Raw genomic sequence first — 48,446 nt, 5'->3', positions numbered from 1 at the left:
AGTCCGTCCCGCCGTTGTGCGCCTCAGCGCCGCCGGTGAAGGGGGTTCTAAGGTTATACCAACAAAGCCGCAAGCGCTTTTTTCAACTTTCCGCACTATTCCGCAAACTTTCTCAAAAATCCAACAATATCAACACCCTAACCAGACCACTTCCGCAACCAAAAACAAACAAACAAACAAACCAAGCTCACAGACGACGATCACAGACACTTATCCACAGACTCGACCGAAGACTCACCCAAGACTCACCACGCAACAGACCAAAAACCCGAGAATCCCACGTCGGTATCACGTCTGTATCGCGGCAATATCGCAGAGGTGGGCAGATAAGGCAGGAAAGGTGACCTTTCAGAAGGCCTAACAGAGCGTGCGATGCGCCTCACCGGATCACCACTCGCGGCACTTAGGCTACAGGTGCAGGCCGTGTTCTCCCATCTTGTCACCCAGGTCTTCTGTTTCGGATATCTGGCGCTAGTCTCAAAAGCACCTCTGACCACAAGGACACGACCATGCATCGGTTGCGACGATTGATCCTGAGCTTCTCCACCCGCAGCTTTCTGCTGGGGCTTTCATTCTTTGCGGCATCCTTGACGCCGTCGCTCATCCCACGGGGGGCCACCGAGCAAGGCATCCTTGGCGGGGTGGTGATCGCAATTGGATATCTGCTAGGCCAAACCCTCAGCCTGATCTGGCAAGCGGCAGACCTACCACGCTTACAAAGACGGATCGGAAAGATGTTTGATCTGCTGTTGGCGCTCTGCGTGGTTGCTCTGACGGGATGGATATTGGTCTATAGTCTGGAATGGCAAAACGAGCTGCGGCAGAAAATGTCGATGGCCCCTGTGGAAGGGCGACATCTCCTTCAGCTGACAGGGCTGACCACCCTGACGTTTCTTATACTCTATAGCTTTGGCGCGTTGATTGCGGCGCTGTTTCATTGGGTACGAGGCAAGTTCTATCAATTCATGCCTCCGCGGCGGGCCAATGTGCTTGGCGTGCTGACAGTGACGGCCATCTTGTTTGTGGTTACGCGAGACGGGATTTTTGACCGGGTCGTGGCCTCCTTGGATCAGAGCTATGAGACGGCGCAGGAGTTGTTTGACGTGGCCCCGCCGCTGCCGACTTTGCCACATCAGTCCGGCTCACCCGCTTCGCTGATTGATTGGGCGGCCATGGGGCAGCCGGGACGGGACTTTGTGTTGAGCGGACCGGACGCCAAGGCGATCTCTGCCTTTACTGGCAAACCCGCCATGGAGCCTTTGCGCGTTTATGTGGGGCGAGCCAATGGCGAGACCCCGCAAGAGCGCGCGGAGTTGGCTTTGGCGGAGCTGATCCGCGTCGACGCCTTCGCGCGGGAGGTGTTGATTGTCACCAGCCCCACCGGCACCGGCTGGATGGATCCGGGGTCACATGATCCGGTGGAGTACATGCACAACGGCAACATCGCCACGGTCAGTGTGCAATACTCCTATTTGCAGTCGCCCCTGGCGCTGATCCTGGAAACTCGTACCGGGTTGGATCAGGCCACAGCGCTTTTGGAAGTGGTGCATGACTATTGGTCGGGTTTGCCAAAGGACAGCCGCCCTCGCCTTTATGCCCATGGGCTCAGCCTTGGGGCGTGGTCCTCGATGTATGCCACCAACCTGTTCCGCCTGCTCGACGATCCCATCAACGGCGCGTTTTGGGCCGGTCCACCGTTTCCGTCGCGGTTTTGGCATAGCATTCAGGTGGCACGCAACGCGGACAGCCCTTGGGTTTTGCCGAAAGTTGGGCGTGGCTCGCTGGTGCGTTATGCCAACCATGTTCAGGATGCCTCTGACGCGCCGCGCGCGTGGGGGCAGATGCGCATCGCCTTTTTGCAGTATTCCAGCGATCCGATTGTGTTTTATGAACCGCGCTCTCTTTGGCGTGCGCCGCCGTGGATGAACGATCCTCCGGCTGAGGATGTCTCGCGCCATTTGGTGTTCATTCCTATCGTGACCCAGTTTCAATTGGCGCTGGATATGGCGCTGTCGTTTGGCGCACCTCCCGGGCATGGCCACGCCTATTATGCGCGGGATTACATCTCGCCCTGGGCCGAGGTGACGGCACCGGAGGGATGGACCCGCGAAGACACCAAGCGATTGCGCGCCCATTGTGACCTTGGAGTTGGGCTAGGCTGTCGCAATGACTGAGGACACAGTCCTCTAGGCGACCTGACCTCTAGGCGACCTGACGTTTGACCGGTTGCGCGGCGCGTTTTTTGGGCAATTTACGGATCGCAATCAGGCCGATCACCACGGCAAGGTAGATGTAAGGCTCATACTCAAAGCCTTTGGTCTGCATGATGTAGTGCACGCCGCCCAGCGCCACGGCCAAATAGGTGGCCTTGTGCAACTTGCGCCAGCGGGGGCCAAGTTTACGGATCGATATATTGTTTGAGGTAATCGCCAGCGGCAGCAGGATCAACAGGGAGATCATGCCGACAATGATGTAGGGGCGTTTGACGATGTCCGCCCAGACTTGCGAGAGGATCTGCACGTCCAACACCATCCAGACCAGAAAATGCAGCAGGATGTAGAAGAAGGCGATTACGCCCAGCGCCCGGCGCCAGCTCAGGAAGTTGAATTTGCTAAACCGGCGCAGCGGGGTGATCAGGAGGACGGCGATCAGCACTTGTAGACCCGCTTTGCCCAGCGCGTGCTCCATGGCTTTCACGGGATCAACCCCCAAGCCGCCGCTTAACCCAGCATAGAGCAGCCACGCCGGATAGGCCGCCCCAATCAGGTAGAGCAGCCAGTTGGGCGTTTTGCGCACGAAAGTATTGAGGGGCTCGATCATGCTTTCCCTTTGCAGCAGCTGTCACCCGCTTGGATGGGCGGGCATGGCACATCGCCGTAAGAACAGAACACACAGCAATCCCCAGCCTTGGGACGCAATACTTTGGCGCAGCCTGGGCACTCCAAAAAGAACTGGCAGGAGTCCGTGGGCATCTCAAATGCCTGCGTATAGGCGCAGTGCGGGCAGGTCAGCGTGGAGGTGAGGATTATATCAGTCATAAGATCAGTAGTTTTTGCGCAGGTCCATGCCATCATAGAGGTTTGCAACCTCTGTCTCATAACCATTGAATTTCAGGGTTGGGATACGCTTGGCAAAGAAGCCGCCACCGATGGGGCGTTCAGAGGCCTGCGACCAGCGCGGGTGATCCACTTCTGGGTTCACATTGGAGTAAAAGCCATATTCACCGGGGATGGATTTGTTCCAGCTGGTGGGCGGTTCTTTGTCAGTCAGCGTGATACGCACGATGGATTTGATCGATTTGAAACCGTATTTCCACGGCACCACCAGACGGATCGGTGCGCCGTTTTGTTTGGGCATGTCTTTGCCGTAGAGGCCCGTGGCCATCAGGGTGAGCGGGTGATTGGCTTCGTCCAAGCGCAGACCTTCGACATAAGGCCAATCAAGGAACGGCGACTTCTGCCCAATCATCTCATCAGGGCGATAGAGCGTTTCAAACGCCACGTATTTGGCGGAGGATTGCACACCCGCAAGATCCAGAAGGTCTTTGAGCTCAAAGCCGTTCCACGGCACCACCATCGACCAGGCTTCAACACAGCGGAAGCGGTAGATACGCTCCTCGATGGTCATTTTGGACAGGATGTCGCCAAGCGCGTAGTCGCCGGGGCGGTCGACCATACCATCAATTTTAATCGACCACGGCTGGGTGGTCAGGCGGTGGGCGTGTTTGGCGGGGTCTTCCTTGCCGGTGCCAAACTCATAGAAGTTGTTGTACTGGGAGATGACGTCAAAATCAGTGGGGGTGAGATCGGCGGCGGCGTTTGCTTTGGGCGCGAGGGCAGTGAGGCCAAGACCGGCCATGCCGGCCATCAGCTGGCGGCGGTTCAGATAGGCGGACTTCGGGGTCACGTCGTCATGTGTGAGGTCATTGGTCCAGCGGTGCGCCATGCGGGCAGTCTCCTATTGCGTTGAGACCGTGATAGCGCAGGTTTGGGGCCGCGCGCCACACACAGGGGGTCACGATGGTGTGGGGCGATTGTAACGTTTGTGGCAGACCACGTGGGGGCCAGCCCCCACACCCCCGGGATATTTGAGGAATGAGAAAGTAGAGGGTGCTACATGGCGCCAGGGCGGGGGAAAACTTCGTTCATCGGCACAGAGCGGCCGTTGGGTTGCACCAGCCGCACGTGACGGCGGCGCAATTTGCGGGGTTCAGAGACGCCGACGGAATGCGAAATGACCTCGACTTCTTTGACCAGCGCCTTCGCGTAACGGGCCACACGCGGGGCTTTGCGGTCCACCACCAGACCTTTCTGGAAACGCGGGTCATGGGTGGTGATGCCGGTGGGGCAGGTGTTTTTATTGCACTTGAGCGCCTGAATGCAGCCCAGTGCAAACATGAAGCCGCGGGCGGAGGTGACAAAATCTGCGCCAGCCGCCAGCGCCCAGGCGATGTCGCCGGGGTTCACCAGCTTCCCTGAGGCGATCAGGCGGATGCGGTCGTGCAACTCAAATTCGTCGCGTAGATCCGCCACCAAGGGCAGCGCCTCACGCACAGGCATGCCAACCAGATCCATCAGCGGCATGGGCGCCGCGCCGGTGCCGCCTTCACCGCCGTCGATGGTGATGAAGTCCGGCGCCATGTCGACCCCGCGCCGGGCGATGGTTTCAAAGAACTCGCGCACGGTGAGTTCCGCGCCAACCACGGTCTTGATGCCTACGGGCTTGCCAGTGACCTCACGGATGTGGGCGAGGAAATCCAGAAGGTGGTCAAAGTTATCAATCTCGCGGTGGCGGTTGGGGGAGATGCCATCCTGCCCAACCTGAAGCCCGCGGATCTTAGCAATCTCTTCGGTGACCTTCTCGCCTGGAAGGATGCCGCCTTTACCGGGCTTGGCGCCTTGGGCCATTTTCACCTCGAACATGCGGATACTGTCATGGCTGGCGATCTCACGCAGCTTGGCATCGTCCAGCCCACCCTCTGCATTGCGCACGCCAAATTTGGCGGTGCCAATTTGGTAGACCAGATCACAGCCGCCCTCGTAGTGAAACGGGCTGACGCCGCCCTCCCCCGTGTTGAGCCACACACCCGCCTGTGCTGCACCGTGGCTCAGCGCCTGAATGGCGGGTTTAGAAAGGGCACCGTAGCTCATGCCCGAGATGTTGAAAAACGAGGGTGCCAGATAGGGCGTGCGGGTGGTCGGGCCGATCAACAGCGGCTCCGATTTGGCATATTCATCGTCCAGCGGCGGGAAGGGATCATTCGCAAAAATTGGCGTGCCCGGAACGTTGAGATTTCTGGTGGAGCCAAAAGCGATGGTGTTGGACTTGCCCTCCCCTGCCCGGCCAACCCATTCGCGTTGGGCGCGGTTGAACGGCAGTTCCTCGCGGTCCATGGCAAAGAAATATTGGCGAAAAAACTCGCCCAATTCGGAAAACAAATGCCGGAAGCGCCCGATGACCGGATAGTTGCGCCGGATGGCATCTTCGGTCTGTCTGCGGTCGATGACAAAAAGAATGAGCACAACAACCACCAGGAGCGCAAAGATCAGCACAAATGTCAGACCAAGGAACTCCACCACGTCAAAGGCTGTTTCCATTGTGCTTTCCATGACTGGCTCCTTTGTGGCGCGTTGGGCTTAAAGTGGAGCGTCCAAGTGAGAAGGGCAAGTCACGAATGGGCAACAGCTGCGTGAGGGAGGTGCAACAAATTTGCGAGTCTGGTCATGTCGTCAAACAGGACGTCACAGATGGGCGCAAGGCGGGTCGGATCGGTATCAGCGACGTAGCCAAAGGTACGCATGCCAGCGGCTTTGCCAGCTTTGGCTCCTGACGGGCTGTCTTCGATCACGACACATCGCGCCGGTGCGGTGTTGGCCAGTTTGGCAGCGTGCAGATACACGTCGGGGGCAGGCTTAGGCGCAGGCACGTCTTCGCGGGAGTAAATACAGCCAGCAAAGCGCTCCATGAGGCCGCACGCCGTCAAGGTTATGTCCATCTTGGTATGGGGCCCATTTGAACAGACCGCATAGGGGACGCTGGCGTGGTCCAGGTGGTCCAACACATCCGTGACACCCGGGATCACCTCACAATGTGCTGCAAGACCGGCAAACATCTCACCATAGATGAGATCAAGCCAGTTGCTTTCGAGAGTGGCGCCCATCGAAAGCGCCGTGTCGCGCACGCCAGCCATGGTGCCCCCCACAAAGAGGGTGACGATTTTCTCCGATGGCAACGAAAGGCCGCGTGTAGCGAGGTTTTCCTGAATGATACGATTGGTGACGGTTTCGCTATCAACCAACACGCCGTCGCAATCAAAAAGGACAAGAAGTGGTGCAAGTTTATGCAAAAGACCCCCAATCGAGTTTTTGGCTATCGCCATTGTGACACTTCGTAAATCAAATGAGGTCTCACCCATGCCCGATGGCTGTTCCATCACATGCATCCTTTACTTTGCAAGACCCAGAGTGGCAGGCTAGCATACATTAAACACAGACGTCCCAACCAACTCTTCTAGATTTCAGGTGGCTCCATGACAGCACGGAATGCGACACTTTGGACGAACCGGCTAGGTGTGCTGGCTTTGATGCTCTTTTGCTGCCAAAGCCTGACTGCCCAAGAAAACGCGTCTAATCCACTTGCAGCTGTCAACAACACAGACCTGCGATTCAAATCTCTAGATCTGGGAAAGGGAGCAGACAAACAGGATGCCTACGTTGACGGCGCCTTCATGCTGCGCCCTGATCTAAAACTGAAATATGAATTGCACTACAATTCAACAAACGCGTCAGGATCCCGCGAAACCAGCTTTGAAAAAGTTGGCGTCAAAGCGATTTACTTTCCAAGCGAGAGAAAACTCAATGAGACTTGGGGGATGCGCACGGCGGTGGGACTGGAGTGGATCTATGACCTCGGTGAGGCGGGCACCGGAATTGGCCCCGGCGCCGATCAATTGGCACCTTTCGCAGGGGTCGCTTTGGCCAATTTGAACACCGGCCTAACACTAATTCCACTGGTTCAGCACTTTGCGTCCTACAATGGCGGTACAGATATAAGCCAAACCTCCGCGCGCCTGATTGCTTTACAACCTTTTGCTGACACATGGTGGATCAAGGCCGATCTAAAGCTTCCCTACAATTGGGAAAACGACACATGGCCAGCCTCGGCAGAGGTGCAGCTGGGCAAAAATCTCAGTGACGGCGTGGCCCTTTATGGGGATGTGTTGGTTGGGTTGGGCAAAGATCGCACATTTGACCAGGGTATCGGCGTGGGCTTGCGGTTCAAGTATTAACATACTGAGCCAAGGCCAATTTTTGCTCATACAAATATTTGAAAGGGCGGAGATTTTCTCCGCCCTCTTTGCATTATGAAACGGCTTAATGCACGACGGCATCATCCGGTTTTGGATTGTCGCTGCTGCCAACACGGTCGCCAATCAAGAGACCCTCGGCCCCGGCGCTGACCGGCACGGTGTCGCCATCCTTGATGTCCCCTGCCAGCAACGCTTCGGCCAGTGGGTTCTGTAAGGCACGTTGCATCACGCGCTTCAGCGGACGGGCGCCAAACACCGGGTCATAGCCTTCGTCCGCCAGCCACTGTTTGGCCCCGGCGTCCAGCTCAAGGCCAATCTTGCGACCAGCAAGGCGCTTTTTGAGGCGCGCAAGTTGGATATCGACGATGCCGTCCATGTCCTGCCGCCCCAGACGGTCAAAGATGATGGTCTCATCCAGACGGTTGAGGAATTCCGGCCGGAAATGGGCGCGCACGGCGTCCATCACGTCACGACGCGCATCAGAAGCGTCCGCGCCGTCTGGCAGTTGGCTGAGCGCCTGCGCGCCGAGGTTCGACGTCAGGATGATCAGCGTTTGCTTGAAGTCCACCGTACGGCCTTGGCCATCGGTCAGCACGCCATCGTCAAGCACCTGCAAGAGCACGTTGAACACATCCGGATGCGCCTTTTCGACCTCGTCAAACAGCACCACCTGATAGGGGCGGCGGCGTACGGCCTCGGTCAGAACACCACCTTCGTCATAGCCGACGTAACCGGGAGGCGCGCCGATCAGGCGGGCAACCGCGTGTTTCTCCATGAACTCGGACATGTCGATGCGCACCATGGCGTTGTCGTCGTCAAACAGGAACTCGGCCACGGCCTTGGTCAGCTCGGTTTTACCCACGCCGGTTGGCCCCAAGAAGAGGAAACTACCCAGTGGGCGGCTCTCATCATTCAGACCCGCGCGGGCACGTCGCACCGCGTTGGACAGCGCGGTCACGGCGGAGTGCTGGCCAATCACGCGACGGTGCAGCTCATCCTCCATACGCAGAAGTTTCTCACGGTCACCTTCAAGCATCTTGGAGGTTGGGATACCGGTCCACCGCTCAACCACTTGCGCGATCTGCTCCGGGCGCACGGCTTCTTCAACGGTCATCTCGCCTTCGGCGTTTTCCGCCTCGTCGAGCTTTTTCTCCAGATCCGGGATCACGCCGTACGACAGCTCCCCCGCGCGGGCGAGGTTGCCCTCACGTTTGGCAATGTCCAGATCGGCACGGGCCTGATCCAGCGCTTCTTTGATGTCACGCGCACCGGCCAGCTTATCCCGACCCGCTTGCCATTTGGCGGTCATCTCAGCGGAGCGATCCTGCAGGTCCGCAAGGTCCTTTTGCAAGGTTTCCAGACGGTCCTTGGAGGCCGCATCATCTTCAAGTTTGAGCGCCTCTTCCTCAATCTGCAATTGCAGGATCTGACGATCAAGTGCGTCGAGTTCTTCGGGTTTGCTGTCCACTTCCATGCGCAAGCGAGAGGCGGCCTCGTCCACAAGGTCGATCGCTTTGTCCGGCAAGAAACGGTCAGTGATGTAGCGGTGGCTCAGAGTAGAAGCTGCGACCAGTGCAGAGTCAGAGATGCGCACGCCGTGGTGCAGCTCATACTTCTCTTTGATGCCGCGCAGAATCGAAATGGTGTCTTCCACGGTGGGTTCTTCGACCACAACCGGTTGGAAGCGACGGGCAAGAGCCGCGTCTTTCTCCACGTATTTGCGGTATTCATCCAGCGTGGTGGCACCGATACAGTGCAGCTCACCGCGCGCCAGTGCAGGCTTGATCAGGTTGGCCGCATCCATCGCGCCCTCAGATTTGCCCGCGCCAACAAGCGTGTGCATCTCATCAATAAAGAGCAGAATTTCGCCAGCAGCTTCGGTGACTTCGGTCAAGACTGCTTTCAGACGTTCCTCAAACTCACCACGGTATTTGGCACCCGCAATCAACGCGCCCATGTCGAGCGCCAGAAGCTTTTTGTTGCGCAGGCTTTCCGGCACGTCGCCGTTCACGATGCGCAAGGCCATGCCTTCGGCAATCGCGGTTTTACCAACGCCCGGCTCCCCGATCAGAACAGGGTTGTTTTTGGTGCGACGGCTCAGAACCTGCATGGCGCGGCGAATTTCATCGTCGCGGCCAATAATTGGGTCAATTTTGCCTTCGCTGGCACGTTCGGTGAGGTCCTGGGCGTATTTTTTCAACGCGTCATAGCCATCCTCAGCAGACGCAGAATCTGCAGTGCGGCCTTTGCGGATGTCATTGATCGCTGCGTTGAGCGTCTGCGCGGTGACGTTGCCGCCATCCAGCGCGTCTTTGGCTTTGGATTTCACCATCACCAACGCCATCAGAATGCGCTCGACCGGGACAAAACTGTCGCCTGCTTTCTTGGCCAACGCTTCGGCCTCTGCCAGCACTTTGGCAGTTTTATTGTCCATGTAGGGTTGGCCGGTGTCGCCAGACACCTGCGGCAGCTTACTGACCGCTGTGTCCACTGATTCGCGCACCATTTGTGGCGCGCCACCAGCACGGGTGATCAGATTGGCCGCCAGCCCCTGATCATCGTCCATCACTGCTTTTAGAATGTGTTCGGGCACCAAACGTTGGTGGTTTTCCCGCATCGCAATGGTCTGCGCCGCCTGAATAAAGCCGCGGGACCGTTCCGTGAACTTGCTCAAGTCCATGGCTATCTCTCCTTTTTGTAAGCGCCCGGTTCAGATGTGGCGCCCGCTTTGCGGCACGCCCCGATTGTGGGCCTCAAGCATGATGTGGGCAACAGCGGGAAATGAATCAAGATGTCGCGGCTGGAAAATTGAATGCTTTGCAAGGGTTGCACAAGTCAGTGCGAAAATGGTGCGAAAATTCCCCTAATTTGAGACAAATTTCGCCCTATTTCGGAATCACAATGCTTGAAAGAGCAGACAAGAAAGGGCCGCACCATGCATGTGACCGAGATTCAGATTTCCAACCCAACCTACCGCCAGACTTTGGGCGAGCTGTCCGCCGTGGTCAGCCTGAGTGATGACTCCCGAGATGTGCGCCTGCATTGCGCCGTCCCCGCTGAGGACGAGCGTCCCAAAGGCGCGGGCCGTTTGGCGTTGATCAAAGAAGCGCTGCGTCAGCTGAGCCGGATGCCGGAAATCCGCGCAGGCCGCGAAAAGCTGTCTTTTGCGCCGGGTGTCTATCCAAGCGAAGGCTAACTGGACAGAGCAGCGGTCTTTAGACAGACTGTCTTTATGGCCAATTTAGAAGATATCCGCAGGCGCTCCACGTGGCGTGACATGCTTGAAGGTCAGCCCCAGCATTTGGGGCTGATTGTGTTTTTGTGGCTCGGCGCCACGTCCTTATTGATGCCCTCACCTGACGGGCAGCGTTTTCTGGGACTCACGGCGCAAACCTGGGCAATCACCAGCATCGGCCTCGCAATCCTGCATCAAGTGATTGTGGCGTTTATCTTTCGCGCGGAGCTGCACCGCAATTTGGTCACCCGCCTGCACGGCGAAGCGGATCTTGCCATCTGGACACGGATGTTTCTTCCGCTTTTGGTGGCACGGCCAATCACCATTCTCATCACAGGCCTCGCGGATGTTGTGCCAATTGGGACACCGCAATGGCTCAACATCGGGTTGGGGATCACCTTTGTCGCCATTGCGATCTACGGCATGCATTCGGTGCTGACCTATTTCACCATCCGCCGCGCGGTGGGTGGCGATCATTTCCGCGAAGAGATTGCTGCGCTGCCTTTGGTGGACAAAGGCATCTTCAAATACACCTCCAACGCCATGTATGGGCCGATCTTTCTCGGCCTGTGGGGCATTGCGCTGTTGTGTGACAGTTGGAATGCGTTGGTGGTCGCCGCATTTCAGCATGCCTACATCTGGGTGCATTACTACTGCACCGAAAAGCCCGACATGGAGTGGATCTACGGCAACCGCTAAGCCTTGCGGCACAAGGCGCACGGCGCTAGAAGGCACACGTTTGCTTTGCCCCTAGAGAGCCCGGAGATACCGCCATGACCGCTGATGACCGTCTGATTGTTGCCCTTGATGTCCCAAACATGTTGCATGGCCAAGAGCTTGTGGACCAGATCGGCGATGCGGTGAGCTTCTATAAGATTGGCCTTGGCATGCTGACCGGCGGCGGTCTGGCATTGGCCAATGAGCTGAAGCAGGAATATGGCAAGCGTATTTTCCTCGACATGAAGCTGTTTGACATTGGTGCCACCGTGGAAGCGGCTGTGCGTGGCTTGGCGCAATTTGACCTCGATTTCCTGACAGTGCATGGCGATCCCCATGTGGTGGCAGCGGCCAAAGAAGGCGCGGCGGGCAGCAATTTGAAAATTCTCGGCGTGACCGTGCTGACATCGCTGGATCGCGGTGATCTGGACAACTGTCTGATCAAAGACGGCGCGATCCCTGATCTGGTGGTGGAGCGTGCTGGCAAAGCGTTTGAAGCCGGTGCAGATGGCGTGATTGCTTCGCCCCAAGAGGCGGCGATGATCCGCGCACTGCCGGAAGCTGAGGGGCGTTTGATTGTGACCCCAGGTGTGCGTCCGGCGGGCGCGGCTTTGGGAGATCAAAAGCGCGTGGCAACACCAGCCAATGCCGTCGCAGATGGCGTGGACCATATTGTGGTAGGGCGTCCGGTTTGGACCGCAGAGAACCCACGGGCAGCAGCGCAAGCCATTGTTGCAGAGATGAACTCGGCGCAGGCGCAGCAGCCAAACCGCTAAGGCGACTTAAGCGCAGGCGGCCATTGGCAGCATGAAATTGTTCGGATTGTCCGGATGTGTGTCGGCGAGAAAATCGGCGAGACGCGTCTGGAAATGCGGGATGCCTTTGGTGTGAGTGAGATACTCACGGGGTGACATCAGTTTGATGCGCTGACCCTCATCGCCAAGAACAATGTGCTGTTCCATCTCCGCTGGCAATTGCGCCGCAAAGAACCACGTAAAGTGATCCTGTCGCTGATAGCGGCGGGCCCAGATCACGTCCTGTTCTGACAGGGTCAGGCCAATCTCTTCTTCGGTCTCACGCAACGCACAGGTTAACGCGGCCTCGTCACCTTCGCGCCCGCCACCGGGGAAGTCCCAATAGTCCGGCCAAGGGATGGTGGGGATGTCATCACGCAGCACCGACACCAGCTTGTCTCCGACAAACACAATCAGCTTGGAGCCGCGATAAGCCCTGTCAGGGAAATTTGGGAATGCTATAGTCATTGCCATCTCCACAAGAAGTAGTCCAATGCCAGCAGTATGCCGCGATTGTCTTAACGAATTGGAAACCACAAGAAGATGTCCAGAGTGTGGCAGCTTGCGTGTGAGCGCCCATCCGGAGCTTTTTGAGCTGTCTATCGCGCATATGGATTGTGATGCGTTTTATGCAAGTGTTGAGAAGCGCGATAACCCGGAGTTGATCGACAAACCGGTGATTATTGGCGGCGGCAAACGCGGAGTTGTGTCCACGGCCTGTTATGTGGCGCGCATTCGCGGGGTGCGCTCTGCCATGCCGATGTTTCAGGCTCTGAAGCTCTGCCCCGATGCTGTAGTGATCAAGCCGCGGATGGAGGCTTATGTCGAGGTCAGCCGGGCAATCCGTGCGATGATGGATGAAATGACGCCGGTGATTGAGCCGCTGTCACTGGATGAGGCATTTTTGGACATGACCGGCACCGCCAAGCTGCATGGCGCGCCGCCTGCGGTGATGTTGGCGCGGCTTACAAAGCGCATGAAAGACGAGCTGGGCGTGACCGGATCGGTGGGGCTGTCCCACAACAAGTTTTTGGCCAAGGTGGCCAGCGATCTGGACAAGCCACGCGGGTTTTCGGTGATTGGCAAGGCCGAGACCGATGATTTTCTGCGCGATAAACCAGTGCGGATGATCTGGGGCATTGGACCGGTGGCACAGGAGAATTTGGAGCGGGCGGGCATTCGCACGTTTACCGACCTGTTGCGCTGGGACCAGCAGGATCTGATCGCGCGGTTTGGCAACACTGGGTATCGGTTGTGGCATCTGGCGCGGGGACAGGATCGGCGCAAAGTGTCCGCAAATGCGCCGATGAAGAGCATCAGCAACGAGACCACGTTTTTTGAGGACACCGCCAGCACCGATATTCTGGACGGACATTTGTGGCGGTTGTCTGAAAAGGTGAGCGACCGGGCCAAGGCCAAAGATTTGGCCGGGCGTGTGGTGACGTTGAAGTTGAAGCGGGCAAATTTCTCTTCAATCAGCCGGCGGGTGAGCCTGCGCGATGCGACGCAGATGGCGGACACGCTGTATCGCACCGCGCGAGGACTATTTGATCAAGTGGGCGATGAAGGGCCATACCGGTTGATTGGCGTCGGACTGGCCGATCTGGTGCCCGCGACACAAGCGGATTTGTCAGGCGACTTGCTCGACCCGAATGCTGCACAGCGCGCCAAAGCGGAACGCGCGACAGATGCTATTCGCGAGCGTTTTGGCTCAGACGCGATCCTCAAAGGGCGGGCCATGCGTTAGCCCAAGCCCTCAGGCCAGCGGCGGGGGTATTGCGAGATGCAGAGCAACACATCCGCGCCCGGCAACACTTTGCGCACATCCGCGATCATGGCGAGGTTGAGGCTGTCTATCTGCTCCGGTGTGACCGCCTGTTTTGGGTTGTAATAGACACTGACGGTGTAAGTGCGGCCGAGCTTCACCACCGACATATCAACAAAGTCACCTGGCAGGTCTGACACCGAAGCCCGCAAGGCGCGGCGCGCTTTGGCGATGATCTCCGGCTGCGCCGTGACGCCAAGCAATTCGCCCATGCCACCCCCCAAATCGCGCAGAATCTGACGCACGGCGACCAGACAGAGGAAGAACACCACAATGCTGTCGCCAATCGGCGCAATGGGGGCCAGAACGCCATCCCCAAAGGCGTAGATCATGCCGAGACCCAAGGCTGTGGCAACCGTCATGAAGCCGTCGATGGCGGCGGCTTTGCTTTCCAGCTTGAGAATTTCGCTGACCTCGCCGGTTTTCTTATAAGTGTGACGGTGCAAGGCCCAGAGGCCAAAACAGGTGGCGCTGATCACCACAAAATAGATCAACATCGGCTCGTAGTTCAGCGTTGGGATCGCCTGACCTTGAATGTAGTTGAGGATGTTCATCACCGCGGAGCCACAAGCAAAGAGGATCAGGCCAATCAATGACAGCGAGCGGAAGGTGACAAACACCGCCTCATCTGCCGCATAGCCCAGCGGACGGAAACGATCCGGGGCGGCGTCCACATTCTGGCTGATCTTGCGGCCAATGAAGGCCGAGGTGAAGGCGATCAGTGAGAACAGTCCGTCCATCATGATGGCGGTGGAGTTGGACATAATCGCGGCCAGCACCCCTGCCCCGCCCATAAACAAGCTGCCCGCCATGGCGATCGAGAGCGCCCGCATCTCGCGGGTTTTGATGGTTTGTGCGTCCATGGTTGGTCCTCACGTATCGTGTTTCCGCCAAGATAGTGCATGGCTCGAAGTTTGCGAGGGGGAGTTAGTAAACGAAGGGGATCAGTTTTGCGGTTTTGGCCGCGTAGGCGTCGAACTCCGCTCCATAACGTTGGAACAAGTAGGCATCCAATCCCGGAATGTGGACGAAGATAAAGCCAACGGTCATGAACAATGGAATTGCAAAGGCCAGCCAAGAGGTGGTGAGCAAGGCCCAGCCGGTGAACAGCACCATGTCGCCGAAGTAGTTGATGTGTATGGAATACTTGAACAGTCCGCCAGTGTAGCAGCGGCCTTTGCTCTCGGGGCGTTTCTTCCAAATCCTGCGTTGCAACTCTGATCCCGTGTTGAGGTAAGAGCCAAGCGCAATCAGCCCCAGTGCCAACATGTCCATGCCGCCAAAGGGCACCGCTGTGTCCCTCAATATACCTGCCCCCAGCAGCAGGAAACCAATTTCGAACACCGCCATAAAAGCGGACAGTGCGAGGGCTTCCAAGAGGTCCACCTTGCGTTTGAGTAGGGCAAACAGCGTGATCAGGTGGCGCAAGAAATAGAGCACGGCGCAGCCTGCCAACAGTTTGGCGCGGGCGGGATCGGCCCACTCCAGCGCAAAGGCGAGCCAAAGGCAGAGGCCGACAATGCCGCCGTGCAGCACAGCAAAGATCAGCTTGGGTCCAAAAGAGCGATCATGGGCGCGATCTACCCCGCCGGTGGTTTCAGTAGACGACATTCCGAGACCTTTCAAAACAGACAACCAAACGCGCGACACCCGTCCGCGATCTTGCATAGAACCCCTGCCGACACGGCACAGGTCAGCACAACTTCGAGACGTAAGAGAGGCGGGTTGCGTGTTGGGAACATCTTTTTAGACCACATGGACGAAAACAATTTCTTCGTAGACCTTGGGCCTGAGCCGTGTCAAACAGTTTATAGACCAATCGGACGAAAATAGATGCCAAAGATCGTTGACCATGATGCCCACCGCGCCGATTTGGCGCTGCGCGCGGCCTCCTATTTTTCCGAACATGGCTATGGGGGCGTGAGTATGCGCAAGGTGGCCGCGCATCTGGGCGTGTCCAAATCGGCGCTTTATCATTACTTCCCCACCAAAGAGGCGCTGTTTCTGGCCACCACCAAGGAAGTGATGAAATCTGTCGCGGTGCCGCAGGTTGGCGGGACCACGCAGGCGGCACAGATACAGGCGCTGACCGAGGCGATGGCTCCAACCTTTGGCAGCGAAATGGCCCTGTTATTTGACTACCTGCGCGGCAAATCGGCGGACGAGATAGCCCAAGACGAGGCGATGCAGGTGTCGGTAGCGGCGCACCGTGCAGCGGTGGCGGAGATTGTGGGCGAAGAAGCCACGCAGGAGACGTTGGAGCGCATGATGGGACGGTTGTTGATTGGGTATTTTCGGGGCGAGAACCGCGAGACCTGAGGGCAGTGGCTGACCGCGGGCGGAAGCAAAGCGCCCGCCCAAAAAGAAAAAGCCCGCCGCAAGCGACGGGCATAGCCGAAGCGCCCCAAAGGGCACCGGGCTCAGGGGAAGAGGGATTAGTCGTATTTGCGCTGATCTTCGATCACGATGCCGTCTTTGGGCAGGCTGCCCGGCGCGACAATCTCAATCTTGCCTTTGAGTTTCAGCGCGTCCGCTACGGAGGCGCCGTAAGCGGCCTCGTCACCGCCGGCGCTTTCGATTTGCACGGTCATCACATCCATCTCGCCAGCGCGGGTTGCAATCACGCGCGCCTTGGTGACCTCGTCGTGTTTCGCCACAAGCGTCGCCACCTGCTCGGGGCGGACAAACATGCCTTTGATCTTGGCGGTTTGATCGGCACGGCCCATCCAACCTTTGATACGCATGTTGGTCCGCCCGCACGGGCTTTGCCCAGGGAGGATGGCGGAGAGGTCGCCAGTGGCAAAACGGATAAGCGGGTAGTCAGGGTTGAGTGTGGTCACAACCACTTCGCCAACCTCGCCGGGGGTTACCGGAGTGCCGGTGCCGGGGGTGACAATTTCCACAATCACACCTTCGTCGATGATCATGCCTTCCATCGCTTCAGATTCATAAGCGATGGAGCCAAGATCGGCCGTGCCGTAGCCCTGCAGACAGGTGATGCCGCGATCGGCGTATTCCTGACGCAAGCTTGGGAACAACGCGCCGCCGCCTACGGTGGCTTTGGTGATCTTGAGTTTTTCACCCATCTCCTCGGCCTTATCGAGGATAATTTTGAGGTAGTCCGGCGTGCCAGCGTATGCGGTGGTGCCAATGTCAGCCGCCGCCCGGACCTGCATTTCGGTCTGGCCAACACCGGCTGGCAGCACTTTGGCACCTACGGCGCGCGCGCCGCTTTCAAACATCATGCCCGCTGGGGTCAGATGGTAAGAGAAACAGTTCTGCACGATATCATTCGCGCCAATGCCAACCGCGTGCAGCACACGACCAAAGCGGAACCAATCAGAGGTGTTGCCACCGGGCTCATAGATCGGACCGGGGGATTGGAACACATGGGCAATGTTGGGATTGCTGAGGTCGGCAAAACCACCCAGCGGGCCACTGGCTTTCTGCGCCGCGCCCAATTCAGATTTGCGCAGCACTGGAAGAGAAGCCAGATCCGTCACCGAGGTCACTTTGGCAGGGGCAACGTCCCCCAAGGAGGCCGCAAAACCCGGCAATTGTTTGGCCCGTGCGATCTGTGCCGGCAAAGCGGCGGCCAAATCTGCGGCGCGTTGATCGGCGCTGCGGGTTTCCAACTCGTCAAAAAAGCGGCTCATGTGATGCCATCCTTTGTGGTTCGGTGCCGCACCTTGCGGCCAAAGTCTTCCTATGCGCCCGCCAAGACTGGGGGCGCGGTGGGGTAAGTCTGCCCGATTAGTTTGGGCGGGGTGGCGCACAAATAGGTGCGCCGGCGTTAGGCTTTGCGCCTTAGCTCAGCCAACGCTTGCGACGGCGATAAGAGCGTACATCACGGAAAGATTTCCGGCCGTCGTCACTCATGCCGAGGTAGAATTCTTTCACATCCGGGTTTTCGCGCAGCTCAGCGGCAGGGCCATCCATCACCACACGTCCGCTTTCCAGAATATAGCCGTAATGCGCAAACCGCAGCGCCACGTTGGTGTTCTGTTCCGCCAGAAGGAAGGTGTTGCCCTCTTTCTCATTGAGATCTTTCACGATGTTAAAAATCTCTTCGACCAGCTGTGGCGCCAAACCCATGGAGGGCTCATCCAGCAGGATGCATTCCGGCTTACTCATCAGCGCACGGCCAATCGCGACCATCTGTTGCTCACCACCGGAGGTATAGCCGGCCTGTGATTTGCGGCGCTCTTTGAGACGCGGGAAGTAGTTATAGACCATTTCGAGGTCAGCAGCGACGTCGCCACCGCTGCGGGTGTATGCCCCGGTCAGCAGGTTTTCCTCAACAGTCAGGTGTTCAAAACAGTGACGGCCTTCCATCACTTGGATCACGCCTTTTTTCACCAGAGACGCTGGGTCCTGATCAGCAATGGGTTCACCACGATAGTGGATCGAGCCTTTGGTCACCTCGCCGCGCTCAGAATGCAGCAGGTTGGAGATGGCCTTGAGCGTTGTGGTTTTGCCTGCGCCGTTGCCGCCCAGCAGTGCGGTGATGCCGCCTTTGGGAACCGCAAGGCTCACGCCTTTGAGCACGAGGATCACGTGGTTGTAGATCACCTCGATGTTGTTGACCTCCAAAAGGGTCTCTTGGGTGCGACCAGCGTCAAGCATGTGCGTTGTCTTTCATCTCGCGTTCTAGGGTGTCCCGGCCGGTGTGCCCGGCCGAGACAAAGGTTTCAAACAGGCTTACTTACAGCCCATCTCGATGTTGTTTTCAGAAGCGTACGCGTTGGAATCTTCTGCGATCAGCGCGCCGATCACTTCCTGGTCGGTTTCTGCAAACTCAGAGATCAGGGACCAGGTCTGGCTGTCCGCATCCCACTGGGTCACACCAACGAGGCCTGGGCCACCGTGGTTTTCGCAGGACACGTCAAAGGACGGACCAAAGTTTGGCATACCCAGTGCGGCCATCTTCTCTTCGGTGATGGACAGAGCTTCCATACCGTCACGCATCTGACCGGCGTTGATGTCTGCGGTGCCGTGGATTTCCTGAGCGGTTTTGGCCGCTTCAGCTGCGAGCATCGCTGCGTACATGCCACGGTTGTAGAGAACGTTGCCGATCTGATCGCCTGCGCCCGCTGCTTTGCCAGTATCCACAACATGTTTCTGGATGTCGTCAAAGACAGGGAAGTCACGACCCACATTGTGGAAGGTCAGCGCCTTATAACCGTTGGCTTTGGCGCCTGCGGACAGAACGTCATGTTCCGCACCGGACCACCAGATGCCGATGAAGTTTTCCATTGGGAAGCGGATGTTGGCAGCTTCCTGAATGGCAACCTGGTTCATCACGCCCCAGCCCCACATCAGAACGGTGTCAGGCTTCTCACGACGGATCTGCAGCCACTGGGACTTCTGCTCCTGACCAGGGTGGTCAACAGGCATCAGGCTCAGTTCAAAACCGTGCTTCTTCTGCAGCTCTTCGAGCGTGCGGATCGGCTCTTTGCCGTAGGCGGAGTTGTGATAGATCAGCGCAATTTTGTGGCCTTTCAAGTCGCCGCCGTTCTCGGCCAGCAGATAGTTCACCGCACCGGATGCACCATTCCAGTAGCTGCCTGGGTAGTTGAAGGTGTGGCTGAACACTTTGCCGTTGGCAGCAGAGGTCCGACCGTAGCCCATTGTGTGCATCGGAATGTTGTCAGCTGTGGTTTTTGGGATCAGCTGATAGGTGATGCCGGTGGACAGTGGTTGATACACCAGAGCGCCTTCGCCTTTGGTGGATTCGTAGCATTCCACACCTTTTTCGGTGTTGTAGCCGGTTTCACATTCCAGAAGACGGGTTGGAACACCACCGATGCCGCCATCACGCTCGTTCAGAAGGGTGAAATAGTCGGCATAGCCGTCTGCAAACGGAATGCCGCCTGCTGCGTATGGGCCGGTACGGTAGCTCAGCGACGGGAACACAAGGTCCGCCATTGCTGGAGCTGCTGCCATTACGGCCGCTACGGCCATCGTTGCAAATTTAGTTTTCATCGGGGTTTTCCTCCCATGGTTATTCCGATGTTGATTGCCGAGGCCTCCCCGCCCCGGAATGGTTGGCTCTGGCCCCGCCTTAATGCGGGAAGGGCCACAACCGCAGTTTCTGTTTGGCCACGCGCCAGAGTTGGGCAAGGCCATGTGGTTCCAGGATCAGGAACATGATGATCAGGCCACCAACAATCACAAGCTGCAAATGCGCCACGATGTCAGTGGGCCAGCCCAGCATGTCCACGCCAACCACTTTCAGCACCACCGGCAACAGCACCAGGAAGGCTGCGCCCGCAAAGGAGCCAAAGATGGAGCCCAGACCGCCAATGATGATCATGAAGAGCACGAGGAATGATTTGGTGATGCCAAAGGCCTCGCCAACTTCCACCGCGCCAAGGTAAAGCGCAAAGAACAGCGCGCCGGAGATGCCAACAAAGAAGCCTGAGACCGCAAAGGCTGAGATCTTGGCTTTCAGCGGGTTCACACCAATGATTTCGGCGGCGATGTCCATATCCCGAATGGCCATCCATTTCCGTCCTGCCATGCCACGTGTCAGGTTGCGGGCGATGAGGGCGCTGAGCACAAGGAACACGAGGCAGAACAAGTATGTTGCCCAAGCTTCGGTGTTTGGTCCGGTGACCGGCACGCCAAAGACCATGCGCTCAGGTGCGTTGATCTGACCTGATGCGGAGTTGTTGTAGAACCACGGCACCCGGTTGAAGAGCCACACCAGGAAGAACTGCGCGGCAAGCGTTGCTACCGCGAGGTAGAAGCCTTTGATGCGCAAAGACGGCAAGCCAAAGATCACGCAGACCATGCCGGTGATACCACCAGACAGCAGCACGTGGAAAAAGATGTTCACATCCGGGAACGATGTCATCAGCTTGTAACACGCATAGGCCCCCACTGCCATGAAACCGCCGGTACCCAAGGACACCTGTCCGCAATAGCCCACAAGAATGTTCAGGCCGATGGCCGCAATCGAGTAAATCAGGAACGGCAACAGAATGGCGTTGGCCCAGTAATCGTTGATCACAAACGGGATCACCAGAAAGGCTACGATCAGAGCAAGGTAGTACCCCACGCGGTCGATCTTGATCGGGAACGTTTGATTGTCCGCCGAGTAGGTCTTTTTGAAATCGCCAGCTTCACGATAGAACATCAGGCGGTCTCCTCGTTGTATTCTTTTTCAAGGTGGGACCGGTCTGCCCGGTTCCGAGATTTTGCATAGCCGGAGGTTTCCGCGTCGCGGACCAGCCGGAAGAACGTCCAGATGCCAAGCAGTCCGCCAAACGCTGCCACAAGGGCGGCTGTGGTCATTTCTTCGGGTCGGGACACGTCGCCAGTGAAGGCAAGGTACCCAAAGACCCAGAAACCGGACCAAGCAATAACGTTCATGACAGCAAGCGACTTGGACATGTGTCAGACCCTCTCGATGATCTTTTCGCCAAACAGGCCTTGGGGCCGGAAGACGAGGAACACGAGGGCGAGCACATAGGCAAACCAGTTCTCAGTTGCGCCACCAAGGTTGATCACGCCGCCAAAACACTGACCGATGCCAAAGCAATATTCGAACATCTTCTCACCGACGCCGATGATCAGACCACCCACAATGGCGCCTGGGATCGAAGTAAATCCACCCAGCATCAGAACCGGCAGCGCCTTCAGCGCGATCAGGGACAGCGAGAATTGCACGCCCGACTTGGCGCCCCACATGATGCCTGCAACCAGCGCCACAAACCCTGCGAGGGACCAGACCAGAACCCAGATGAAGTTCAGGGAGATGCCCACGGACAGCGCCGCCTGGTGGTCATCGGCAACAGCCCGCATCGCACGGCCTTGTTTGGTGTATTGGCTAAATGCGACCAGCGCGATCACCAGTACGATGGCGACCAGTGTGGCGGTGATGTCGAGGTTGTCGATGAAGAAACCCACGCCCCAAGCGTTATAGGCGGCATCGTCAATCGCCAGGTTCATACCTTGTGGCAAGCACAACTCACCGGGCAGACAGAAGGTCAGCGTTTTGATCTCCGAGTTCCACATCAGGTCAGCAAAACCTTCGAGGAAATACGCCAGACCAATGGTGGCCATGAAGAGAATGATCGGTTCTTGGCCGACCAGATGACGGAAGACAAAACGTTGCACCGCCCAGGCCAGCAGGATCATCACACCCACGGTGAGGATCAGCGCGAAGGCCGACGAAATGTTCCACCCAAATGTGTGTACATGGGTGCCAAAGATTGCATTGATGAGGTGGGCAAACGGTACCTGACCGTTCTGGATGCCCACAAGGGTCATCGCGGCAAACAGCGCCATCACACCCTGGGCGAAGTTAAAGATGCCGGAGGCTTTGTAGATCAGCACGAAGCCGAGTGCCACAAGCGCATAGAGCACCCCGGACATGAGGCCGTTGGCAAAGACCTCCATAGCAAATACGAGTTGTTCAGGCATCGCTCACGCCTCCGATTTTAGCATTCAGATCAAGGAGGGGCTTAGTCATGTGCCACCCCCAGATAGGCGTCGATGACGTCTTGGTTGTTGCGCACTTCGTCTGGGGTGCCGTCGCCGATCTTTTTGCCGTAATCCATCACGACAACCCGGTCAGAGAGGTCCATGACCACGCCCATGTCGTGCTCGATCAGGGCGATGGTGGTGCCAAACTCGTCGTTCATGTCGAGAATAAAGCGGGACATGTCCTCTTTTTCCTCAACGTTCATACCGGCCATCGGTTCATCCAGCAGCAGGATGGAAGGTTCTGCGGCCAGGGCACGCGCCAGCTCCACACGTTTTTTCAAACCGTAGGGCAGACGGCCAACCGGGGTTTTGCGGATCGCCTGAATTTCGAGGAAGTCGATGATTCTCTCAACTTTCTCGCGGTTTTCAACCTCTTCGCGTTCCGCTTTGCCTTTCCAGATGGCCTGCTCAAAGATGTTGGCTTTCATCTGGCGCAGGCGGCCGGTCATGACGTTGTCCAGAACAGTCATGCCTTCAAACAGGGCGATGTTCTGGAAGGTCCGGGCGATGCCCTGCCCCGCCACCTGATACGGTTTCATTGGCGGACGTTTAGCACCTTTGTACCAAACCTCACCTTCCTGCGGCACGTAGAAACCGGAGATCACGTTCAACATCGAGGATTTGCCCGCGCCGTTGGGGCCGATGATCGCACGGATCTCGCCTTCTCGGATGTCAAAACTGATGTCGGTGATCGCCTTCACGCCCCCAAAACGCAGCGTGATGTTTTTCATTTCCATCACGGTTGGGCCAATGGTGCGGCCGTCGTCCGTGACGTAGCTATCGTTGCTCATGTCATTCATTCCGCTGCTATCTTGCTGGCCATGGGCGCAACTTTGGCGTCGCGCAGCTCAAGCGTTGCACTGATCGAACCTTTGCGGCCGTCTTCGTAGGTCACTTCGGTGTTGGTGGAGACACTGGAGGAACCGTCATAGAGACCATCCACAAGATCTTTGAACTTGTCGGCCACGATCACGCGGCGCACCTTGCGGGTCCGGGTCATTTCGCCATCATCCGCATCCAGTTCTTTGTGCAGAACCAGGAAACGGTGAATCTGACAGCCCGCCAACATTGGGTCGTCTGCGACGGAACGGTTGACCGCCTCAACGTGTCCTTGAATGCTGTCGAGCACTTTCGGGTGACCGGCCAGTTCCTGATAAGAGGCATAAGCGATGTTGTTGCGCTCCGCCCAGTTGCCAACCGCTGTCAGATCGATGTTGATGAAAGCCACACAGCGATCTTTGCCGTTGCCAAACAGCACAGCCTCAAGAATGTCGGGGTAGAACTTCAGTTTGTTCTCAACATACTTTGGCGCAAACATGGAGCCATCGGCCATTTTGCCAACGTCTTTGGCCCGATCGATGATGCGCAGGTGGCCGCTGTCTTCTTCAAAGAAGCCCGCGTCGCCTGTCGCAACCCAGCCTTCCGCGTCTTTGGTGGACGCCGTGCTTTCCGGGTTGTTGTAGTACTCCACAAAGGTGCCGGGGCTGCGGTAGAAGATCTCGCCGTTGTCGGCAATTTTGATTTCCACGTCAGGGCTTGGCACACCCACGGTGTCCGCGCGCACTTCGCCATCCGGCTGAGCGGTGATGAAGACTGTGGCTTCGGTCTGACCGTAGAGCTGCTTCAGGTTGATACCCAAGGAGCGGTAGAATTCGAAGATCTCCGGACCAATCGCTTCACCGGCAGTGTAGCCCACACGCACGCGGCCAAAACCAAGCGTATCTTTCAGCGGGCCGTACACCAGCACGTTGCCCATGCGATACTTGAAGTAGTCCCGCAGATTGCCGCGATACAGGTTCAACAGGATTGGATCTTTGGCTTTGAAATGCTCGCGTGCCTTGCTGCCATGGCGCAGCTTGGTGAAGGCCATGCGGATGCCGTTTTCCACCAAAGTTTCCATCGCAAAACCAATGCCCATCGCATAACGGAAGGCATTTTTCACACGACGCTTCATATCGGGCTTGGCCAGGCTGCGCTTGGGCATGCCGTATTTCTCGCCGGTGGTTTTGGCGAAGTCCATGAAGTGATGGAACAGCGCGTACTTCAGATCACCACTGTCTTCCATGCGGATCATCACGCTGGTCAGCGAAGTTTCAAAAATCCGCGGTGGCGCGAAGTAATAAGTGGGTCCAATTTCGCGCAGGTCGGTCATCATGGTTTCTGCCGATTCCGGGCAGTTCACACAGAACCCGCACCAGTAGGCTTGTCCCACTGAGAAGATAAAGTCGCCAACCCAAGCCATCGGCAGGTAGGACAGAATTTCCTCGTCCCCTGTCAGGTTGTCAAACTCGGACGAGTTCTTGGCGCTTTCGATCACGTTGCGGTTGGAGAGCACCACACCTTTGGGTTTGCCGGTGGTGCCGGAGGTGTAGAGCATGACGCAGGTGCTGTCGTAATCGAGCTTCTCGCGGCGCGATTTCAGTTCGCCGATCAGCTCGTCGTGGGCCGCGCGGCCCTGCGCTTGAATGTGACTGAACTCATGAAGCTGGCGATGGTCATACTTCCGCAACCCGCGTGGGTCGATGTAAACCATATGCTCAAAGGTGTGCAGCTTGTCTTGGATCTCGATGATCTTGTCGACCTGCTCCTGGTCTTCAACAACGGCGTATTTCGCGCCGCAGTGACCCAGGATGTATTCCATCTCTTCTGCGGCACTGTCGTTATAGACCGGCACCGGCACCGCACCCACGGATTGGGCGGCAACCATCGACCAATAGAAAGACGGGCGGTTGCGCCCGATAATGGCGACAAAGTCGCCTTCTTTTACACCCAGATTGATCAGACCAAGCGCCAGCGCTTCGATCTCTTTCTCGGTCATTGCCCAAGTCCAGGTCTGCCAGATCCCGAACTCTTTCTCCCGGTATGCATCTTTGTCTGCAAACTGGGCGGCGTTCCGCTGCAACAGCGCCGGAATGGACGCAAGTCCCCCGGTCGCCTGTGACGACTGTGCCAAATTATATTCCTCCCTTAAGCCCGCCGGAACGGGCCAAAATCGCGCAAGCGATTCTCCACCTCTAGTGGTGCGTGTTTCACCCTGTCGGTCAACTTTTTCTTAAAGTTTTCCCAATCCTTACGAATTGTAACAGGTCGCATTTCTTCCTTTTCGCGCCCCCAAATTGGGTGTTAGCGGTAGAGGAGAAGGAGAGCCATGATGGAGCGAGCCGCAGCCACACAGGCCATGACCGTTGCTGGTCTGAACCTAATCAAGCAGGCGATGTCGATTTATGACAGCGATCTGAAACTGGTGGTGGCCAATGCCCGCTTTCGCGAGATGTTCTCAATTCCGCGCGTGTTGTCGCAGCCGGGAGCGCCGTTTCCAGAAACCATCCGCTTTCTGATCGAGAATGGCGAGTACGGCGACATCCGCGATGAGGACAAAGAAGCCTTCATCAAGGAACGGGTTGATCGTGCATTGAATTTTGAAGCCCATTACTTTGAACGACAACGCGCAGATGGGCGCTGGGTCTCTGTCGAAGGCTCCCCCCTGCCCGAAGGGGGCTGGGTGGCGGTCTACACCGACATCACCTCCACCAAGCGACAAGAGGCGTTGTTGCGGTCTCGGTCAGAGGAGCTCTCTGACCAATTGTTGCAATATGCCGAGGAGCTGTCTGCCACCAACCGAGAGTTGGAAGCCACAGTCCAAACCCTTGAGGAAGTAAAGCGTCAACTGATAGATAGCGAGGCCCGGATGCGGCTCACCGCAGAAATGATGCCTGCGCATATTGCCCACGTGGGGCCGGACCGGCTGTATACATATTCCAACCGCCGGTTGAGCACGGTGATCCCCGGGCGGCCATCTGACATCGTTGGCATGCACGCGAGCGAGGCCTTGGGTGACAGCGCCTACGTCCATATCAAGCCTCATATGGACAAGGCGTTCAGAGGCCAGCCCTCCGTATTTGAATTCAACGAACATCCCAGCACGCGGCGTATTCGCGCTGCCTTTACGCCAGATGACAACGAAGGCGCGGCCCGCGGGGTTTATGTGCTGTCGATGGACGTCACCGAAGAAACCCAGGCACGGGTGGCCTTGCAACAAACCCGGCGGCGCGAGATTGCAGCACAGATGACCAGCGGACTGGCACATGATTTTTCCAATCTGCTGACGATTATATTGGGCACGCAAAGCAAGTTGCAGAAAATGGAGCTGCCAGATGATGCACGCTCGTTGATCGAAGCCACTCTTGGCGCAGCACGGCGCGGCGGCACATTGCTGGACAACCTCGCCAATGTGACCGGACCACGTGTGCCCAAACTGGCGCCCACCGACATGATTGTCTTTTTGTCCGAACTGGAAACCTTGGCTCGACCAACCATGGGCGACGAGGTGTCTTTGATCATCGAGAACAGCATCCCCGAAGGCGCAGTACTGCTTGATCCGGCGATGTTGCAGGACTCGTTGGTGAACCTGCTGTTGAACGCAGCGCATGCCTGCGGTCAAGGGGGGACCATCTTGTTGATTGCGGAGCTGGTGCAGAACACGTGGGTGCAATTCACCGTGCGCGACACCGGGCCGGGGTTCTCAGACGCCGCGCTGGAACATGCGCTTGATCCGTTTTTCACCACCAAAGGCGCGGATGGCTCCGGCCTTGGGTTGGCGATGGTCTATGACATGACGAAACTGGTGGGCGGGGACATCAAGATTGCCAACACTGAAACCGGTGGTCAGGTTGTGCTGCGCCTGCCGCTGCGCCGCGCGGTGCAGGATTCGACACCGGGACTGGCGCTTTTGGTCGAGGACAACCCGGACCTGCGGGGCTTGATCCGCGATATGCTGACCGACATGAAACATACCGTCATAGAGGCCGCCAGCGTCGATGAAGCGCGTGTGCTTCTGGACCAATTACCGGATATTACCTTGGTGTTGTCCGATATTTCTCTGGAAGGCGACGCCACCGGTGTGGATCTGATCCGCGAATTGGGGCGCGACCGAGTGCCGACCTATCTGATGACCAGCTTGCCCCAGAGCCATGATCTCTATATCGAAGGCGCCGCGCGCGCGCCGGTGTTGCCCAAGCCTTTCACCGCTGCGCAGCTTGACCAATTCTTACATCCGAAGTGAGCCCCGCCATGACCGCCCCGCTTGTCACCATCCTCGACGATGAACCGGAAATCCGCATGATCCTTGCGGACGCGCTGGAAGATGCGGGCTTTCGCACCATGGCGTTTTCACGAGCAACGGAATTTGAAGCGGCGTTAAAATCAACCACGCCGGATGTCTGCCTGGTGGACCTAGGCCTGCCAGACAAAGACGGCTTGTCGCTGGTGCATCGACTGGCATTGGAACTTGGCGCAGCGGTGATCATCATTTCGGGCCGTGCGCAGGTGCAGGATCGGATCACCGGTTTGGAATTGGGCGCGGATGACTACATCATCAAACCGTTTGACCCCACCGAGGTGGTCGCGCGGGTGCGGGCCCGGCTGCGCAAAGAAAGGCCAGCTGCGCCAGTGGCTGCCAACACCGCCGTGTTCAACGGCTGGACCGCCTATTTTGACCGCTACGTGCTAATGGACGAAAGTGGCGCTGAAACGACTTTCAGCCACGCAGAGGGCGAAGTCCTGCGGCTTTTCTTGGACAGCCCCAAGCGCTTGATCAGCCGCGCACAGATGCAAGAGTCTTTGGGGGGCGCGGCTGGTGAAAGCTTTGATCGGGCCATGGATGTGCGGATTTCGCGCTTGCGCACCAAGCTCAAAGAAGATCCCAAAAACCCACGTCTTATCAAAACCATCTACGGCGCGGGCTATATCTTTTTGGGCGATGTGAGCTGGCAATAACCCCTCTGCATTTGCGCCTCAAATACAAATCCAACACAACATATAGCCAAACACCGCAAAATAAGGTATATCTGAGGTCAGTAGATAGCCAGAGCGCACCGGATTTTCCTCCTTCCAATCTGTGTGGCGCAGGCCAATCTGCTGACGGGATGGCCGCAGGCGTTTCAGGGACAGGCGCGCGGTAAACATGGGGACCTTGCAAGAACAAGTTCACTCCCGCCTTCCCCGCAGACCAGACCATCGGCTGCGGGGAATTTTTCTGTTTGGCGATAGGCAAGTTGGTTACGGACCACGAACATCGAAGACCAGCACACTTCCATGGGCGCGGTCGAGCGCTGTCCCGGGCACCTGCGGTGCTGATCCGGGCCGGGTGAAACCTCGGTGAATCTTGCTTATCTTTGAGAGGAACGGTTGCTGTGAAAGTCCTTTTTGAACACACTTCACGTTTGTGTTCACCGCAGCAACATATGCTTTCCCTGCAAACTCAAACCACCCGCTACTGGCGCGGCTAGGAAAAGAACTGAACCGTCAAAAACGTCAGAGCCATCCCAGCAAATAGCCCCAAAGGGAAGCCACTCGGTGTCACCGACCACCCCGACGCAGCTCCCTTCATAACTGTGCGAAAGAACCAAATCGGCGTTACGATGACCCAGAGAAAAGAAATCACTGCAACCGGCACGCCAAATATGCCTGGCGCAGGTCCGTCCTTGATCGATTGCGGAGCCATATCGCTGATTGCTTGCAAATTTGAAAAAGCAAAACCGATCACGAGCGACAAGATAAATCCTGTAAAAGCACTGCCCCAACTGAACCCGCCTAAGTCGTTGGACTGTATCTTCGGACTGGGTACATCTTGCGTCTTCGATTGCAGTCGCTTGATCCGAGCTTGAAACTCATCATTCGACATTCGGTTCTTCTTTCTCCGGCTCCATAAGTCATTTCACCGATAACTGAACGCAAGCAAAAATCAACTCGCAAAAGTTGCAATTGAAGATGTGCTCCGTTTTGTGGAACGGCTCAGAAATTCGACCATTTGACCACCAGTGGTCAACAGCAACTAGCTGCCCGAAATTTGAAATTTGCGGGTCCTAAAAACAAAAAAGCTCCCGGAAACCTCCGGGAGCCATCTTGCCTTACGCACAAACACCTTACTTCACAGCAACCGTCTTCCAGCCGCCGTTTTCCACAACGGAAATCACAACATCATCCGCGCCGCGGTGGTCGTCTGCGCCATAGGTGGTCTGCGAACCGGTCAGCTCGTCCATATAGTCCAGTGTCTCCATGGCGGCGATGAAGCCTTCATGGGTCAGGTCTGGGCCAGCCGCCTCCAAGGCGCGCACCAGTGTATCGGCGGCGGAGTAGCCGAGCATGGCGAAACCGGACGCAGGCTGATCAAACTTGGCTTTGTAATCGGCAATGAACTTACCCGGCACCGGATCCGCTGCGCGTGCATACAGATCCTGCCAACCAGATGCGGCATAGAGCCCATCGGTTACACCACCTGGCACCATCGCCACCGGCTCCAGGAACCCTGCGGAGGTGTTGAGGAACTTCACATCGGTCCAGCCCAGCTTTTTGGCGGTGCCCACCACGGTGATACCCTGACGCACGCCCAGCGCCATGGTGATCACATCACACCCGGCAGCTTTGTGTTTGCCAAGAGAACCAACAAAATCCAACTCATCCGGCTTATGTGTGGTTTCGCTGGCCATGGTCAGGCCCATACTTTCCGCAACATCCACAGTGGATTCAGCAATCTCTTTGCCAAAGTCGGATGGGATATACATGGTGCAAAGTTCTTTGGCACCAAACTCTTCCGCAAGATATTTCGCGCCGACCTGCACTTGATCGTAGTAGCTTGAGAAGCCAATGAATTTATTGTCCATCGGTTCCTGCAGCATCTGCCGCGCTGCCGAGAGTGGGCCGACATTTGGGATGCCTTTGGGATCGAGCAGCTTAAAGCCCGCCACGTTCATCGGTGTACCCAAAGACAGCAGCATGGCAAAGGCTTTGTCCCGGTTCAGAAGCTTGTTGTAACCCTGCATCGCGCGCGGGATCTGATAACCGTTGTCCTCCACAACAAACCGGATCTGGCGACCGTGCACACCACCTGCGGCGTTCACCTCGTCAAAGCGCATGTTGGCGCCGTTAACCGCCGGAACACCCACCGCGGCAAAGATGCCGGACAGATCGTTTACGGACCCAATCACCACCTCGCCGTCGCTCACGCCTTGCGTGTCGGCGGCGACCTGGCTTGCCAGCGCTGCCGCGCCAACCGCCAGTACAGTCGTCAGTTTTTTCATAATTTCCTCCCGTTTAAAGTGTGATCTAGGGCCACATAGATGCAGCCTAATACATTTCCTCTATGAGTCCCGCGTGTTTCTTCTCCACAAAGCTGCGCTTCAATTTCATGGTCGCGGTCAGTTCCTCGTCTTCTGCCGTCAACAGCACGTTGATCAGGCGGAAATCCTTGATCTGCTCAACGCGGGCAAACTCTTTGTTGACCGCGTCCACCTCATCCTTGATGAGGTCCATGACGTCCTGCGCCGCACAGAGCGAGGCAAAATCCGAGAACGGCACCTTGTGATCCTGGGCATATTTTTCGACATTTTCCTGATCAATCATAATCAGGCAAGTGAGGTATTTGCGGGCGTCCCCAATCACCACCGCATCCGAGATATAGTGGCTGAACTTCAGGCGACTCTCGATTTCCGCCGGGGTGATGTTTTTGCCGCCTGCGGTGATAATGATGTCCTTCAGGCGCCCTGTAATCGTTAGGAAACCATCCTCGTCAAGCTTGCCCACATCTCCTGTGCGCAGCCACCCATCGTCGGTGAAGGTCTCGACCGTCTTCTCGTTGTTGCGCCAGTAGCCTTGAAAGTTGTTGAGCCCATAGGTCTGAATTTCGCCATCCTCGGCAATGCGCACCTGAAAGCCTGGCACCGCTTTGCCAACGCTGCCCAGCTTATTGTCATCCGGCAAGTTGATCGAAGCCAGACCCGCATTTTCGGTCATGCCGTAGCCTTCGAGAAGCTGAACCCCTATGGCCCAATACCAACGGATCAACTCCGGGCTGATCGGGGCCGCGCCGGTGCCACCACGGCGCATTTTGTCCATGCCCAGCATCCGGCGTAGGTTGCGCAACACAAGGAAATCCCAGAGCGCGTAGTTGAGCTGCACCCCTGCCGGGACCGGCTTTCGGTCCAGCAGATAATCGGCCCGTTTCAGCCCTGCCTTGACAGCGAGCTTAAAGCACAACCGCCCAATTGGCGTGGCTTCTTGAGCAAGTACCAGAACGCGGGAGTAGATCTTCTCCCAGACACGCGGCACAGCGGTGAAATGTGCAGGCGAGACCTCTTGCAGGTTATCAAACACGGTCTCCGTGCTTTCGGCAAAGTTCACCGTGGCCTTGCCGGCAATCGGGAAGTAGGCGGACACGTTGCGCTCCAGAATGTGGCATAACGGCAGGAAGCAAAGCTGCTCATCACTGTCCATTGTCGGCAACGCATGCGCGCCGGACACACAGGCTGAAATCACATTCTCCTGGCTCAACATCGCACCTTTGGGCATGCCGGTTGTGCCGGAGGTATAAATCAGCAGACCGGTGTCTTCGGGTTTGGCCTGGTTGATTTCCGCCTCAAAGAGCCCGTGGTTGTCTGCCTCATAGGCGCGCCCGGTTTCATACAACTCGTCCAGAAAAACACATTTGTCGTGGCGCAAATCATGCAAACCGTCCTGATCCAGAATGATAACTTTTACGACATGGCCAGCTTGGTCTTCGATCTCCAGAAACTTGTCGAGCTGCTCGTCGTTTTCCACAAACAAGAAGCGCGAACCGCTGTCGCGCAGCAGATATTCCAACTGGCTTGCGGAATCCGTGGTGTAAACGCCCGAGGCAATACCGCCGACGCATTGAATACCCATGTCGGCGTAGAGCCATTCCTTGCGGTCCTCGGACAGGATCGAAACCACTTCGCCGCGTTCCAAACCCAACGCGCGCAGGCCAAGGCCAATCCATTTTGCGTGTTGCCAGTAATCCTTCCACGAATAGCTCTGCCAGATGCCGAGGTCTTTTTCGCGGTGCGCGGTGCGGTCGCGCAGCTGTTCGCACCGCTTTTGAAACAGGCCCACAACCGTGTCACAGCCATCCACCAGCGCAGGCTTCTGACCCGGTGTGGCTGACACAATCACGCCGTTAATTTCGATCTGCTCCGGCGGCTGGGATGGGATGTGAATGTTCATGTCTGTGCCCTCCCTCAGCGCCACGTCTTCTTGCGTTTCCAACGCCGTTCGCCCCGTGCGCCAATCTCCTGGTGGCCAAGATAGAAGGCCTTGATGTCTTCGCTTTCCATCAATCGGTCAGCGGTGTCGTCCATCACAATACGCCCGACCTCCATGACGTAGCCGACATCCGCCAGCTCTAGCGCCACTTTGGCATTTTGCTCCACCAGCATCATGGTCACGCCTTCGTCTTTGTTCAGCCGTTTGAGGATGGCAAAGATCTCCTGCACCAATAGCGGTGAGAGGCCCAGGGAGGGCTCATCCAGCAACATGATCTTCGGCCGCAGCATCAACCCACGTCCGATTGCGAGCATCTGTTGTTGACCACCGGACAGCGTGCCTGCTTCCTGATGGCGGCGTTCCGCCAGAATGGGGAAATAGTCAAAAACCATCTGCCGGTCTTTCTCGATCTCCGCCTTATCGCTGCGCGTGTAGGCCCCAAGCGAGAGGTTTTCATCCACGGTCAGAAGCGGGAACACCTCGCGGCCTTCGGGTACATGCACGATACCTTGACCAACCACCTTATGCGGTTCCATGCCTTGGATTTCACGGCCCTCAAACACCACCTGGCCCTTCTCTGGGTCCATGATACCAGAGATGGTTTTCAGCAGTGTCGACTTGCCCGCGCCATTGGCGCCCAGCACGGTCACAACCTGGCCCTTTTCGACCTTCAACGACACGCCACGGATGGCCATGATTGGGCCGTAAAAACTCTCGATGTTCTTGATATCAAGCACTGTTTCGCCCATCACGCCGCCCCCGCGCCAAGGTAGGCTTCAATCACAGCCGGATCAGATTGCACCTGCTGCGGTGTGCCTTCGGCCAGCTTGGCCCCATCGGCCAGCGCCAGAACACGGTCACTCACGCCGGAAACCAACCCCATGTCGTGCTCCACCATCAGAACGGTGATGCCCATCTGTTTGCGGATGTCATCAATCCACCAACGCATGTCTTGGGTTTCTTCAACTGAGAGCCCCGAGGCCGGTTCATCCAACAATAACAAACGCGGACCAGAGGCCAGCGCGCGGCCCAACTCAACCACCTTGCGCACACCGTAGGGCAGACCGGCGATCATCTTGTCACGGTAGGGCTGCAGGTCGAGAAAATCGATCACTTCCTCCACCGCCTCACGGTGGCGTTTTTCTTCACGCCGCACTTTGGGCGTGAACAACATCTCCTGCACCAGGTTGGTGTTGCGATGTCTGTGTCGTCCCACCAGCAGGTTCTGCAGCACCGTGGCATGGTCAAACAATTCGATATTCTGAAAGGTGCGGGCGATGCCAAGGTCGGCTACGGCATCCGCATTGCGGTCCAGCAGATTATGCCCATCAAAGGTAATCGCCCCAGCATAAGGATCGTAGAAGCGCGAGATCAGATTGAAGACCGTGGATTTGCCCGCGCCATTTGGACCAACGATGGCATAGACCTCACCTTCGTCCACGCTGAACGTGAGATCGTTCACGGCGACCACGCCGCCAAACTTGAGCGTCGCGTTGTTGATTTCCAGCAATGTGCTCATCTCAAACGCTCCGTCTTCAGATAGCTTTTCTGGCGCTTGAACATGTCTTTGCGCGCAAACGGGAAAAGCTCAAACCAGATACGGATTTTCATCCAGCGGCCGTAGATGCCCATCGGCTCAAACAGGATAAAGAGGATCAGGATCATGCCAAAGACGCCGGTTTCCAACCCCGGAATGGCAACAGACCCACCGCCGACAAAGTCTTTGGTCATCGACAGAAACTGCGGCAGAAACGCCACCACAACCGCGCCAAAAAACGCACCGTGGATGGAACCCAGACCACCAATCACAATCATCATCAGCAGCGTTATGGAGATCACGATGCTGAAGGTCTCATTGTTGAACGCCCCGGCATAAAAGCCCATCAATGCACCGGCCAAACCAGTGATCGCGCAGGAGATACCAAAGGCCGCCGCTTTGGTGCGCGCAATGTGCACACCCATGGCGCTGGCGGAGACTTCGCTGTCTCGCACCGCTGCAAAGGCGCGGCCCAACGGCGAGCGCAGCAAGTTGCGGTACCCCAAGGTGCACAGGATCGTGACGGCCAGCACCAGCCAGTAAAACCGATCTGGCGTGGTCCAACGCTCAATCTCAATGCCAAAGATAGTGATCATCGGAGCAAACTTGCCCGACACGCCATCGGTGATTGGCTCCATCAGCACAATGATGTCATCGGCTAGAATGGAGAGCGCAATGGTGGCAATCGCCAGATAGATGCCGTGCAAGCGGATCGCCGGGATGGCAATGATGGTGCCGACAACGCCGGTCAGAATACCCGCCGCTGGGAAGGCGATCAGGAAGGGCCAGCCTTGCTCCATGAAGATGATGCAGGAGTAGCAGCCCAGCGCCAGAAAGGCTGCATGACCCAGACTGGCTTGCCCGGTCTGTCCGGTGAGCAACATCAGACCAAGTCCTGCGATGGCCCAGATCAACACGTTGGTGACTTCACCAAGGAAAAAATCGTCAAGCACCCATGGCAGCACCACGGCGATCACAATCAGTATCGCATAGACCAGAAAGCTCCACCGATCTGGGAAGAGCCGGATGTCGTGGTTGTAAGAGGTTTTGAAATGTATCCGCATGACCTCAGACCTTCTTGATCCGGACCTGTGAGAACAGGCCATTGGGACGGAACACCAGCACTAACAACAGCAGCGTATAAGGCGCAATCTGGCTGTATCCAGCAGGGAAGTAGCGGCTGGCAAACGGCTCAATCACGCCCACAATCAGCCCGCCCATCAACGCGCCGGGCAGGGAACCAAAGCCGCCAATCACCGCGGCAGCGAACGCCTTGATGCCCAGCAAACCCGCGTTGGGATCAATCGCGCCTTTAGAGGCAAATAGGATCCCGGCAACCGCAGCCACCGCGCCAGAAAGCCCCCAGATCATGCCTTGCACACGTTTGACCGGGATGCCCATGAAATAGGCCGCCATCTGGTTCTGGGACGCCGCCTGCATGGCAAGACCCAGCTTGGTGCGCTGGAAGAACTGATACAGGAAGTAGGTCAGAAGCACGGTCACCACGATCACCGCAATGTCGGCCATACCCAACACAACGCCGCCCAAATTGAAATCGCCAATGGCCAACGGGCTTTCCAAAGTCTGTGGCTCATGGCTCCAGATGGCACCAGCGATAAAGCGGATCACAAAGCCCAGAGCGATGGTCAGGATCACCACCGCTGTCTGGCTTTGGCCAAACAGGTGACGCAGAACAAAGAAGTCGAGCAGATAGCCCAGAACCGCCATAATCGCGATGGCAAGTGGCGCCGCGATCCAGAACGGCAATCCCATATAGTGGGCGTTTGTCAGCCCCAGACACACAAAGGCGCCGAGCATCATGAAGTCACCTTGGGCGAAATTCACCTGTTCAGTTGCCTTGTAGATCAGCACAAACCCAAGCGCGATCAGACCGTAGACACAGCCATTCGCAAGCCCGCTGACAAGCAGTTGCACAACTTCCAATTTGTCCTCCCGTGCCGGTTTGGACCGGCTTTTTGTGCGTTCAGTCTTCGGAGCGATCCCTAATGCGTCAAGTCTCCATTCCCCCTCTTGCGCAAAGCTCCGTTACGTCACATCCTTGACTCCATACGCCTGCGTACGCAAAATCCACTCAACCTGTGTTAGATGCCGCGCTGCCGCAAGATCCACTCAGTGTGATGCCCCGCGTCACCGAGGAACTCCGTCAACGCGCGATCGCGCTTCATGAACAGCCCGAGATCCATCTCATCGGTCATGCCAATGCCACCGTGCATCTGCACGCCTTCTTCGGTCGCCTGTCGCCCCACCCGCGCCATTTTGGCTTTCGCTGCGCGGGTCAAGGTTTCCATGTCTGCACTGTCGTCATCCAACGCATTCAATGCCGTCGCAATAAGAGACGAGACCTGCGCCAACGCGCAGTAAAGGTCCGCCGCACGATGTTGCAGCGCCTGAAACTGTCCAATGTGAACACCAAACTGCTTGCGGGTGCGCAGGTAGTCATAGGTTTGGTCCGCCGCCGCTTTGGCAACGCCAAGCTGTTCCGCCGCCACAACGGCACGCCCTGCTGCGAGGGTTTTGGACAACGCCGTGTCCGCAGCCTGCCCTTGCGCCAGAACGTCGGCTTCCCGAACAGCCACATCCTCGAACACCACAGTGGCGGCATTGCGGGAATCCAACATCACTTGAGACATGAGGGTCACACCCGCCGCTTGCGGGTCGATCAGGAGCAAACACAAATCGTTGCCTTGCTTGGCTGTCACAATCAAACGATCCGCAAAGCCGCCGTCCACAACGTATGTTTTACGGCCGTTCAATCTCAAATCATCGGCCCCGCCCGTCACAGAGGTTGCGATACGCTTCGGGCGATGCTTGGCAGTTTCGTCCACAGCCAAAGCCAGCACCGCCTCACCAACTGCCAGTTTTGCAGCCCAGTTCTGTGCAACAGCCCCCCCGGTGGATGCCAGCGCTGTGCCTGCCAGGATCGCTGAGGACAAAAATGGACTGACGGTCAGGTTCCGCCCCAGCTCTTCTGCAATCAGCCCCGCCGCGCGATAGCCAAGCCCAAGGCCGCCCAACTCTTCCGGTACAACTATGCCCATCCAGCCCATCTCGCCCAGTTCAGACCGGATCGCCATGTTTGCCGTGTCCCCCGCTTCGCGCAGCGCACGAAAGGCCGTGATCGAATGGCTGGCGCGCAAAAAACCAGTGGCGGAGTCGGCAATCAACTGTTGGTCTTCGTTCAAGAGTTCCATGGCGTGCTTATCCCGGTAATTTCAAAACAGCTTTGGACAGGATCGACAACATGACTTCCGACGTGCCGCCTTCGATGGTGTTGGCTTTGGAGCGCAACCAATCTTTGGTCACCTGCCCCGCGTCATTGGCGGTGCCTTCCCAGACCAAATCATCACTACCACCCGCGACCACGCGCAGGCTTTGCCGGCGTTTGTTGAGTTCCGTGCCCAGGTACTTGAGTTCTGCCGAGCGAGCCCCAAGTTCATGACCAGCCCGCATGTACGCCCCTGTCATCTCCAAATGGGCGTCAAAACACATCTCATCTACCAGAAACTGCCCCAGCTCCGCCCGCAGCATGGGATCATCCAAGCGCCCTGTTTCATCCAGGCCAATTGCAGCCACCGCATCTTCAGTCAAATCGGATTTGGCAAACAACGCGGAGTCAGACGCGCCAATCATTTCGCGCTCGTGTGTCAGCAAATATTTGGCAATGGTCCAACCCTGGCCACGGCCCCCTACAATCTGATCTTTGGGCACTTTCACCGCATCAAAAAAGGTCTCGCAAAACGGCGAGGCACCAGAGATCAGCTTAATGGGTTTGGTCGATACACCTTCGCTCTGCATGTCAAAAAGCAAAAAGGAAATGCCAGTGTGCTTCTTCTCATCCGGCTCAGTGCGCACCAGGCAAAATATCCAATCCGCTTGATCGGCATAAGAGGTCCAGATTTTCTGACCTGTCACCTCAAAGTACGCACCTGTGTCCACACCTTTGGTTTGCAGCCCCGCGAGATCAGAGCCTGCACCCGGCTCAGAGTAGCCCTGACACCAGCGAATTTCACCACGTGCGATTTGTGGCAGGTAGTGGCACTTTTGGGCTTCGGAGCCAAATTGCAGCAGCGCAGGCCCCAACATCCAGATGCCAAAACTCTGCAACGGCGGGCGCGCGTTTATGCGCTGCATTTCCTCCGCCAGTACCTTTTGTTCATTGCCGCTAAGACCGCCGCCGCCATAGGCTTTGGGCCAGGCTGGTACCGTCCAACCTTTGTCTGCCATGACCTTCAGCCAATGCTTCTGGGCAGGTGAGCGAAACACAAAGGTGTGGCCGCCCCAACAGATGTCATCCTCACCCATGGGCGTGCGCATCTCGGCCGGGCAGTTGGCCTCCAACCAGTCGCGCGTATTGCTTCGAAACTCATCAAGCGCCATGCAAACAGCCCCTCCCAAGCCACCAACCCAAATGGCTGGTTGTTGCACCTCACAGGCAAACATACTACTGAGTATGCTGTCAACGTGACGTCTTCGCCCGACGTCACGTCATCCGTCGGCGCATCATGAGGTAGAAGACGTCATGTCAGACCCCACCAAACCCAAGATGAGTGCCTCAAAGGCCGAGATTTTGGATGCGGCGGCGGAGGTGTTTATGACCCTTGGCGCGGAAGCAGCATCAATTGACGATGTGGCTCGCCACCTTGGTGCCACCAAAGGGCGCATCTACCATCACTTCCCTTCCAAAGGCGCGTTGTTGGCGGAAGTGTGTTTGCGCGCGGCAGATTTTGTGCTGCAAAAAGTGCCGCCCGTTGTCCAGGCAACCGCCCTCCCCGCCGACAATCTACGCAACATGATCCTGACCCACATACCCGAGGTCTTGCGCACGCTGCCGTACCATAAGGTGATCATTCAATCATATGTCGGCGTGCAGCAGAAATCGACAACGGCGCATGAACGAGAGCTGTTTGCGCAGATCCAGTTGGAACGCAAAGCTTATGAAAGCCTGTTTCGACAGGTGCTTCAGGCCGGCATGGACGATGGCAGTTTTCGTGCGCAAGACGTCTCCGTCGCGTTGCAATCGCTGCTGCTGCTGATCAATGCGCCGGTGTTCTGGTATCGCCCGCGCGACAATGAACCTGAGGCTTTTGTGACAGACCTCAGCGTACAGCTTGCAGATATGGCAGTGGCGTCTCTTCAGTAAAAGGGGCCAGCCCCTTTTGGGCCAAAAGGCCCAATTCACCCCGGGATATTGCTTGAATGAGAAGCGGGTTAAGACGCACTTAACCAAAAGTTGCTAAGATGTTCTGGCGGAGCAGGCTGGGAAGCCGATGGCCGTGAATGAGAAGACACCCTGACATCCCGTAAGCATCGCGCAGTGTCGACCGGCGGGGTTCAGGGTGCCTTTTGTTTTCTCATTCGCAAAATATCCCCGCCGGAGGCTCCGACCGTTGCCACCGGCACAGGTGTTAGCGGCGGCGCTTTAGCCAATCAGACCAGCTTTTTGAAACAAGGCTTTGATGTCCGCTTCAGGGCGCGCACCATAATGGCTGATCACCTCTGCGGCCGCGATGCAGCCCATTTTGCCAGACACCTCCAGCGACTGACCAGTGGCCACACCATACAGGAACCCACAGGCAAATTGATCGCCGGCACCGGTGGCATCCACGGGCACAATTTCGTTCACAGCCACGGTGGCTTCTTCGTCGCCACTGAGCAACACCACGTCATGTCCTGAGCGGGTGCAGACCACCATGCCGGCATCCTGCGCAGCTTGCTCCAACGCCGAACTCAAATCGGTTTGATACAACGCTTCCCATTCGTGTTCATTGCCAATCACAAAATCGAGTTCTTTCACCAAACGGCGGAAATCAGCGCGGTGACGCTCAACACAGAAGGGATCGGACAGCGCAATGCCAGCCTTGCCGCCACCGTCGCGACAGAGTTTTGCCGCCCGCTCAAACGCCTCTTTTCCTTTGGGTTTATCATAGAGGTAGCCCTCCAGAAACAACAGCTGCGCCTGTCCTGCGACATCGTCGGAGACGTCATCGGGACCAAGCTCCGAAGAAATGCCCAAATAGGTGTTCATCGAGCGCTCGCCATCCGGAGAGACAAAAATCATCGAGCGTGAAGTTGGCAGATCCCCCTCAGCCACAGGTACGTTCACAAAATCGGTGCCTTCCGTCTGCATCGACTGCGCATAAAACTCGCCCAATGCATCATCCCGCACCCGACCAATAAAGGCGGTCGACAAGCCCAGCGCGCCAAGCCCCGCAACGGTGTTGGCCACCGAACCACCCGGTGCCTGTTTGCGGTTGGTCATGCCAGCATAGAGCATCTCGCCACGTTCTTTTTCAACCAGCTGCATAATGCCTTTCTGAATGCCCATAAGGTCCAGAAAGCTGTCATCAGATTGGCTGATCACATCCACAACGGCGTTGCCGATGCCAACCACTTGGTATTGGGTCATAGGTTTTTTTCCTCAAATAGGCAGAGATCGCGGATGAGGCAGGTGCCACACAGAGGCTTGCGCGCCTTGCACACATAGCGGCCGTGCAGGATCATCCAGTGATGGGCGTGGAGTTGGAAATCCACGGGAATTTGGTCTTCGATGGCGCGTTCAACCGCCACCACATCTTTGCCGGGACACACGCCAGAGCGGTTGCCAAAGCGAAAAATATGCGTGTCCACGGCCTGCGCCGGATAGCGCCACCACATGTTCAGCACCACATTTGCGGTTTTACGCCCCACGCCCGGTAGGCTTTCCAGCGCTGCACGGGAATTGGGCACCTCACCGCCGTACTCTTCCACCAGGATGCGGCTGAGCTTGATCACGTTTTTGGCTTTGTTGCGGTAGAGGCCAATGGTCTTGATGTGCTCAATCACAGCCTCTTCGCCAAGATCCAGCATCTTTTGCGGCGTGTCGGCAATTTTAAACAGCTCTTTGGTGGCCCGGTTCACGCCAACGTCGGTCGCCTGAGCCGACAGCGCCACGGCCACCACCAACGTATAGACGTTGACGTGATCGAGTTCGCCTACAGGTTCGGCTTCGGCGGCCTCAAACCGGGTGAAGATCTCCCGGATGGTATGATAATCAAGTTGCTTTGCCATCGCGCTGTTAATGCACGGAGCGGGTGTTGCAAGCAAGGGGCCGTTGTGGGCCATCACGCGCCAGACACAACGTGGCGCTTAGTGCTGCACGAGTGAGTCGCGCAAAATCATCAGCGATTCCTTTTGGTCGCCCACCTCAACAGCTGCGGAGATGTGGCCGCCGCGCAACAACCAGATGTTGCCACCCTGCGCAAAAGGCAGACAAAATCGGGGTTTTAGGGACGACTCCGGACGGTTTTCGCGTCAAGGACGGCCGGGGATAACCATGTGCGTGGCTCAGCTTAGAATGGATCAAATTTTTTGGCTATATCCTTTAAATACATGATCTTAGCATCCTGTGGATAGATTCTTTTTGATGAATGCCTGAGTCAAGATCGAAGTTCAGTTGCCGGATTTGGCGTCAGCTTGTTAGGTTCTTGCAGCGATTCATTTCGCCTTGGGGGGGACAGACACCGACACACGGTGGCTTTGCCATACTGGGTGACTGAGACAGCCGCGCTTTTGGGGGTGCGGTTGCCATGGTTTCCGGGGTGTTCACCTGTTCCACAAAGCAGCGCATCTGCGCGCCGATGACAAGACGCAACCGGAGAATAGGGACCTCCGGCATGGTTGTGTTTTGCCTGAAGCTGCTTGGGCTTTTAGCGGCCCCTAAGGCACAAATGTGTCACAAAACAAAGGCAGAGACCGGGCCCAGCTCGGCACAAAAGACGTGTGAAGGAAAACGGGGACAGATGACTGACGACACTTGGGGCACCATCCAACAAGACCTACTCAAAACTGTGGGTCAGAATAATTTCAAAACCTGGATTGAGCCCGTCAATTTTTCAGAGCTGAAAGATGGTGTGGCCACCTTTCATGTGCCGACCAATTTTATCGGCAACTACGTGTCGCAAAATTATGGCGATCTGATTTTGCATCAGATGACCCAGAATGGTGCGGACGTGCAGCGTATGCAGTTCAAAGTTGGGGCCAAGACGCCTGCCACGCGTCCGGCCCCAGCAGCCTCAATGAAAAAGACCAGCACAGCCGCAGGTGTTGCCGCTGCCTCCGACAGCGCGGACATGGGCATGACCGGCGCGCCTTTGGATGCGCGGTTTACGTTTGACAGCTTTGTTGTGGGCAAGCCTAACGAATTGGCCAATGCCGCCGCGCGCCGTGTCGGCGAAGGTGGCCCGGTCACGTTCAACCCGCTGTTTTTGTATGGTGGTGTGGGTCTTGGGAAAACCCACCTGATGCACGCGATTGCCTGGGAACTACAGGCGCAGCGCCCTGATCTTAACGTCCTGTATCTCTCTGCCGAACAATTTATGTACCGCTTTGTGCAAGCTCTGCGCGATCGCAAGATGATGGACTTCAAAGAGCTGTTCCGCTCCGTGGATGTGCTTATGGTGGACGATGTGCAGTTCATTGCGGGCAAAGACAGCACTCAAGAAGAGTTTTTCCACACCTTCAACGCCCTGGTGGATCAAAACAAACAGATCATCATCTCAGCCGACCGTGCGCCAGGTGAGATCAAAGACCTCGAAGACCGCATCAAAAGCCGCCTGCAATGTGGTCTGGTGGTGGACCTGCATCCAACTGACTATGAGCTGCGTCTCGGCATTCTGCAGACCAAAGTTGACACCTACCGCGCGCAATACCCAGAGCTGCAATTGCAAGATGGCGTGTTGGAATTTCTGGCCCACCGCATCTCCACCAACGTGCGTGTGCTCGAAGGCGCGCTGACCCGTCTGTTTGCCTTCGCTTCTCTGGTGGGTCGTGAGATCACCATGGAGCTCACCCAAGACTGTCTGTCCGACGTGTTGCGCGCTTCCGAGCGCAAGGTCTCCGTCGAGGAGATCCAGCGCAAAGTGGCTGAGCATTACAACATCCGCCTGTCCGACATGATAGGACCCAAACGTGTGCGCACTTTTGCCCGCCCTCGTCAGGTGGCGATGTATCTTTGCAAGAAGCTGACTTCGCGCTCACTGCCGGAAATTGGCCGACGGTTTGGCGGCCGTGACCACACCACAGTGATGCACGGTGTGCGCCGCATCGAAGAGCTGCGCACGTCAGATGGGCAAATCGCCGAAGATCTGGAATTGCTGCGCCGTACGCTTGAAGCCTGAGTGTTTCCGGTCACACATTTGACCAAAACACCGCGCCCTCTGGGTGCGGTGTTTTCTTTTGGCCGCTTGGCGCTTGACGCTCCCTGCGACTTCACAGACAAACCTAGGAAAAGACTTGTGCCGTGAGACCACCTCGTTAAGGTGCCTGTCCCGGCTATCGGAGGGTGATGGGATGAAAATCAGTATTGAACGCGCCGTGCTGCTCAAAGCAGTGAGCCAAGCGCAATCGGTTGTGGAACGCCGCAACACCATTCCAATCCTCGCCAACGTGCTGATTGAAGCCGAAGGCGACACCGTACAGTTCCGCGCCACGGATTTGGACATTGAAGTGGTTGATAAGGCCAACGCGATGGTGGAACGCGCCGGCGCCACCACCGTGGCCGCCACCACCTTGCACGAAATTGTTCGCAAACTGCCGGATGGCGCGCTTGTGACCCTCACCGATGACAGCGCCGCTGGCCGTCTGACCGTTGAAGCGGGCCGCTCAAACTTCTCACTAGCGACCTTGCCGCGTGAAGATTTCCCGGTGATGGCCTCTTCCGAATACTCGTCCAACTTCTCGGCCCCGGCCCCGGCCCTGCGCCGTTTGTTTGACAAAGCCAAATTTGCGATCTCCACCGAAGAGACCCGCTACTACCTGAACGGTGTCTACCTGCATGTGTCCGACGGCGAAGACGGCAAAGTGCTGCGTGCGGTTGCCACCGACGGACACCGTCTGGCCCGCATCGACACTGACCTGCCGGCGAGTGCATCGGACATGCCCGGTGTGATTGTACCCCGCAAAACAGTGGGTGAGCTGCGCAAGCTTCTGGACGACGACGATATGGAAATTGCCGTGTCCGTCAGCGAAACCAAAGTGCGCTTTGCCACCCCCAGCATCACCCTGACCTCCAAAGTGATCGATGGCACCTTCCCCGACTACACGCGGGTGATCCCGCAGGGCAACACCCGTAAGTTGGAAGTGGATGCGTCTGAATTCGCCAAAGCGGTAGACCGTGTGGCCACCGTCTCCTCGGAACGCTCTCGTGCGGTGAAACTGCAGCTCGACGAAGACCGTTTGGTGCTGTCGGTGAACTCACCAGACAGTGGCGCTGCGGAAGAAGAACTGGTTGTGGCATACAATGACGAGCGTCTGGAAATTGGCTTTAATGCCAAATACCTGCTGGAAATCGCCAGCCAGGTGGACCGTGAAAATGCCGTGTTCATGTTCAACTCCGCAGGCGACCCAACCCTGATGCGTGAAGGTGGCGACACCTCTGCTGTCTACGTTGTGATGCCGATGCGGGTATAATCCGCTGACGCGGATGCCTCCGGCGGGGATAGTTGTAGAAAGTGAATGCCGGGCCTGTGTCTGAGCTGTTTCTGAAAACCCTGAGCCTGTCTCATTTTCGATCCCACAAGAAGGGTGCGCTCACCTGTGATGCGCGTCCTGTGGCGTTGTTTGGACCCAATGGCGCAGGTAAGACCAACATTCTTGAAGCGGTGTCTCTGTTTTCGCCTGGACGGGGCATTCGCCGCGCCAGCGCAGAGGAGATGACCCGGCGCCCGGAGGCCATTGGCTGGAAGCTCTCCGGCCTGTTGCAGGCCAGCACCCAGACCTTCGAAATTGAGGTCCGCTCCGAAAACGGCGGCGCGCGACAGGTACAAATCGACAGCAAAGCTGCGCCGCAGGTGCAACTGGGCCGCGTGGCGCGGGTGCTTTGGTTGATCCCGGCAATGGACCGGCTGTGGATTGAGGGCGCGGAGGGACGACGGCGGTTTCTCGACCGCATGACACTCAGCTTCTACCCCGAACACGCCGACGCCTCACTGGCCTATGAGAAGGCCATGCGAGAGCGCAATCGCCTACTGAAAGACCAAATCAGCGATGCCCATTGGTACGTCGCACTAGAACGTCAGATGGCGGAAGCGGGCGCGCGGCTACATCAGGCCCGCGAGGCCAGTGTGGAGCGGCTGTTGGATGCGCAGGCGGCGGCGCAGACTGCCTTTCCCGTAGCAGAGTTGGAGTTGATCCAATCCGAAGGGTCGATGCCTCACACTGAAGCTGATCTGCGTGACGCGCTCGCCGAAAGCCGTTTTCGTGACATTGCGGCCGGTCGCACCCTGGTTGGACCGCACCGCACCGACATGATTGGCACCTACCGCGAAAAAGCAGTGCCCGCCAAAGATTGCTCCACCGGCGAGCAAAAAGCGCTGCTGGTGTCGCTGATCTTGGCCAATGCTCGCGCACTTAAAGAGGATATTGGCGCGGCACCCATCCTTCTGCTGGATGAGGTCGCCGCCCACCTTGATCCGGACCGCCGCGCCGCGCTTTATGACGAGATTTGCGCACTTGGGGCACAGGCCTGGATGACCGGAACGGAAGCGGGTCTTTTTGAGGCTTTGGGTGACCGTGCGCAATATGTCGAAGTCACCGATGAGGCAGGAATTTCCAGCCTGTCGATCGCCCACTGACAGCCCCACACGAGATCACAAAAATACACGTCATTCACGTGACATCCCTGCCCAAACCCGATATAAATTTCGGAAATGAAAAAGGGCGACATGAATGTCTGACAACGCGCAAAATCCCGAGCAATATGGCGCGGATTCCATCAAAGTTCTCAAAGGCTTGGAGGCGGTACGCAAACGTCCGGGCATGTATATCGGTGACACCGACGACGGCTCCGGCCTGCACCACATGGTGTATGAGGTTGTGGACAACGGCATTGATGAAGCGCTGGCCAACCACGCGGACATCGTGAAGGTGAAAATTCACGCCGACAGTTCCGTCTCCGTATTTGACAACGGCCGTGGGATTCCGGTGGATATCCACCCCGAAGAAGGCGTATCTGCGGCCGAGGTCATCATGACCCAGCTGCACGCTGGCGGTAAGTTTGACAGCAACTCCTACAAAGTCTCCGGTGGTCTGCACGGTGTGGGCGTGTCAGTTGTGAATGCACTGTCGGTCTGGCTAGAACTGCGCATCTGGCGCAATGGTAAAGAGCACTACGCCAAGTTTGAGCACGGCGACTGTACTGAGCACCTGCGCGAAGTTGCTGACTGTGGGGACCAGACGGGCACCGAGGTGCGCTTCATGGCGTCCACTGACACATTTTCCAACCTCGAATACTCCTTTGACACGCTCGAAAAACGACTGCGTGAGCTGGCGTTTCTGAACTCTGGCGTGCGCATCCTCCTGGAAGATGAGCGCCCGGTCGAACCGTTAAAGACTGAGCTCTACTACGACGGCGGCGTGAATGAGTTTGTAAAGTATATCGACCGTCACAAGACCCCTCTGATGGAGGCGCCGATCTATGTGAAAGGCGAGAAAGACGACATAGGTGTCGAAGTTGCGATGTGGTGGAATGACAGCTACCACGAAAACGTACTGCCCTTTACCAACAACATCCCACAGCGGGACGGCGGCGCCCACATTGCTGGTTTCCGGGGTGCGTTAACCCGCACACTGCAAAAATATGCTCAGGAAAGCGGCATCGCGAAGCGAGAGAAGGTCAGCTTTACCGGCGATGATGCCCGCGAAGGCCTGACCTGTGTGTTGTCGGTGAAAGTTCCAGACCCGAAATTCAGTTCCCAAACCAAAGACAAGCTGGTGAGCTCTGAAGTGCGCCCGGCGGTTGAAGGGTTGATGAATGAGAAGTTGACGGAGTGGTTTGGGGAAAACCCGCAAACCGCAAAGATGATTGTCTCCAAAATTGTCGAAGCGGCGCATGCCCGCGAGGCCGCCCGCAAGGCCCGCGAACTCACCCGCCGCAAGACAGCGATGGACGTAAATTTCTTGGCGGGCAAGCTCAAAGATTGCTCCGAGAAAGACCCGTCCAAAACCGAAGTCTTCCTAGTGGAGGGTGATTCCGCTGGGGGCTCTGCCCAAACCGGTCGGGATCGGAAAACCCAGGCGATCCTGCCGCTGCGGGGTAAAATCCTGAACGTCGAGCGCGCGCGCTTTGACCGGATGCTGGGCAGCCAAGAAATTGGCAACCTGGTGATGGCACTTGGCACTGGTATTGGCCGCGATGAATTCAACGTCGACAAGCTGCGTTACCACAAAGTGGTGATCATGACCGATGCGGACGTCGATGGGGCGCACATTCGAACGCTGCTTTTGACGTTCTTCTATCGGCAAATGCCGGATCTCATTGAAAAGGGGCACCTGTATATTGCGCAACCGCCGCTGTTCAAAGTGGCGCGCGGCAAGTCGGAGGTCTATCTGAAAGACCAAGCCGCGCTTGATGACTACCTTGTGAACCAGGGCATCGACGGTGCCGTGTTGCGCCTAGGGTCCGGTGCAGAAATGTCCGGACAAGATCTGGCCCGCGTTGTCACTGAGGCGCGTCAGCTGAAGCAGGTTCTGGACGCCTTCCCAACCCACTACCCACGTCACATTCTGGAACAGGCTGCGATTGCAGGGGCCTTTGTCCCAGGCGCGGTGGAATCCGATTTGCAAGGCGTGGCGGACAAGGTTGCCGCCCGTCTGGACCTGATTGCACTGGAATATGAGCGTGGTTGGACTGGGCGCATCACACAGGATCACGGCATCAAGCTGGCGCGTATTTTGCGGGGCGTAGAAGAAGTGCGCACGTTGGATGGCCCGATGCTGCGCTCTGGCGAGGCCCGCAAATCCGGCACCTTCACCGAAAGCCTGCAGGAGGTCTACAACACCTCTGCCTCTCTGGTGCGCAAAGACCGCAGCCAAATCATCAACGGTCCACTTGATTTGATGGACGCCATTTTGGCTGAAGGCGAAAAAGGCCTGACACTCCAGCGCTACAAAGGACTGGGCGAAATGAACCCAGATCAGCTTTGGGAAACAACGCTGGATCCGGATGCCCGCACGCTGCTGCAAGTGAAGGTCGAAGATATCGCCGAAGCGGATGATCTGTTCACCAAGCTGATGGGTGACGTGGTGGAGCCGCGCCGCGAGTTCATTCAGAAAAACGCATTAAGCGTGGAAAACCTCGACTTCTAAGTAGAACCGAAAAACAAAAAATGGCTGGCACTCTGCATTGAGCGCCAGCCTTTTTTGTATCTGTTGTCAGCTTCAGACGCGCTTAGCAGCCAGCCGCGTTGTTTGCGACTGCACCACCCGCAACAGCCCCACCGGCTGTCAGGATGTCTTTGCCCGTACCGCCGCCCAACTGGTTCCCCAACGCGCCGCCAACCACAGCGCCAACCACGGTTGCCCCGGCACAGCCGACATCTTTCTCAGTCACACCGCCCGCACAAGCGGACAGAACTGCAAGACTACCAACCATAGCTGGGATCAAAATAAGTTTCATGAAAGTACCTCATTCGTTTTTTTGTTTT

General features: G+C 57.1%; 45 protein-coding genes. 15 read left to right on the top strand and 30 right to left on the bottom strand.

The window, feature by feature from the left end:
* Together QOL67_RS04470 and QOL67_RS04465 are read left to right on the top strand one after the other, a co-directional pair.
* The coding region (locus tag QOL67_RS04470) for a hypothetical protein (RefSeq protein WP_283424736.1) at nt 1-361 on the top strand (361 nt) is incomplete at its 5' end.
* Nucleotides 362-509: 148 nt separating this feature from the next.
* Nucleotides 510-2,174 carry an alpha/beta hydrolase gene (locus QOL67_RS04465; RefSeq protein ID WP_283424735.1) on the top strand — a complete coding sequence of 555 codons (1,665 nt, stop codon included), beginning with the start codon at nt 510-512 and terminating at the stop codon, nt 2,172-2,174.
* Between the two features lie 28 nt (nt 2,175-2,202).
* Here the strand turns inward: QOL67_RS04465 and msrQ are convergent, their stop codons facing one another.
* The 5 genes from msrQ to QOL67_RS04440 form a co-directional block, all read right to left on the bottom strand.
* Nucleotides 2,203-2,820 carry a protein-methionine-sulfoxide reductase heme-binding subunit MsrQ gene (gene msrQ, locus QOL67_RS04460; RefSeq protein ID WP_283424734.1) on the bottom strand — a complete coding sequence of 206 codons (618 nt, stop codon included), beginning with the start codon at nt 2,818-2,820 and terminating at the stop codon, nt 2,203-2,205.
* Nucleotides 2,817-3,038, bottom strand: coding sequence for a GDCCVxC domain-containing (seleno)protein (locus QOL67_RS04455; protein WP_283424733.1), 222 nt, complete (start codon nt 3,036-3,038; stop codon nt 2,817-2,819). Before QOL67_RS04455 ends, msrQ begins: the two co-directional genes overlap by 4 nt.
* A 4-nt stretch (nt 3,039-3,042) precedes the next feature.
* On the bottom strand, nt 3,043-3,945 hold the full coding sequence (msrP, locus tag QOL67_RS04450) for a protein-methionine-sulfoxide reductase catalytic subunit MsrP (protein WP_283424732.1): 903 nt from the start codon (nt 3,943-3,945) through the stop codon (nt 3,043-3,045).
* Between the two features lie 167 nt (nt 3,946-4,112).
* Nucleotides 4,113-5,609 carry an FMN-binding glutamate synthase family protein gene (locus QOL67_RS04445; protein WP_430458931.1) on the bottom strand — a complete coding sequence of 499 codons (1,497 nt, stop codon included), beginning with the start codon at nt 5,607-5,609 and terminating at the stop codon, nt 4,113-4,115.
* Nucleotides 5,610-5,668: 59 nt separating this feature from the next.
* Nucleotides 5,669-6,433 carry an HAD family hydrolase gene (locus QOL67_RS04440; protein WP_283424731.1) on the bottom strand — a complete coding sequence of 255 codons (765 nt, stop codon included), beginning with the start codon at nt 6,431-6,433 and terminating at the stop codon, nt 5,669-5,671.
* 96 nt (nt 6,434-6,529) lie between these two features.
* On the opposite strand from QOL67_RS04440, the gene QOL67_RS04435 reads away from it, so the two are divergent.
* Nucleotides 6,530-7,288: a hypothetical protein gene (locus QOL67_RS04435; RefSeq protein WP_283424730.1), complete on the top strand. Its 759-nt coding sequence runs from the start codon at nt 6,530-6,532 to the stop codon at nt 7,286-7,288.
* Between the two features lie 85 nt (nt 7,289-7,373).
* Here QOL67_RS04435 and clpB read toward each other — a convergent pair whose 3' ends face one another.
* Nucleotides 7,374-9,989, bottom strand: a complete 2,616-nt coding sequence (gene clpB, locus QOL67_RS04430; protein ID WP_283424729.1) for an ATP-dependent chaperone ClpB — start codon at nt 9,987-9,989, stop codon at nt 7,374-7,376.
* 255 nt (nt 9,990-10,244) lie between these two features.
* Here clpB and QOL67_RS04425 point away from each other — a divergent pair, with 255 nt between their 5' ends.
* The 3 genes from QOL67_RS04425 to pyrF all read left to right on the top strand — a co-directional run bounded on the left by QOL67_RS04425 (nt 10,245) and on the right by pyrF (nt 12,037).
* Complete coding sequence (locus QOL67_RS04425; protein ID WP_283424728.1) at nt 10,245-10,505, top strand: hypothetical protein; 261 nt, start codon at nt 10,245-10,247, stop codon at nt 10,503-10,505.
* A 36-nt stretch (nt 10,506-10,541) separates the two neighbouring features.
* Nucleotides 10,542-11,243: a methyltransferase gene (locus tag QOL67_RS04420; protein ID WP_283424727.1), complete on the top strand. Its 702-nt coding sequence runs from the start codon at nt 10,542-10,544 to the stop codon at nt 11,241-11,243.
* A 74-nt stretch (nt 11,244-11,317) separates the two neighbouring features.
* Entirely contained in the window at nt 11,318-12,037 is a 720-nt protein-coding gene (gene pyrF, locus QOL67_RS04415; RefSeq protein WP_283424726.1) for an orotidine-5'-phosphate decarboxylase, read from the top strand.
* A gap of 6 nt (nt 12,038-12,043) precedes the next feature.
* Here pyrF and QOL67_RS04410 read toward each other — a convergent pair whose 3' ends face one another.
* Entirely contained in the window at nt 12,044-12,523 is a 480-nt protein-coding gene (locus QOL67_RS04410; protein ID WP_283424725.1) for an NUDIX hydrolase, read from the bottom strand.
* Nucleotides 12,524-12,548: 25 nt separating this feature from the next.
* Here QOL67_RS04410 and QOL67_RS04405 point away from each other — a divergent pair, with 25 nt between their 5' ends.
* Nucleotides 12,549-13,802, top strand: a complete 1,254-nt coding sequence (locus tag QOL67_RS04405) for a DNA polymerase IV (protein ID WP_283424724.1) — start codon at nt 12,549-12,551, stop codon at nt 13,800-13,802.
* Here the strand turns inward: QOL67_RS04405 and QOL67_RS04400 are convergent.
* Complete coding sequence (locus tag QOL67_RS04400; protein WP_283424723.1) at nt 13,799-14,743, bottom strand: cation efflux transmembrane domain-containing protein; 945 nt, start codon at nt 14,741-14,743, stop codon at nt 13,799-13,801. The two genes, QOL67_RS04405 and QOL67_RS04400, sit on opposite strands and share 4 nt — an antisense overlap.
* A gap of 64 nt (nt 14,744-14,807) precedes the next feature.
* Entirely contained in the window at nt 14,808-15,491 is a 684-nt protein-coding gene (locus QOL67_RS04395) for a DUF1295 domain-containing protein (RefSeq protein ID WP_283424722.1), read from the bottom strand.
* A 222-nt stretch (nt 15,492-15,713) separates the two neighbouring features.
* Between QOL67_RS04395 and QOL67_RS04390 the strand changes: the two genes are divergently transcribed.
* Nucleotides 15,714-16,199, top strand: a complete 486-nt coding sequence (locus tag QOL67_RS04390; protein WP_283424721.1) for a TetR/AcrR family transcriptional regulator — start codon at nt 15,714-15,716, stop codon at nt 16,197-16,199.
* 116 nt (nt 16,200-16,315) lie between these two features.
* Here QOL67_RS04390 and QOL67_RS04385 read toward each other — a convergent pair whose 3' ends face one another.
* From QOL67_RS04385 to QOL67_RS04350, 8 genes are all read right to left on the bottom strand, one after another.
* A complete protein-coding gene (locus tag QOL67_RS04385) occupies nt 16,316-17,536 on the bottom strand; it encodes a phenylacetate--CoA ligase family protein (RefSeq protein ID WP_283424720.1) in 1,221 nt (406 codons plus the stop codon).
* Nucleotides 17,537-17,687: 151 nt separating this feature from the next.
* The gene (locus tag QOL67_RS04380) at nt 17,688-18,506 is read right to left on the bottom strand and encodes an ABC transporter ATP-binding protein (protein ID WP_283424719.1); all 819 of its coding nucleotides are present in this window, start codon (nt 18,504-18,506) and stop codon (nt 17,688-17,690) included.
* Nucleotides 18,507-18,581: 75 nt separating this feature from the next.
* Nucleotides 18,582-19,865 (bottom strand): ABC transporter substrate-binding protein, encoded by a 1,284-nt coding sequence (locus tag QOL67_RS04375; protein ID WP_283424718.1) that lies wholly within the window; start codon nt 19,863-19,865, stop codon nt 18,582-18,584.
* 79 nt (nt 19,866-19,944) lie between these two features.
* A complete protein-coding gene (locus QOL67_RS04370; RefSeq protein WP_283424717.1) occupies nt 19,945-21,021 on the bottom strand; it encodes a branched-chain amino acid ABC transporter permease in 1,077 nt (358 codons plus the stop codon).
* A complete protein-coding gene (locus tag QOL67_RS04365; RefSeq protein ID WP_283424716.1) occupies nt 21,021-21,278 on the bottom strand; it encodes a hypothetical protein in 258 nt (85 codons plus the stop codon). Before QOL67_RS04365 ends, QOL67_RS04370 begins: the two co-directional genes overlap by 1 nt.
* Nucleotides 21,279-21,281: 3 nt before the next feature.
* Nucleotides 21,282-22,310, bottom strand: coding sequence for a branched-chain amino acid ABC transporter permease (locus tag QOL67_RS04360; protein ID WP_283424715.1), 1,029 nt, complete (start codon nt 22,308-22,310; stop codon nt 21,282-21,284).
* Nucleotides 22,311-22,351: 41 nt separating this feature from the next.
* Nucleotides 22,352-23,173 carry an ABC transporter ATP-binding protein gene (locus tag QOL67_RS04355; protein ID WP_283424714.1) on the bottom strand — a complete coding sequence of 274 codons (822 nt, stop codon included), beginning with the start codon at nt 23,171-23,173 and terminating at the stop codon, nt 22,352-22,354.
* Nucleotides 23,170-25,326 carry an AMP-binding protein gene (locus QOL67_RS04350; RefSeq protein WP_283424713.1) on the bottom strand — a complete coding sequence of 719 codons (2,157 nt, stop codon included), beginning with the start codon at nt 25,324-25,326 and terminating at the stop codon, nt 23,170-23,172. Before QOL67_RS04350 ends, QOL67_RS04355 begins: the two co-directional genes overlap by 4 nt.
* Nucleotides 25,327-25,521: 195 nt before the next feature.
* Here QOL67_RS04350 and QOL67_RS04345 point away from each other — a divergent pair, with 195 nt between their 5' ends.
* Together QOL67_RS04345 and QOL67_RS04340 are read left to right on the top strand one after the other, a co-directional pair.
* Nucleotides 25,522-27,435 (top strand): PAS-domain containing protein, encoded by a 1,914-nt coding sequence (locus QOL67_RS04345; RefSeq protein ID WP_283424712.1) that lies wholly within the window; start codon nt 25,522-25,524, stop codon nt 27,433-27,435.
* Between the two features lie 8 nt (nt 27,436-27,443).
* Complete coding sequence (locus QOL67_RS04340) at nt 27,444-28,148, top strand: response regulator transcription factor (protein ID WP_283424711.1); 705 nt, start codon at nt 27,444-27,446, stop codon at nt 28,146-28,148.
* Nucleotides 28,149-28,166: 18 nt separating this feature from the next.
* Here the strand turns inward: QOL67_RS04340 and QOL67_RS04335 are convergent, their stop codons facing one another.
* The 10 genes from QOL67_RS04335 to QOL67_RS04290 form a co-directional block, all read right to left on the bottom strand.
* Nucleotides 28,167-28,337 carry a hypothetical protein gene (locus QOL67_RS04335; RefSeq protein ID WP_283424710.1) on the bottom strand — a complete coding sequence of 57 codons (171 nt, stop codon included), beginning with the start codon at nt 28,335-28,337 and terminating at the stop codon, nt 28,167-28,169.
* Between the two features lie 319 nt (nt 28,338-28,656).
* Entirely contained in the window at nt 28,657-29,055 is a 399-nt protein-coding gene (locus QOL67_RS04330) for a hypothetical protein (RefSeq protein WP_283424709.1), read from the bottom strand.
* Between the two features lie 241 nt (nt 29,056-29,296).
* Entirely contained in the window at nt 29,297-30,451 is a 1,155-nt protein-coding gene (locus QOL67_RS04325) for an ABC transporter substrate-binding protein (RefSeq protein ID WP_283424708.1), read from the bottom strand.
* A gap of 46 nt (nt 30,452-30,497) precedes the next feature.
* Nucleotides 30,498-32,390 (bottom strand): AMP-dependent synthetase/ligase, encoded by a 1,893-nt coding sequence (locus tag QOL67_RS04320; RefSeq protein WP_283424707.1) that lies wholly within the window; start codon nt 32,388-32,390, stop codon nt 30,498-30,500.
* 14 nt (nt 32,391-32,404) lie between these two features.
* On the bottom strand, nt 32,405-33,178 hold the full coding sequence (locus QOL67_RS04315; RefSeq protein WP_283424706.1) for an ABC transporter ATP-binding protein: 774 nt from the start codon (nt 33,176-33,178) through the stop codon (nt 32,405-32,407).
* Entirely contained in the window at nt 33,178-33,948 is a 771-nt protein-coding gene (locus tag QOL67_RS04310) for an ABC transporter ATP-binding protein (protein ID WP_283424705.1), read from the bottom strand. The genes QOL67_RS04315 and QOL67_RS04310 overlap by 1 nt, the downstream gene beginning before the upstream one ends.
* Nucleotides 33,945-35,030, bottom strand: coding sequence for a branched-chain amino acid ABC transporter permease (locus QOL67_RS04305; RefSeq protein ID WP_283424704.1), 1,086 nt, complete (start codon nt 35,028-35,030; stop codon nt 33,945-33,947). The genes QOL67_RS04310 and QOL67_RS04305 overlap by 4 nt, the downstream gene beginning before the upstream one ends.
* Nucleotides 35,031-35,034: 4 nt before the next feature.
* The gene (locus tag QOL67_RS04300; protein ID WP_283424703.1) at nt 35,035-35,910 is read right to left on the bottom strand and encodes a branched-chain amino acid ABC transporter permease; all 876 of its coding nucleotides are present in this window, start codon (nt 35,908-35,910) and stop codon (nt 35,035-35,037) included.
* A 158-nt stretch (nt 35,911-36,068) separates the two neighbouring features.
* Complete coding sequence (locus tag QOL67_RS04295) at nt 36,069-37,178, bottom strand: acyl-CoA dehydrogenase family protein (RefSeq protein WP_283424702.1); 1,110 nt, start codon at nt 37,176-37,178, stop codon at nt 36,069-36,071.
* A gap of 7 nt (nt 37,179-37,185) precedes the next feature.
* The gene (locus QOL67_RS04290) at nt 37,186-38,364 is read right to left on the bottom strand and encodes an acyl-CoA dehydrogenase family protein (RefSeq protein WP_283424701.1); all 1,179 of its coding nucleotides are present in this window, start codon (nt 38,362-38,364) and stop codon (nt 37,186-37,188) included.
* A 142-nt stretch (nt 38,365-38,506) separates the two neighbouring features.
* Here QOL67_RS04290 and QOL67_RS04285 point away from each other — a divergent pair, with 142 nt between their 5' ends.
* Nucleotides 38,507-39,127: a TetR/AcrR family transcriptional regulator gene (locus tag QOL67_RS04285; protein ID WP_283424700.1), complete on the top strand. Its 621-nt coding sequence runs from the start codon at nt 38,507-38,509 to the stop codon at nt 39,125-39,127.
* A gap of 279 nt (nt 39,128-39,406) precedes the next feature.
* Here QOL67_RS04285 and QOL67_RS04280 read toward each other — a convergent pair whose 3' ends face one another.
* Nucleotides 39,407-40,393: an adenosine kinase gene (locus QOL67_RS04280; protein ID WP_283424699.1), complete on the bottom strand. Its 987-nt coding sequence runs from the start codon at nt 40,391-40,393 to the stop codon at nt 39,407-39,409.
* The gene (gene nth / locus QOL67_RS04275; RefSeq protein WP_283424698.1) at nt 40,390-41,034 is read right to left on the bottom strand and encodes an endonuclease III; all 645 of its coding nucleotides are present in this window, start codon (nt 41,032-41,034) and stop codon (nt 40,390-40,392) included. Before nth ends, QOL67_RS04280 begins: the two co-directional genes overlap by 4 nt.
* Before the next feature lie 731 nt (nt 41,035-41,765).
* On the opposite strand from nth, the gene dnaA reads away from it, so the two are divergent.
* The 4 genes from dnaA to gyrB all read left to right on the top strand — a co-directional run bounded on the left by dnaA (nt 41,766) and on the right by gyrB (nt 48,108).
* Nucleotides 41,766-43,142, top strand: coding sequence for a chromosomal replication initiator protein DnaA (dnaA, locus tag QOL67_RS04270; protein ID WP_283424697.1), 1,377 nt, complete (start codon nt 41,766-41,768; stop codon nt 43,140-43,142).
* A gap of 172 nt (nt 43,143-43,314) precedes the next feature.
* The gene (gene dnaN, locus QOL67_RS04265) at nt 43,315-44,433 is read left to right on the top strand and encodes a DNA polymerase III subunit beta (protein WP_283424696.1); all 1,119 of its coding nucleotides are present in this window, start codon (nt 43,315-43,317) and stop codon (nt 44,431-44,433) included.
* Nucleotides 44,434-44,489: 56 nt separating this feature from the next.
* The gene (gene recF / locus QOL67_RS04260) at nt 44,490-45,596 is read left to right on the top strand and encodes a DNA replication/repair protein RecF (protein WP_283424695.1); all 1,107 of its coding nucleotides are present in this window, start codon (nt 44,490-44,492) and stop codon (nt 45,594-45,596) included.
* Nucleotides 45,597-45,690: 94 nt separating this feature from the next.
* Nucleotides 45,691-48,108 carry a DNA topoisomerase (ATP-hydrolyzing) subunit B gene (gene gyrB / locus QOL67_RS04255; protein ID WP_283424694.1) on the top strand — a complete coding sequence of 806 codons (2,418 nt, stop codon included), beginning with the start codon at nt 45,691-45,693 and terminating at the stop codon, nt 48,106-48,108.
* 82 nt (nt 48,109-48,190) lie between these two features.
* Here the strand turns inward: gyrB and QOL67_RS04250 are convergent, their stop codons facing one another.
* Nucleotides 48,191-48,418, bottom strand: a complete 228-nt coding sequence (locus QOL67_RS04250; protein ID WP_283424693.1) for a glycine zipper 2TM domain-containing protein — start codon at nt 48,416-48,418, stop codon at nt 48,191-48,193.
* Nucleotides 48,419-48,446 lie beyond the last annotated feature (28 nt).

This window comes from Shimia sagamensis, from assembly GCF_900182745.1.
GTDB lineage: Bacteria > Pseudomonadota > Alphaproteobacteria > Rhodobacterales > Rhodobacteraceae > Shimia > Shimia sagamensis.
This window is presented reverse-complemented; position numbering and strand designations above follow the sequence as displayed.

Coding starts and splice junctions, on each gene's coding strand:
- QOL67_RS04465 (WP_283424735.1), top strand. CDS start 510: ATGCATCGGTTGCGACGATTGATCCTGAGCTTCTCCACCCGCAGCTTT.
- msrQ (WP_283424734.1), bottom strand. CDS start 2,820: ATGATCGAGCCCCTCAATACTTTCGTGCGCAAAACGCCCAACTGGCTG.
- QOL67_RS04455 (WP_283424733.1), bottom strand. CDS start 3,038: ATGACTGATATAATCCTCACCTCCACGCTGACCTGCCCGCACTGCGCC.
- msrP (WP_283424732.1), bottom strand. CDS start 3,945: ATGGCGCACCGCTGGACCAATGACCTCACACATGACGACGTGACCCCG.
- QOL67_RS04445 (WP_430458931.1), bottom strand. CDS start 5,609: ATGGAAAGCACAATGGAAACAGCCTTTGACGTGGTGGAGTTCCTTGGT.
- QOL67_RS04440 (WP_283424731.1), bottom strand. CDS start 6,433: ATGGAACAGCCATCGGGCATGGGTGAGACCTCATTTGATTTACGAAGT.
- QOL67_RS04435 (WP_283424730.1), top strand. CDS start 6,530: ATGACAGCACGGAATGCGACACTTTGGACGAACCGGCTAGGTGTGCTG.
- clpB (WP_283424729.1), bottom strand. CDS start 9,989: ATGGACTTGAGCAAGTTCACGGAACGGTCCCGCGGCTTTATTCAGGCG.
- QOL67_RS04425 (WP_283424728.1), top strand. CDS start 10,245: ATGCATGTGACCGAGATTCAGATTTCCAACCCAACCTACCGCCAGACT.
- QOL67_RS04420 (WP_283424727.1), top strand. CDS start 10,542: ATGGCCAATTTAGAAGATATCCGCAGGCGCTCCACGTGGCGTGACATG.
- pyrF (WP_283424726.1), top strand. CDS start 11,318: ATGACCGCTGATGACCGTCTGATTGTTGCCCTTGATGTCCCAAACATG.
- QOL67_RS04410 (WP_283424725.1), bottom strand. CDS start 12,523: ATGACTATAGCATTCCCAAATTTCCCTGACAGGGCTTATCGCGGCTCC.
- QOL67_RS04405 (WP_283424724.1), top strand. CDS start 12,549: ATGCCAGCAGTATGCCGCGATTGTCTTAACGAATTGGAAACCACAAGA.
- QOL67_RS04400 (WP_283424723.1), bottom strand. CDS start 14,743: ATGGACGCACAAACCATCAAAACCCGCGAGATGCGGGCGCTCTCGATC.
- QOL67_RS04395 (WP_283424722.1), bottom strand. CDS start 15,491: ATGTCGTCTACTGAAACCACCGGCGGGGTAGATCGCGCCCATGATCGC.
- QOL67_RS04390 (WP_283424721.1), top strand. CDS start 15,714: ATGCCAAAGATCGTTGACCATGATGCCCACCGCGCCGATTTGGCGCTG.
- QOL67_RS04385 (WP_283424720.1), bottom strand. CDS start 17,536: ATGAGCCGCTTTTTTGACGAGTTGGAAACCCGCAGCGCCGATCAACGC.
- QOL67_RS04380 (WP_283424719.1), bottom strand. CDS start 18,506: ATGCTTGACGCTGGTCGCACCCAAGAGACCCTTTTGGAGGTCAACAAC.
- QOL67_RS04375 (WP_283424718.1), bottom strand. CDS start 19,865: ATGAAAACTAAATTTGCAACGATGGCCGTAGCGGCCGTAATGGCAGCA.
- QOL67_RS04370 (WP_283424717.1), bottom strand. CDS start 21,021: ATGTTCTATCGTGAAGCTGGCGATTTCAAAAAGACCTACTCGGCGGAC.
- QOL67_RS04365 (WP_283424716.1), bottom strand. CDS start 21,278: ATGTCCAAGTCGCTTGCTGTCATGAACGTTATTGCTTGGTCCGGTTTC.
- QOL67_RS04360 (WP_283424715.1), bottom strand. CDS start 22,310: ATGCCTGAACAACTCGTATTTGCTATGGAGGTCTTTGCCAACGGCCTC.
- QOL67_RS04355 (WP_283424714.1), bottom strand. CDS start 23,173: ATGAATGACATGAGCAACGATAGCTACGTCACGGACGACGGCCGCACC.
- QOL67_RS04345 (WP_283424712.1), top strand. CDS start 25,522: ATGATGGAGCGAGCCGCAGCCACACAGGCCATGACCGTTGCTGGTCTG.
- QOL67_RS04340 (WP_283424711.1), top strand. CDS start 27,444: ATGACCGCCCCGCTTGTCACCATCCTCGACGATGAACCGGAAATCCGC.
- QOL67_RS04335 (WP_283424710.1), bottom strand. CDS start 28,337: ATGTTTACCGCGCGCCTGTCCCTGAAACGCCTGCGGCCATCCCGTCAG.
- QOL67_RS04330 (WP_283424709.1), bottom strand. CDS start 29,055: ATGTCGAATGATGAGTTTCAAGCTCGGATCAAGCGACTGCAATCGAAG.
- QOL67_RS04325 (WP_283424708.1), bottom strand. CDS start 30,451: ATGAAAAAACTGACGACTGTACTGGCGGTTGGCGCGGCAGCGCTGGCA.
- QOL67_RS04320 (WP_283424707.1), bottom strand. CDS start 32,390: ATGAACATTCACATCCCATCCCAGCCGCCGGAGCAGATCGAAATTAAC.
- QOL67_RS04315 (WP_283424706.1), bottom strand. CDS start 33,178: ATGGGCGAAACAGTGCTTGATATCAAGAACATCGAGAGTTTTTACGGC.
- QOL67_RS04310 (WP_283424705.1), bottom strand. CDS start 33,948: ATGAGCACATTGCTGGAAATCAACAACGCGACGCTCAAGTTTGGCGGC.
- QOL67_RS04305 (WP_283424704.1), bottom strand. CDS start 35,030: ATGCGGATACATTTCAAAACCTCTTACAACCACGACATCCGGCTCTTC.
- QOL67_RS04295 (WP_283424702.1), bottom strand. CDS start 37,178: ATGGAACTCTTGAACGAAGACCAACAGTTGATTGCCGACTCCGCCACT.
- QOL67_RS04290 (WP_283424701.1), bottom strand. CDS start 38,364: ATGGCGCTTGATGAGTTTCGAAGCAATACGCGCGACTGGTTGGAGGCC.
- QOL67_RS04285 (WP_283424700.1), top strand. CDS start 38,507: ATGTCAGACCCCACCAAACCCAAGATGAGTGCCTCAAAGGCCGAGATT.
- QOL67_RS04280 (WP_283424699.1), bottom strand. CDS start 40,393: ATGACCCAATACCAAGTGGTTGGCATCGGCAACGCCGTTGTGGATGTG.
- nth (WP_283424698.1), bottom strand. CDS start 41,034: ATGGCAAAGCAACTTGATTATCATACCATCCGGGAGATCTTCACCCGG.
- dnaA (WP_283424697.1), top strand. CDS start 41,766: ATGACTGACGACACTTGGGGCACCATCCAACAAGACCTACTCAAAACT.
- dnaN (WP_283424696.1), top strand. CDS start 43,315: ATGAAAATCAGTATTGAACGCGCCGTGCTGCTCAAAGCAGTGAGCCAA.
- gyrB (WP_283424694.1), top strand. CDS start 45,691: ATGTCTGACAACGCGCAAAATCCCGAGCAATATGGCGCGGATTCCATC.
- QOL67_RS04250 (WP_283424693.1), bottom strand. CDS start 48,418: ATGAAACTTATTTTGATCCCAGCTATGGTTGGTAGTCTTGCAGTTCTG.